Origin of the sequence: Butyricicoccus sp. AM27-36, from assembly GCF_003480945.1 — a bacterium.
Classification (GTDB): Bacteria; Bacillota; Clostridia; order Oscillospirales; family Butyricicoccaceae; genus Agathobaculum; species Agathobaculum butyriciproducens.
The window spans coordinates 211,219-268,889 of record NZ_QUJR01000004.1 but is presented as its reverse complement, the minus strand read 5'-3'; the positions used below and the strand labels follow the sequence as shown (position 1 = coordinate 268,889).

At 50.4% G+C, this 57,671-nt stretch carries 57 protein-coding genes (2 of these 57 only partly in view); 43 read left to right on the top strand and 14 right to left on the bottom strand.

The annotated features are described in order from the left end of the window. From DW724_RS07830 to DW724_RS07740, 19 genes are all read left to right on the top strand, one after another. On the top strand, positions 1 to 756 hold the 3' portion of the coding sequence (locus DW724_RS07830; RefSeq protein ID WP_118749553.1) for a DUF6017 domain-containing protein. 123 nt of this gene lie to the left of the window's left edge; the window shows 756 of its 879 coding nt (coding positions 124-879); its start codon lies off the left edge, out of view; it ends in the stop codon at positions 754 to 756. Positions 757 to 804: 48 nt separating this feature from the next. Then, positions 805 to 1,167: a DUF7768 domain-containing protein gene (locus DW724_RS07825; RefSeq protein ID WP_015527912.1), complete on the top strand. Its 363-nt coding sequence runs from the start codon at positions 805 to 807 to the stop codon at positions 1,165 to 1,167. Next, positions 1,160 to 1,471, top strand: coding sequence for a DUF5720 family protein (locus tag DW724_RS07820; RefSeq protein ID WP_118749554.1), 312 nt, complete (start codon positions 1,160 to 1,162; stop codon positions 1,469 to 1,471). The genes DW724_RS07825 and DW724_RS07820 overlap by 8 nt, the downstream gene beginning before the upstream one ends. A 101-nt stretch (positions 1,472 to 1,572) precedes the next feature. Continuing rightward, positions 1,573 to 2,073, top strand: a complete 501-nt coding sequence (locus DW724_RS07815; RefSeq protein ID WP_050005939.1) for a PcfB family protein — start codon at positions 1,573 to 1,575, stop codon at positions 2,071 to 2,073. Continuing rightward, positions 2,070 to 3,899, top strand: coding sequence for a VirD4-like conjugal transfer protein, CD1115 family (locus DW724_RS07810; protein WP_118667675.1), 1,830 nt, complete (start codon positions 2,070 to 2,072; stop codon positions 3,897 to 3,899). The genes DW724_RS07815 and DW724_RS07810 overlap by 4 nt, the downstream gene beginning before the upstream one ends. Before the next feature lie 220 nt (positions 3,900 to 4,119). Next, complete coding sequence (locus DW724_RS07805) at positions 4,120 to 4,338, top strand: Maff2 family mobile element protein (RefSeq protein ID WP_003525154.1); 219 nt, start codon at positions 4,120 to 4,122, stop codon at positions 4,336 to 4,338. A 69-nt stretch (positions 4,339 to 4,407) separates the two neighbouring features. Continuing rightward, positions 4,408 to 5,277: a VirB6/TrbL-like conjugal transfer protein, CD1112 family gene (locus DW724_RS07800; protein ID WP_118749555.1), complete on the top strand. Its 870-nt coding sequence runs from the start codon at positions 4,408 to 4,410 to the stop codon at positions 5,275 to 5,277. 20 nt (positions 5,278 to 5,297) lie between these two features. Continuing rightward, the gene (locus tag DW724_RS07795; RefSeq protein ID WP_002576235.1) at positions 5,298 to 5,753 is read left to right on the top strand and encodes a PrgI family protein; all 456 of its coding nucleotides are present in this window, start codon (positions 5,298 to 5,300) and stop codon (positions 5,751 to 5,753) included. Beyond that, a complete protein-coding gene (locus DW724_RS07790) occupies positions 5,710 to 8,112 on the top strand; it encodes a VirB4-like conjugal transfer ATPase, CD1110 family (RefSeq protein WP_117910059.1) in 2,403 nt (800 codons plus the stop codon). Before DW724_RS07795 ends, DW724_RS07790 begins: the two co-directional genes overlap by 44 nt. Further along, positions 8,112 to 8,492, top strand: coding sequence for a DUF3851 domain-containing protein (locus DW724_RS07785; RefSeq protein ID WP_441377272.1), 381 nt, complete (start codon positions 8,112 to 8,114; stop codon positions 8,490 to 8,492). The genes DW724_RS07790 and DW724_RS07785 overlap by 1 nt, the downstream gene beginning before the upstream one ends. Continuing rightward, entirely contained in the window at positions 8,485 to 10,221 is a 1,737-nt protein-coding gene (locus DW724_RS07780; protein WP_118667389.1) for a CHAP domain-containing protein, read from the top strand. Before DW724_RS07785 ends, DW724_RS07780 begins: the two co-directional genes overlap by 8 nt. A gap of 29 nt (positions 10,222 to 10,250) precedes the next feature. Further along, positions 10,251 to 10,502 (top strand): DUF4315 family protein, encoded by a 252-nt coding sequence (locus DW724_RS07775; RefSeq protein WP_006777886.1) that lies wholly within the window; start codon positions 10,251 to 10,253, stop codon positions 10,500 to 10,502. Then, positions 10,492 to 11,256 (top strand): DUF4366 domain-containing protein, encoded by a 765-nt coding sequence (locus DW724_RS07770; RefSeq protein ID WP_118667189.1) that lies wholly within the window; start codon positions 10,492 to 10,494, stop codon positions 11,254 to 11,256. Before DW724_RS07775 ends, DW724_RS07770 begins: the two co-directional genes overlap by 11 nt. After that, a complete protein-coding gene (locus tag DW724_RS07765) occupies positions 11,253 to 11,447 on the top strand; it encodes a hypothetical protein (RefSeq protein WP_004797798.1) in 195 nt (64 codons plus the stop codon). The genes DW724_RS07770 and DW724_RS07765 overlap by 4 nt, the downstream gene beginning before the upstream one ends. Then, positions 11,444 to 12,127, top strand: a complete 684-nt coding sequence (locus DW724_RS07760; protein ID WP_118667188.1) for a conjugal transfer protein TraG — start codon at positions 11,444 to 11,446, stop codon at positions 12,125 to 12,127. The genes DW724_RS07765 and DW724_RS07760 overlap by 4 nt, the downstream gene beginning before the upstream one ends. After that, a complete protein-coding gene (locus DW724_RS07755; RefSeq protein WP_118667187.1) occupies positions 12,114 to 14,222 on the top strand; it encodes a type IA DNA topoisomerase in 2,109 nt (702 codons plus the stop codon). The genes DW724_RS07760 and DW724_RS07755 overlap by 14 nt, the downstream gene beginning before the upstream one ends. Continuing rightward, positions 14,219 to 14,497: an immunoglobulin gene (locus DW724_RS07750; protein ID WP_118667186.1), complete on the top strand. Its 279-nt coding sequence runs from the start codon at positions 14,219 to 14,221 to the stop codon at positions 14,495 to 14,497. Before DW724_RS07755 ends, DW724_RS07750 begins: the two co-directional genes overlap by 4 nt. 6 nt (positions 14,498 to 14,503) lie before the next feature. Then, positions 14,504 to 17,755 carry a YodL domain-containing protein gene (locus tag DW724_RS07745; RefSeq protein WP_118749556.1) on the top strand — a complete coding sequence of 1,084 codons (3,252 nt, stop codon included), beginning with the start codon at positions 14,504 to 14,506 and terminating at the stop codon, positions 17,753 to 17,755. Between the two features lies 1 nt (position 17,756). Then, positions 17,757 to 17,972, top strand: coding sequence for a transposon-transfer assisting family protein (locus tag DW724_RS07740; protein ID WP_003526257.1), 216 nt, complete (start codon positions 17,757 to 17,759; stop codon positions 17,970 to 17,972). 97 nt (positions 17,973 to 18,069) lie between these two features. Here DW724_RS07740 and DW724_RS15985 read toward each other — a convergent pair whose 3' ends face one another. Next, positions 18,070 to 18,837 carry a hypothetical protein gene (locus DW724_RS15985; RefSeq protein WP_233554151.1) on the bottom strand — a complete coding sequence of 256 codons (768 nt, stop codon included), beginning with the start codon at positions 18,835 to 18,837 and terminating at the stop codon, positions 18,070 to 18,072. Here DW724_RS15985 and DW724_RS15980 point away from each other — a divergent pair. From DW724_RS15980 to DW724_RS07690, 10 genes are all read left to right on the top strand, one after another. Further along, positions 18,824 to 19,180 (top strand): TnpV protein, encoded by a 357-nt coding sequence (locus DW724_RS15980; protein WP_243092223.1) that lies wholly within the window; start codon positions 18,824 to 18,826, stop codon positions 19,178 to 19,180. The two genes, DW724_RS15985 and DW724_RS15980, sit on opposite strands and share 14 nt — an antisense overlap. Positions 19,181 to 19,332: 152 nt before the next feature. Continuing rightward, a complete protein-coding gene (locus DW724_RS07735) occupies positions 19,333 to 26,841 on the top strand; it encodes an SNF2-related protein (protein ID WP_442861268.1) in 7,509 nt (2,502 codons plus the stop codon). 1 nt (position 26,842) lies between these two features. Next, complete coding sequence (locus DW724_RS07730) at positions 26,843 to 27,649, top strand: DUF3849 domain-containing protein (RefSeq protein ID WP_118667184.1); 807 nt, start codon at positions 26,843 to 26,845, stop codon at positions 27,647 to 27,649. Beyond that, positions 27,646 to 27,990, top strand: coding sequence for a plasmid mobilization protein (locus DW724_RS07725; RefSeq protein ID WP_002576211.1), 345 nt, complete (start codon positions 27,646 to 27,648; stop codon positions 27,988 to 27,990). The genes DW724_RS07730 and DW724_RS07725 overlap by 4 nt, the downstream gene beginning before the upstream one ends. Before the next feature lie 155 nt (positions 27,991 to 28,145). Beyond that, a complete protein-coding gene (locus DW724_RS07720) occupies positions 28,146 to 28,457 on the top strand; it encodes a CD1845 family protein (protein WP_002576210.1) in 312 nt (103 codons plus the stop codon). 95 nt (positions 28,458 to 28,552) lie between these two features. Then, entirely contained in the window at positions 28,553 to 29,161 is a 609-nt protein-coding gene (locus DW724_RS07715) for a type IV toxin-antitoxin system AbiEi family antitoxin domain-containing protein (RefSeq protein ID WP_002576209.1), read from the top strand. Continuing rightward, complete coding sequence (locus DW724_RS07710; protein ID WP_118667183.1) at positions 29,158 to 30,012, top strand: nucleotidyl transferase AbiEii/AbiGii toxin family protein; 855 nt, start codon at positions 29,158 to 29,160, stop codon at positions 30,010 to 30,012. The genes DW724_RS07715 and DW724_RS07710 overlap by 4 nt, the downstream gene beginning before the upstream one ends. Beyond that, positions 30,009 to 30,317, top strand: coding sequence for a hypothetical protein (locus DW724_RS07705; RefSeq protein ID WP_118667182.1), 309 nt, complete (start codon positions 30,009 to 30,011; stop codon positions 30,315 to 30,317). Before DW724_RS07710 ends, DW724_RS07705 begins: the two co-directional genes overlap by 4 nt. Positions 30,318 to 30,371: 54 nt before the next feature. After that, the gene (locus DW724_RS07700; RefSeq protein ID WP_118667181.1) at positions 30,372 to 31,787 is read left to right on the top strand and encodes a relaxase/mobilization nuclease domain-containing protein; all 1,416 of its coding nucleotides are present in this window, start codon (positions 30,372 to 30,374) and stop codon (positions 31,785 to 31,787) included. Positions 31,788 to 32,064: 277 nt separating this feature from the next. Then, positions 32,065 to 33,090 carry a radical SAM protein gene (locus tag DW724_RS07690; protein ID WP_118667179.1) on the top strand — a complete coding sequence of 342 codons (1,026 nt, stop codon included), beginning with the start codon at positions 32,065 to 32,067 and terminating at the stop codon, positions 33,088 to 33,090. 53 nt (positions 33,091 to 33,143) lie between these two features. Here DW724_RS07690 and DW724_RS07685 read toward each other — a convergent pair whose 3' ends face one another. Beyond that, complete coding sequence (locus DW724_RS07685) at positions 33,144 to 33,500, bottom strand: winged helix-turn-helix transcriptional regulator (RefSeq protein WP_118667178.1); 357 nt, start codon at positions 33,498 to 33,500, stop codon at positions 33,144 to 33,146. Between the two features lie 150 nt (positions 33,501 to 33,650). Here DW724_RS07685 and DW724_RS07680 point away from each other — a divergent pair, with 150 nt between their 5' ends. Next, entirely contained in the window at positions 33,651 to 34,169 is a 519-nt protein-coding gene (locus DW724_RS07680) for a nitroreductase family protein (protein ID WP_005342292.1), read from the top strand. 46 nt (positions 34,170 to 34,215) lie between these two features. Here DW724_RS07680 and DW724_RS07675 read toward each other — a convergent pair whose 3' ends face one another. Next, a complete protein-coding gene (locus tag DW724_RS07675) occupies positions 34,216 to 34,533 on the bottom strand; it encodes an ArsR/SmtB family transcription factor (protein ID WP_005342293.1) in 318 nt (105 codons plus the stop codon). 83 nt (positions 34,534 to 34,616) lie between these two features. Here DW724_RS07675 and DW724_RS07670 point away from each other — a divergent pair, with 83 nt between their 5' ends. After that, on the top strand, positions 34,617 to 34,982 hold the full coding sequence (locus DW724_RS07670) for an ArsR/SmtB family transcription factor (protein ID WP_005342296.1): 366 nt from the start codon (positions 34,617 to 34,619) through the stop codon (positions 34,980 to 34,982). A gap of 47 nt (positions 34,983 to 35,029) precedes the next feature. Here DW724_RS07670 and DW724_RS07665 read toward each other — a convergent pair whose 3' ends face one another. After that, positions 35,030 to 36,910: a heavy metal translocating P-type ATPase gene (locus DW724_RS07665; protein WP_025580743.1), complete on the bottom strand. Its 1,881-nt coding sequence runs from the start codon at positions 36,908 to 36,910 to the stop codon at positions 35,030 to 35,032. Between the two features lie 101 nt (positions 36,911 to 37,011). Then, positions 37,012 to 37,230, bottom strand: a complete 219-nt coding sequence (locus DW724_RS07660) for a heavy-metal-associated domain-containing protein (protein WP_005342301.1) — start codon at positions 37,228 to 37,230, stop codon at positions 37,012 to 37,014. 390 nt (positions 37,231 to 37,620) lie between these two features. Between DW724_RS07660 and DW724_RS07655 the strand changes: the two genes are divergently transcribed. The 7 genes from DW724_RS07655 to DW724_RS07625 all read left to right on the top strand — a co-directional run bounded on the left by DW724_RS07655 (position 37,621) and on the right by DW724_RS07625 (position 45,789). After that, positions 37,621 to 40,200, top strand: coding sequence for a heavy metal translocating P-type ATPase (locus tag DW724_RS07655; RefSeq protein ID WP_199693315.1), 2,580 nt, complete (start codon positions 37,621 to 37,623; stop codon positions 40,198 to 40,200). Between the two features lie 10 nt (positions 40,201 to 40,210). After that, the gene (locus tag DW724_RS07650) at positions 40,211 to 40,474 is read left to right on the top strand and encodes a metal-sensing transcriptional repressor (protein ID WP_025580748.1); all 264 of its coding nucleotides are present in this window, start codon (positions 40,211 to 40,213) and stop codon (positions 40,472 to 40,474) included. Between the two features lie 207 nt (positions 40,475 to 40,681). Then, positions 40,682 to 42,055 carry an MATE family efflux transporter gene (locus tag DW724_RS07645; protein WP_025580749.1) on the top strand — a complete coding sequence of 458 codons (1,374 nt, stop codon included), beginning with the start codon at positions 40,682 to 40,684 and terminating at the stop codon, positions 42,053 to 42,055. 13 nt (positions 42,056 to 42,068) lie between these two features. Further along, complete coding sequence (locus DW724_RS07640; RefSeq protein WP_002576189.1) at positions 42,069 to 42,284, top strand: FeoA family protein; 216 nt, start codon at positions 42,069 to 42,071, stop codon at positions 42,282 to 42,284. Positions 42,285 to 42,290: 6 nt separating this feature from the next. After that, positions 42,291 to 44,330 carry a ferrous iron transport protein B gene (feoB, locus tag DW724_RS07635; RefSeq protein WP_118667176.1) on the top strand — a complete coding sequence of 680 codons (2,040 nt, stop codon included), beginning with the start codon at positions 42,291 to 42,293 and terminating at the stop codon, positions 44,328 to 44,330. A 140-nt stretch (positions 44,331 to 44,470) separates the two neighbouring features. Beyond that, entirely contained in the window at positions 44,471 to 44,614 is a 144-nt protein-coding gene (locus tag DW724_RS07630; RefSeq protein WP_080637114.1) for a FeoB-associated Cys-rich membrane protein, read from the top strand. Positions 44,615 to 44,751: 137 nt separating this feature from the next. Then, on the top strand, positions 44,752 to 45,789 hold the full coding sequence (locus DW724_RS07625) for a helix-turn-helix domain-containing protein (protein ID WP_025580752.1): 1,038 nt from the start codon (positions 44,752 to 44,754) through the stop codon (positions 45,787 to 45,789). Between the two features lie 79 nt (positions 45,790 to 45,868). Here the strand turns inward: DW724_RS07625 and DW724_RS07620 are convergent, their stop codons facing one another. Next, positions 45,869 to 46,237 carry a helix-turn-helix domain-containing protein gene (locus tag DW724_RS07620; protein ID WP_002576186.1) on the bottom strand — a complete coding sequence of 123 codons (369 nt, stop codon included), beginning with the start codon at positions 46,235 to 46,237 and terminating at the stop codon, positions 45,869 to 45,871. Between the two features lie 490 nt (positions 46,238 to 46,727). On the opposite strand from DW724_RS07620, the gene DW724_RS07615 reads away from it, so the two are divergent. The 5 genes from DW724_RS07615 to DW724_RS07595 all read left to right on the top strand — a co-directional run bounded on the left by DW724_RS07615 (position 46,728) and on the right by DW724_RS07595 (position 50,505). Continuing rightward, positions 46,728 to 47,153 (top strand): sigma factor-like helix-turn-helix DNA-binding protein, encoded by a 426-nt coding sequence (locus tag DW724_RS07615; protein ID WP_025491709.1) that lies wholly within the window; start codon positions 46,728 to 46,730, stop codon positions 47,151 to 47,153. 485 nt (positions 47,154 to 47,638) lie between these two features. Then, positions 47,639 to 47,989, top strand: a complete 351-nt coding sequence (locus tag DW724_RS07605; protein WP_002576184.1) for a type II toxin-antitoxin system PemK/MazF family toxin — start codon at positions 47,639 to 47,641, stop codon at positions 47,987 to 47,989. Between the two features lie 79 nt (positions 47,990 to 48,068). Continuing rightward, entirely contained in the window at positions 48,069 to 48,230 is a 162-nt protein-coding gene (locus DW724_RS15795) for a hypothetical protein (protein ID WP_004797315.1), read from the top strand. Between the two features lie 55 nt (positions 48,231 to 48,285). Beyond that, the gene (locus tag DW724_RS07600) at positions 48,286 to 50,235 is read left to right on the top strand and encodes a recombinase family protein (protein WP_118761128.1); all 1,950 of its coding nucleotides are present in this window, start codon (positions 48,286 to 48,288) and stop codon (positions 50,233 to 50,235) included. A gap of 24 nt (positions 50,236 to 50,259) precedes the next feature. Further along, entirely contained in the window at positions 50,260 to 50,505 is a 246-nt protein-coding gene (locus DW724_RS07595; protein WP_046415199.1) for a DUF6061 family protein, read from the top strand. A 51-nt stretch (positions 50,506 to 50,556) separates the two neighbouring features. Here the strand turns inward: DW724_RS07595 and DW724_RS07590 are convergent, their stop codons facing one another. The 8 genes from DW724_RS07590 to DW724_RS07560 all read right to left on the bottom strand — a co-directional run. Next, a complete protein-coding gene (locus DW724_RS07590) occupies positions 50,557 to 53,202 on the bottom strand; it encodes an ABC transporter permease (protein WP_118761127.1) in 2,646 nt (881 codons plus the stop codon). 15 nt (positions 53,203 to 53,217) lie between these two features. Continuing rightward, a complete protein-coding gene (locus DW724_RS07585) occupies positions 53,218 to 53,889 on the bottom strand; it encodes an ABC transporter ATP-binding protein (RefSeq protein ID WP_117489494.1) in 672 nt (223 codons plus the stop codon). Between the two features lie 135 nt (positions 53,890 to 54,024). Then, positions 54,025 to 54,924, bottom strand: coding sequence for a sensor histidine kinase (locus tag DW724_RS07580; RefSeq protein ID WP_118614991.1), 900 nt, complete (start codon positions 54,922 to 54,924; stop codon positions 54,025 to 54,027). Further along, positions 54,917 to 55,594, bottom strand: coding sequence for a response regulator transcription factor (locus DW724_RS07575; protein WP_107001235.1), 678 nt, complete (start codon positions 55,592 to 55,594; stop codon positions 54,917 to 54,919). The genes DW724_RS07580 and DW724_RS07575 overlap by 8 nt, the downstream gene beginning before the upstream one ends. A gap of 16 nt (positions 55,595 to 55,610) precedes the next feature. Next, positions 55,611 to 56,537, bottom strand: a complete 927-nt coding sequence (locus DW724_RS07570) for a hypothetical protein (protein WP_442861267.1) — start codon at positions 56,535 to 56,537, stop codon at positions 55,611 to 55,613. A 30-nt stretch (positions 56,538 to 56,567) separates the two neighbouring features. Continuing rightward, on the bottom strand, positions 56,568 to 56,783 hold the full coding sequence (locus DW724_RS16405) for a hypothetical protein (protein WP_442861266.1): 216 nt from the start codon (positions 56,781 to 56,783) through the stop codon (positions 56,568 to 56,570). A gap of 84 nt (positions 56,784 to 56,867) precedes the next feature. Beyond that, complete coding sequence (locus tag DW724_RS07565) at positions 56,868 to 57,098, bottom strand: hypothetical protein (RefSeq protein ID WP_118761126.1); 231 nt, start codon at positions 57,096 to 57,098, stop codon at positions 56,868 to 56,870. A 34-nt stretch (positions 57,099 to 57,132) separates the two neighbouring features. Then, positions 57,133 to 57,671, bottom strand: partial view of a DUF6076 domain-containing protein gene (locus DW724_RS07560; RefSeq protein WP_118761125.1) — the final stretch only. It continues 550 nt past the right edge of the window; 539 of the gene's 1,089 nt are visible here — the last part of the coding sequence; its start codon lies off the right edge, out of view; it ends in the stop codon at positions 57,133 to 57,135.

Sequence of the window (57,671 nt, the reverse complement as noted above, 5' to 3'; positions counted from 1 at the left end):
GACTGGAACTATACCACCAGAGGGCTTGCCGCCATCTGCAAAGAGGGCGTGGACGCTATCGGCGGCGCGCTGCGGGAGCTGGAAGCTGCCGGGTACATTGTCCGTCATCAACTGCGGGACAAACAGGGTCGGATCAGTGATACCGAGTATGTTATCTACGAGCAACCACAGCCGAAGAACCCGGATACGCCCCAGCCGGATACGGCTTCACCAGATACGGAAAACCCGGATATGGTGAAACCGGATACGGAAAAGCCCGCAGAATTAAATATAGAGAAATCAAATACTCAAAAATCAATTACCCATGGATCAAGTACCGATTCCATTCCCTTCCGGGAAACAGCGGCGGCAAGACCGCCGGAACGGAAAGGAAGGGATGCGATGTCTGTCTCCGAGATAGAAAATTATCGGGAATTGATTTTAGAGAACATCGAGTATGACTACCTGTGCAGGGAGTTTGCCACCTATCGGGAGGATTTGGATGAGATCGTGGAGCTGATGGTAGAAACTATCTGTGCAAAGCGCAAAACCACCCGGATTGCAGGCAGCGACTTCCCCCATGAGGTGGTGCGCTCCCGGTTTTTGAAGCTGGACAGCGAGCATATCCGGTTTGTCATGGACAGCTTGCAGAAAAATACCACCGAGGTCCGCAACATGAAGCAGTATCTGCTTGCGGTGCTGTTTAATGCGCCTACAACGATCAGCAATCACTACACCGCACAAGTCAACCACGATATGTACGCAGGCGGCTGGTAAACAGCCGCTTTTCTGCTGCCCGGACACACCGGGAGAAAGGATTTTGCCATGAAACGACCTCTTGCCTACATTACGGCTCCCTGGAGCAACAGCCAGTATGAGAACGCCGAGAGCGCTGCGGCCTACTGTCGTCAGGTGTACGACGCCGGGTATTCGCCCATCTGCCCGGTGCTGTTCCTGCCTACCTTCCTCAAGGACGAGATTCCCCAGGAACACAAGGACGGGCTGGATATGGCGCGGGACTACCTGCGCCGGTCCCATGTGCTGGTGGTCTGCGGCCACGGCATCGACGAGACCGTGAAGAATGACATTGCCACCGCCGAGCGCCTGCGGATCACCGCCACCACCCTGGACGGTATCCTGACCGTGAAGGGCCAGGGACGCGGGAAAGGAGGCGCACGCCATGCCTGAGCGTAAGAACGTGGGCCAGCTGATGGAGGAAATGCGCCTCAAAGCCGGGGCGCAGAACTACCACGGCCATGAGTACATGGATTTGGAGCGGTTTGCCGATGACACCCGGCACATGATTATCTTCGATGTGCTGACCGACGATTCCCCGGTGGGCTGGAAAGGTGAACGAACCCGCCTGTTTCTGACGGAGGCCGGATACCAGAAAAGCCTGGAGAACCAGGAAAAGGGCCACATCAAGATTCTCAGCCATGCCAAAGTGCGCCAGGGCCATCTGTACTATGAACGCTCCGACCAGCTGCGCTGAAAGGAGCCTGCCATGCTGAAATACCTGCTGCGGCGGCTGGTGGTCCCGCCTTAGTATCAAGCGCCACCCCTGCAAAATCCGTGGAAAGGAGGCGATGACCTATGCAGGAGGAAGTGGAAAACAGGACTTTGACGCTGGTAGTCAGCGGAACAAAGTTTACCGGGCGGTTGATGAAAGCCGCCATCACCAAGTACCTTGCCCACCGCAAGGAAAAGAAGCTGCAAAAGCAGAGAAGCCGTGACGCGCCTGTGAAGCCCCAGGGCAAGCAGACGGTGAAACAGCTGATTGGTCAAAACCAAGGGGTTTCCAACATCGAGATCACCGACCCCTCCATCAAGGAGTTTGAGAAGATCGCCCGGAAATACGGCGTGGACTATGCGGTGAAGAAGGACCGCAGCAGCTCCCCACCCAAGTACCTGATCTTTTTCAAGGGTCGGGACGCGGATGCCCTGACCGCTGCTTTTACCGAGTACACCGGGAAAAAGGTCAGAAAGGCGGAGAAATCCGAGCGCCCGTCCGTGCTGGCAAAGCTGAGCCAGTTCAAAGAACTGGTAAAACACGCCGTCGTGGACCGGAACAAGCGGAAGGAGCTGGAACGATGAAAAAGCAGCTGAACATCAAAAAGCTCATTTTGCTGAATCTGCCGTATATCCTGATGGGGCTTTTCTCCACCAACTTCGGTGAAGCGTGGCGGATGGCCGTGGGTGCGGACGCTTCGGCAAAAATGCTCTCGTTCTTCTCCACGCTGCCGGTGGCGCTGGCCAGCTGGTGGCCCAGCCTGCACCCGCTGGACCTGCTGGTGGGCCTGTGCTGCTGCGGCGGCCTGCGGCTGGCTGTATACCTGAAAAGCAAGAACGCCAAGAAGTACAGGCACGGCATGGAATACGGTTCCGCCCGGTGGGGAACCCATGAGGACATTGCACCCTACATCGACCCGGTATTCCAGAACAATGTGATTCTGACGAAAACGGAGAGCCTGACAATGAACAGCCGCCCCAAGGACCCAAAGACCGCCAGAAACAAAAATGTGCTGGTGATTGGCGGCTCCGGTTCCGGTAAGACCCGCTTCTGGCTCAAACCGAATCTGATGCAGATGCACAGTTCCTATGTGGTCACAGACCCGAAGGGAACCATTTTGGTGGAGTGCGGGAAAATGCTCCAAAGGGGCGCACCCAAACTGGGGAAAGACGGAAAGCCCATGAAGGATAAGCACGGCAAGGTCATTTATGAGCCGTACCGAATCAAGGTCCTAAATACCATCAACTTCAAGAAGTCCATGCACTATAACCCTTTCGCCTATATCCATAGCGAAAAGGACATCTTGAAGCTGGTAACAACGCTGATCGCCAACACCAAAGGCGAAGGCAAGGCCGGAGACGATTTCTGGGTAAAAGCAGAAACCTTGTTGTACTGCGCGCTTATTGGCTATATCCATTATGAGGCTCCGGTGGAGGAACAAAACTTCTCCACCCTCATTGAGTTCATCAACGCCATGGAGGTCCGGGAGGATGACGAGGAGTTCAAAAACCCCGTGGACCTGATGTTTGATGCACTGGAAGCCGAGAAGCCAAACCACTTTGCGGTGCGCCAGTATAAGAAATATAAGCTGGCTGCCGGCAAAACCGCTAAGTCGATTTTGATTTCCTGCGGCGCTCGCCTTGCCGTATTCGACATTGCAGAGTTGCGTGAGGTCACAGCTTATGACGAGCTGGAGCTGGATACTCTGGGAGACCGGAAAACTGCTCTGTTCCTCATTATGAGTGATACAGATGACAGCTTTAATTTCCTTATATCCATGTGTTATACCCAGCTGTTTAACCTGCTCTGCGAAAAAGCCGACGATGTGTATGGCGGCAGGCTCCCGATCCATGTGCGCTGTCTCATTGATGAATGCGCCAACATTGGCCAGATACCCAAGTTGGAAAAGCTGGTTGCTACCATCCGAAGCCGTGAGATCTCAGCCTGTCTGGTGTTGCAGGCACAGAGTCAGCTCAAGGCGATCTATAAGGACAACGCGGATACCATTATCGGTAACATGGATACTTCCATCTTTCTGGGCGGTAAAGAGCCGACTACCCTCAAAGAGCTGGCTGCCGTGCTGGGTAAGGAAACCATCGACACCTACAACACCGGAGAGAGCCGTGGCCGGGAAACCTCCCACTCCCTCAACTATCAAAAATTGGGTAAAGAGCTGATGAGCCAGGATGAGCTTGCTGTTATGGATGGCGGCAAGTGTATCCTCCAGCTGCGCGGTGTGCGTCCTTTCCTTTCGGATAAGTACGACATCACCAAGCACCCCAATTTCAAATACACAGCTGATGCAGACAAGCGGAATACCTTTGATATTGAAGCATTTTTGTCTGCCAGACTAAAACTCAAGCCTGATGAGGTCTGCGATGTATATGAAGTAGACACGGAGGGCGTGTAATACGGTTCCGCTGAGGAAAGGAGTGATCGTATCTATTTGCCGCAACTGCCTCTGTTGAGGCCATTGGCGTACAAAGTGGGCAATCGCAAGAAAAAATAATGAAAAAGGAGGACAGCCGGAATCATGCTCCCGGAAACCGGGCGGCAGATTGTTCCGGCTTTTGTATGCCTATGAAACATGACAAACCTATTTTTTAATCAGATTCCGGCTAACAAACTATATGGCATTTTTTGAACAGGCAATTACCGTTCTTCAGACTCTCGTTATCGCTCTGGGCGCTGGTCTTGGTATCTGGGGTGTCATCAACCTGTTGGAAGGTTATGGCAATGACAACCCTGGCGCCAAATCTCAGGGCATGAAGCAGCTCATGGCCGGTGCTGGTGTAGCCGTAGTCGGCATGGTCCTTGTACCTCTGCTCTCCGGGCTTTTCTCTGTCTAAGCGTCTCCGTATGAAATCCTTGCCGCTCCCGCAGCTTTGCGGGGGCGGCGGAAAGGAGGTTGACACCGTATGGATTTCTTACTCGAGGCCCTGACAAATTGGCTGAAAGAAATGCTGGTGGGCGGTATTATGAGCAACCTTTCGGGGATGTTTGACAGTGTAAATCAGCAGGTCGCGGATATATCCGTACAGGTAGGCCAGACCCCACAGGGATGGAATGGCAGTATTTTCAGCATGATTGAGAATCTGTCCAACTCCATCATGGTGCCGATTGCAGGTGTGATCCTGGCTATCGTGATGACCGTAGACCTGATCCAGATGATTGCAGACAAGAACAACCTGCATGATGTGGATACCTGGATGATTTTTAAGTGGGTGTTCAAATCAGCCGCTGCCATCCTCATTGTCACAAATACATGGAATATCGTGATGGGCGTCTTTGATATGGCGCAGAGCGTAGTGGCGCAGGCGGCAGGAATCATCAATTCGGATGCGTCCATTGACATTTCCTCAGTTATGACCGATCTGGAACCGAGGCTGATGGAAATGGATCTGGGACCGCTGTTCGGACTGTGGTTCCAATCCCTCTTTATTGGCATTACCATGTGGGCGTTGTATATCTGTATCTTTATCGTTATTTATGGCCGTATGATCGAGATCTACCTTGTGACTTCGGTGGCTCCCATTCCAATGGCTGCAATGATGGGCAAAGAATGGGGCGGTATGGGACAGAATTACCTCCGATCCCTGCTGGCACTGGGCTTTCAGGCGTTTCTCATTATCGTCTGCGTGGCAATTTATGCTGTGCTGGTGCAGAACATCGCTCTGGAAGATGACATCATCATGGCAATCTGGAGCTGCGTGGGCTACACCGTACTGCTATGTTTTACGCTGTTCAAAACCGGCAGTCTCGCCAAATCAGTCTTTCAGGCGCACTAAAACGGAAGGAGGTTTCCACATTGGCTTATGTACCCGTACCCAAGGACTTAACAAAAGTCAAAACAAAGGTCATGTTCAATCTGACTAAGCGGCAGCTTATCTGCTTCACGGGCGGAGCGCTTATTGGCGTACCGCTTTTCTTTTTGCTAAGAAAACCTACCGGAAACAGTGTAGCGGCTATGTGTATGATGCTGGTTATGCTACCCTTCTTTATGCTGGCTATGTACGAAAAGCATGGACAGCCCCTGGAAAAGATCGTGGGCAACATTCTCAAAGTAGCTGTGATCCGTCCAAAGCAGCGACCTTACCAGACCAACAACTTTTATGCCGTATTAAAGCGGCAGGAAATGCTCGATAAGGAGGTGTATGACATTGTTCACCGCAATAAAAAAATGGCTGCATCGGATGTTCGGAAAAACCGAGGAAAAAACTGTGCAGCCGGTAAAGACAAAGAAAAAGCTGTCCCGCGCCGATAAGAAGCAGATCGAAGCGGCCATTGCCCGCGCTAACCGCACGGACAAAAAAGGAAAATCTGCGCAGGACAGTATCCCTTATGAACGGATGTGGCCGGACGGAATCTGCCGCGTATCGGACAGCCACTACACAAAGACCATCCAGTTTCAGGACATCAACTATCAGCTCTCCCAAAACGAAGATAAGACGGCAATCTTTGAGGGGTGGTGTGATTTTCTCAATTATTTTGACAGCTCGATTCATTTCCAGCTGTCTTTTTTGAATCTTGCGGCATCGGAGGAGACCTTTGCTAACTCCATTTCCATCCCGCCCCAGAGGGACGCCTTTGACAGTATCCGCGAGGAATACACCACAATGCTGCAAAATCAGCTGGCCAGAGGTAACAACGGTCTCATCAAGACAAAATACCTGACCTTTGGTATCGACGCGGACAGCATCAAAGCCGCCAAGCCCCGTCTGGAGCGTATTGAGACCGATATACTTAATAACTTTAAGCGTCTTGGTGTAGCTGCCAGAACGCTGGACGGTAAAGAAAGGCTTTTTCAGCTTCATGCGGTATTCCACATGGATGAACAACTCCCGTTTCAGTTTGAATGGGACTGGCTGGCTCCTTCCGGTCTGTCCACAAAGGATTTTATTGCACCAAGCTCCTTTGAGTTCCGCACCGGCAAGCAGTTCCGTATGGGTAAGAAATACGGGGCTGTTTCTTTTTTGCAGATTCTCGCACCGGAGCTGAATGACCGTCTGCTGGCTGATTTTCTGGATATGGAAAGCTCGCTCATTGTGAGTATGCACATTCAGTCGGTGGATCAGGTGAAAGCCATCAAAACGGTAAAGCGCAAGATTACCGACCTTGACCGCAGCAAGATCGAGGAACAGAAAAAAGCAGTCCGCGCCGGATATGACATGGACATCATTCCATCTGATCTTGCTACCTACGGCAGTGAAGCGAAAAAACTCTTGCAGGATTTGCAGAGCCGCAACGAGAGAATGTTCCTTTTGACCTTTCTGGTGCTGAACACAGCGGACAATCCCCGTCAGCTTGGCAACAACATCTTTCAGGCAGGCTCTATTGCCCAGAAGTATAACTGTCAGCTGACCAGGCTGGACTTCCAGCAGGAAGAAGGGCTGATGAGCTGTCTGCCTCTGGGTCTCAATCAGATTGAGATCCAGCGAGGATTGACCACCAGTTCCACAGCTATCTTTGTGCCCTTCACTACGCAGGAACTGTTCCAGAACGGGAAAGAAGCACTGTACTACGGCATCAATGCTCTGTCCAACAACCTCATCATGGTGGACAGAAAGCTGCTGAAAAACCCCAACGGCCTGATTTTGGGTACGCCGGGTTCCGGTAAGTCCTTCAGCGCAAAACGAGAAATTGCCAACTGCTTTTTGCTTACCAGTGATGATGTCATTATCTGTGACCCGGAAGCGGAGTACGCACCTCTTGTTGAGCGTCTGCATGGGCAGGTCATCAAGATCTCACCTACTTCAACCAACTATATCAATCCGATGGATCTGAATCTGGACTACTCGGATGATGAAAGCCCGCTGTCCCTCAAATCTGATTTTATCCTCAGCTTGTGTGAGCTGATCGTGGGCGGTAAGGAGGGCTTGCAGCCGGTGCAGAAAACCATTATTGACCGTTGTGTACGGTTGGTTTACAACGAATATCTCAATGACCCAAAGCCGGAGAATATGCCGATTTTGGAGGACCTTTATAACCTGTTGCGGGAGCAGGAAGAAAAAGAAGCTCAGTACATTGCAACGGCATTGGAAATCTATGTAACGGGTTCTTTGAATGTGTTCAATCATCAGAGCAATGTGGACATTGATAACCGGATTGTCTGCTATGACATCAAGGAACTGGGCAAGCAGCTTAAAAAAATCGGTATGCTGGTGGTTCAGGATCAGGTATGGAACCGCGTTACCATCAACCGTGCCGCCCACAAGTCCACCCGTTACTACATCGACGAGATGCACCTGCTTTTGAAGGAGGAGCAGACCGCCGCCTATACGGTGGAAATCTGGAAGCGATTCAGAAAATGGGGCGGTATTCCGACAGGTATCACCCAGAATGTCAAAGACCTTTTGAGCAGCCGCGAGGTGGAAAATATCTTTGAAAATTCCGACTTCGTGTATATGCTCAACCAGGCAGGCGGGGACCGGCAGATCCTCGCCAAGCAGCTGGGCATTTCCACACACCAGTTATCTTATGTGACCCACTCCGGTGAGGGCGAGGGCCTGCTGTTCTATGGCTCCACGATCCTGCCTTTCGTGGATCACTTCCCGAAGAATACCGAGCTTTACCGCATTATGACCACCAAACCCCAGGAACTGAAAAAGAAGGAGGATGAATGATGATGAACTCCAACATTTTGAATAAAAATCCGCTGATGTTTTTTGACAGGGCGGTAAATGCCCAGCGCAGCCAGCTGCTTACAGTCATGGCCGATGCGGTAAGCGAGTGCCGCACAGCGGCAGATCAGGCAGCAGAACTGAATGAGACCGGTCAGGTGGGGCTTCTCCGTCTGGCAGAGGTCTGGAGTGCCATCCGTGCCAAGGAAGGTATGGGTGGTCTGGTTCTGGAAGGAACTGAAGCGAAGATCCTGTCCGATGTGGTGGCACAGTTTTATGCCTACCTGTCCGGCTGTATGTTCAACGATCCTGTGGGAATGGCCATTTATGCAGAGCTGCACTACATGATGTCCTCCCTCATGCTGGGAGAATGGTTTGAATAAAGAGCCGCGCCTGCGCTTTACTGATGAGGAACGGTCTGATCCTGCACTGGAAAAGCCGATCCGTAAAGCGGAAAAAGCTGCGGCCAGAGCAGATAAGGCGCAGGCCAATATCCCAAAGAAAAAGGTCAGGCAGACGGTCATTGACCCGGATACCGGAAAAAAGACCTCGAAGCTGACCTTTGAGGACAAGAAAAAGCCACCTTCCAAAGTTTCTCAAGGAGTCAGGGAAGCTCCCGTCCATCTGGTCGCAGGCAAGCTCCACAAAGAGATCCGGGAAACAGAGCAGGACAATGTGGGCGTGGAAAGCGCCCACAAGTCCGAGGAAGCGGTGGAGACCGGCGCTTATCTGGTGCGGGAGGGCTATCGCAGCCACAAGCTGAAGCCGTACCGCAAAGCAGCCCAGGCAGAGCGTCAACTGGAAAAGGCAAATGTAAATGTTCTGTACCAGAAATCTTTGCAGGAAAATCCCCGGTTTGCCAGCAACCCTCTTTCCCGCTGGCAGCAAAAGCAGGCCATCAAAAAGCAGTATGCCGCCGCCAAACACGCCGGTCAGACTGCCGGAAATACCGCCCAGGCTGCATCCAAAACCGGAAAAGCCGCAAGGACGGTAAAAGAAAAGGTACAGCAGGCAGGGGCATTCGTCATGCGCCACAAGAAGGGTTTCCTGATGGCAGGGGTTTTGTTCCTCATTACCTGTATGCTGATGAATACCATGTCCTCCTGCTCCATGATGGCGCAGAGCATCGGTTCCGTTCTCTCCGGCACCACCTATCCGTCGGATGACCCGGAAATGCTGGCGGTGGAGGCAGATTATGCAGCCAGAGAAGCCCGGTTGCAGGAGGAAATCGACAACATAGAAAGCAGTCACCCAGGGTATGACGAGTATCGCTATGACCTTGGTATGATCGGCCATGACCCTCATGAGCTGGCAGCATTTCTCTCTGCCGTCTTGCAAGGCTACACCCGGCAGAGCGCTCAGGCAGAGCTGGCGCGTGTGTTTGCAGCACAGTATCAGCTGACGCTTACTGAGGAAGTGGAGATTCGCTACCGCACGGAGACCTCCACCGACCCGGAGACCGGTGAGACCACCTCAGAAGAAGTTCCCTATGAGTATTACATTTTGAATGTGAAACTCGCCAGCAAGCCCATTTCCGCTGTGGTGTCGGAACTTCTGACCCCGGAGCAGATGAAAATGTATCAGGTTTACCGGCAGACCATGGGCAATAAGCCGCTGTTGTTTGGCGGCGGCTCCCCTGATACCAGCGGCTCGGAAGATCTGTCCGGTGTGCAGTTCATTAACGGTACCCGCCCCGGCAATCCTCAGCTGGTGGAACTGGCCAAGCGTCAGGTGGGCAATGTGGGCGGTTATCCCTACTGGAGCTGGTACGGCTTTGACTCCCGTGTGGAATGGTGCGCCTGCTTCGTATCCTGGTGCTATAACCAGGCAGGAAAAAGTGAGCCGCGCTTTGCAGGCTGTGAGTGGCAAGGTGTTCCGTGGTTCCAGTCTCATGGACAGTGGGGCGCAAGAGGCTATAACAATCTGGCTCCCGGAGATGCAATTTTCTTTGACTGGGATTTGGATGGGACAGCAGACCATGTGGGTATCGTGATCGGTACGGATGGCAGCCGTGTTTATACCGTGGAGGGAAATTCCGGCGATGCCTGCAAGATTAAAAGTTATGACCTGAATTATCAAAGCATTAAGGGCTACGGCCTGATGAACTGGTAACAGAGATTTTTAAGAAGGAGTGATAGACGATGGCAAAGAACAAAATTGAGCGCATTGACCAGGAGATTACAAAGGTCCGTGAGAAGATCGCAGAGTATCAGGAAAAGCTCAAGGCGCTGGAAGCACAGAAAACCGAGGCAGAAAATCTGGAGATCGTCCAGATGGTGCGCGCCCTGCGTATGACCCCGACCCAGTTGAGCGCCATGCTGTCCGGTGGCACAGTTCCCGGCAGTTTGGCTGATGACAATAACGAACAGGAGGAAAACAGCTATGAGGAATAAACGATTGCTCCGAACACTTTCCGCCTTTTGCCTGACAATGGTTGTGGCATTTGGCTTTACGATCCCTGCTTTTGCACAGGGGTCAGAACAGGCTCCGGCGGCACCGGCAGAGGATTCTACCAATGATAGCAACGTGATTGTGGAAGAAACAGAACCAGCACCGGCACTTACACCGGAGGGGAATGCAGCACTGGTAGATGATTTTGGAGGCAATAAGCAGCTTATTACGGTTACGACCAAAGCTGGAAATTACTTTTACATCTTGATTGATAGGGCGAATGAGGACAAGGAGACTGCTGTTCACTTTCTGAATCAGGTGGACGATGCAGACCTTGCGGCGCTGATGGAAGATGGAAAACCCAAAGAGGAGATGCCTGCGGTATGCAGCTGTTCAACAAAATGTGAAGCAGGGGCAGTCAATACGGCCTGCCCGGTCTGCGTAACTGATAAGAGTAAATGTACGGGCAAAGCATCGGAACCTCCGGTAGAAACATCGGAACCGGAAAAAGAGAAGCCTGCCGGACTGAACCCGGCTGCGATAGTCCTTTTGCTGGCTCTGCTGGGAGGCGGTGGCGTATTTGCCTACTTGAAGCTCATTAAGAATAAGCCTAAGACCAAGGGCAATGACAGTCTGGACGATTATGATTACGGCGAGGAAGATTCCGAGGAATGGGAAACCGAGGATGAGGAGTCGGATGAACCGGACGCTGACGGGGGCAGCACAGAAGAAGATGACGAGGACAGCGTGAAATGACCCGATTCACAGACAGTCCCTATGAACGCATGATGACACGCAGGCCGGAGGGCGGGAGGGAAACTTCCCGTCCTCCTTCTTTACCCCACAACCACCCCTGCTATGGTTGCGGGAGTTATGGAAGCCCCTGCGTAGGTATCTGCCATCGTGAGATGGAACGCTGGCTCAAAGAAAGGAAACGAAAAAAATGAGTGTTCTGATTATATTTATCAAGCTGATTGCTGTTTTTGACCTGCTGGTAATTGCTGTGTATTTTGGCGGCGACATTCTTTCTACCATGTTAAACAAACTTTGGAGAAAGCCAAAGCAAGATGACCCCTTTGATTTCTCCTTAGATACCATGACAGTTTCATTGTCCATAGATTCTATCCGTCAGCTTTGTTCCGACGATGCGGCAGATTTTGTGGAAGAAAAGATCCTGCCAAATGCGGAGAAAACAATGGCCGTGCTGACGGAACAAGAACAGACGGCGGCTCGTCTGCTCTTATCCGCTTTGATCGGTTTTCTTGCAGCAGAAGCTCCTATGGATGAACAGAGCTTTCCTTTGATGATGGAACTTCTGAACTGCATGGAAGGGGAAAAAGAAGATGGTTGCCAGGATGCAGTAGATAGTTTACTTGAAGATGCCGCCTGCAATACCCGCCGTCACGAAGAATATTACAACAATTATCAACGCTATCAACTGATGCAGGTGGATAAAGAGCGTGTGATTATGGCCTGCAATATCATAATCAATGATTTGATTGGCAGGTTGTACCGATATGATTATCGCTTTGGATATGACATTACACTTGCCTCAGAACACAGCATTGCAAAAAAACTGTCTGATAATTGGCAGAATGAATGGGAGGCTGAAGATGATGAGATATAAACTGGTAATCGCTGAAAAACCATCGGTTGCACAAAGTCTGGCTGCGGTAATCGGTGCAACTGCTCGTAAGGATGGGTATCTGGAGGGTAACGGCTGGCGTGTCAGCTGGTGCGTGGGCCATCTGGCTGGTCTTGCGGATGCAGACAGTTATGATCCCAAGTATGCCAAGTGGCGATATGATGACCTGCCTATCCTGCCGGAGCATTGGCAGATGGTGGTGGGAAAGGATAAGAAAAAGCAGTTTGATATTCTCAAAAAGCTGATGAATGCCCCGGATGTGACGGAAGTGGTAAATGCCTGCGATGCCGGACGCGAGGGTGAGCTGATCTTCCGCAGCGTCTATGAGCTGGCAGACTGTCAAAAGCCTATGAAAAGGCTCTGGATTTCTTCGATGGAGGACTCTGCCATAAGGGAGGGCTTTGCAAACCTGCGCCCCGGTGCGGATTATGACGGACTTCGGGATGCTGCCCTCTGCCGTGCCAAGGCCGACTGGCTGGTGGGGATCAATGCCACAAGGCTTTTTTCCGTGCTGTATCACCGAACCCTCAACATCGGGCGCGTGATGTCCCCGACGCTGGCGCTTATTGTTCAGCGAGAAGCTGAGATCGACACCTTTAAGCCGATTCCCTTTTATACCGTGGCGCTGGAGCTGCCCGGTCTTACCGTATCCGGGGAGCGCATGGCGGATAAGGTTGCTGCTGAGCAGCTGAAAGAAGCCTGTCAGGGTGCAAATGTCACAATCAAAAAGGTGGAGTGCAAGGAAAAGTCCGAAAAGCCGCCTGCCCTCTATGATCTGACTACTCTGCAAAGAGATGCCAATCGCCTGCTTGGATTTACAGCCCAGCAGACCCTGGACTATCTGCAAAGCCTGTATGAAAAGAAGCTCTGCACCTATCCCCGTACTGACAGCCGCTATCTGACCAGTGATATGGCAGACAGCCTGCCGGTGCTGGTGAATCTGGTTGCCAATGCTATGCCGTTTCGCAAAGGGATCGCCATTACCTGTGATCCGCAGACGGTCATCAACGATAAGAAAGTAACCGACCACCACGCAGTAATCCCTACCAGAAATCTCAAGGATGCAGACCTTTCTGCCCTTCCTGCGGGAGAAAAAGCGGTGCTGGAGCTGGTGGCCCTGCGTCTGCTGTGTGCCGTGGCCCAGCCCCATATCTATTCGGAAACCGTTGTGATTGCAGCGTGTGCCGGTAGGGAGTTTACCGCCAAAGGAAAAACGGTGAAGCACCCCGGATGGAAAGCACTGGAGGACGCCTACCGTGCCAAAATGAAGGATGCAGAGCCGAAAAAAGAGGGCGCAGAGAAAGCCCTGCCGGAGCTGACCGAAGGACAGACCCTTTCGGTTGTTGCTGCAATCGTCAAAGAAGGCAAAAGCAGTCCGCCCCTGCACTTTACGGAGGACACTCTGTTGTCCGCGATGGAGACTGCCGGAAAAGAGGATATGCCGGAGGATGCCGAGCGAAAAGGTCTGGGGACACCGGCCACCCGTGCCGGTATTTTGGAAAAGCTGGTATCTGCCGGTTTTCTGGAACGAAAAAAGAGCAGGAAAACGGTGCAGCTTCTCCCTTCCCACGATGCAGTTTCCCTGATCACCGTTCTGCCGGAACAACTGCAATCGCCGCTTCTGACTGCCGAGTGGGAGTACCGACTGGGCGAGATCGAGCGCGGGCAGCTTGCCCCGGAGGAGTTTTTGGACGGGATCAGCACCATGCTGAAAGATCTGGTGGGAACTTATCAGGTCATCAAAGGAACTGAGTACCTGTTCACTCCGCCCCGTGAGGTGGTGGGCAAATGCCCTCGCTGCGGCGGTGAAGTTGCAGAACTGCAAAAAGGCTTCTTCTGTCAGAATGATTCTTGCAAATTTGCAATCTGGAAAAATAACAAATGGTGGGCTGCCAAGAAAAAACAGCCGACCAAGGCTGTGGTGTCTGCACTGCTTAACGATGGCCGTGTCCGTGTGACGGGGCTATATTCGGAGAAAACCGGCAAGACCTACGATGCCACTGTGGTTTTGGAGGACGATGGACAGTACGCCAACTTCAAGCTGGAATTTGATCAGCGGAAAGGAGGCAGCCGATGAAGCTCTCTTTAGTGGAACGGGAAACCATTCTTCTCTATAATCAGGCAGAACCAATGGCTGAGATCTATACCCATGATCCCCGTCTGATGGAGAAGCTGGATTTGCTGGCAAAAAAGCACCCCGACCAGATCACCCGAAAGGACGCCCATAACTTTACCGTCCCCAAGCGGTGTGTATCAGTCAGGGAGCCATATAGCGCAGAACGCCGCAAAGCTGCCAGTGAGCGTGCGAAAGCTGCCGGATACCAGCCTCCTGTGAGAAAGCCCAGCGGTTAAAGGCACATGGCAGAGAATGTATTTGAAGCAGTCAAGCTGTCAGTCAGCACCAGAGAAGTGGCAGCGTTTTATGGGATCGAGGTCAAACGAAATGGTATGGCCTGCTGTCCCTTTCACGATGATAAGAACCCCAGCATGAAGGTAGACCAGCGGTTCCACTGCTTTGGCTGCGGTGCAGATGGGGATGTGATCGACTTTACCGCAAAGCTCTTTAATCTCTCCCCAAAAGAAGCGGCGGAGAAACTGGCACAGGACTTTGGCCTGATCTATGACAGTCAGGCCCCTCCCCGCAGGAGGTATGTCCGGCAGAAAACCGAGGCACAAAAGTTTCGGGAGGACCGGCAGCGGTGTTATCGCGTACTGTCCGATTACTACCATCTGCTGAAAAAATGGGAGATCGACCATTCTCCCCGGACACCGGAGGAAGAACTGCACCCCCGTTTTGTGGAAGCGATCCAGAAGGAAACCTATGTAGAGTACCTGCTGGACCTTTTTCTTTATGAAAGTGAAGAAGAACAAAAGGCATGGATTGCAGAACACACAGCAGAAATCACACAATTGGAAAGGAGATTGAAAATCATGGCTGAGAACAAACCCACCAACCGAGAGCGGCTAAGGGAAATCACAGATGGCATCGAGCAGGGCATCAAGGAACTGTTTGAGAGCGAAAAGTATATGCGCTATCTGTCCGTCATGTCCCGCTTCCACCGCTATTCGGTAAACAACACCATGCTCATCTATATGCAGAAGCCGGACGCTACATTGGTAGCCGGATACAATAAGTGGAAAGACCAGTTTGAGCGTCATGTAAAAAAGGGCGAGCATGGCATTACCATCATCGCCCCCACACCGTATAAGAAGAAAATCGAGGAGCAGAAGCTGGACCCGGATACCAAGGCTCCGATTCTGGATAAAGACGGAAAGATCGTCACAGAGGAAAAAGAAATCGAAATCCCCATGTTTCGTCCGGTCAAGGTCTTTGATGTGAGCCAGACCGACGGGAAACCTTTGCCGGAGCTTGCTTCCTCCCTTTCCGGCAATGTGCCAAATTATGAGGCATTCATGGAGGCTCTGCGCCGCAGTGCGCCGGTGCCGATCACTTTTGAAGCAATGGCTGCCGATACGGACGGCTATTTTTCTGCCGATCATCAGAAAATCGCCATTCGTCAGGGCATGAGTGAGGTGCAGACGGTTTCGGCCACGGTTCATGAGATTGCCCACAGCAAGCTCCATGACCCTAAAAAATATGAAATGCTACCGTCATGGAAGGTTGTACTGGAGAGTGAAGGTGGAACCAAGCATGATTTCAAGCTGGATTTTGCCACAGAAAAAGAAGCTGAACAGTTTGCTTCTGATATGGATTGGCGCTATGTGGACGAAAATCAGTTTGAATGGCGTCTTGCAGTTGAGGAAGATCCAACCACAGAAAAACAGGCAATCAAAAGTCGCCACACGGAGGAAGTGGAGGCTGAAAGCATCTCCTACGCAGTCTGCAAATATTTTGGCATCGAGACCGGAGAAAACAGCTTCGGCTATATTGCAAGCTGGAGTCAGGGCAAGGAGCTGAAAGAGCTGAGAGCCAGTTTGGAAACCATCAACAAGACCTCCGGTACTTTGATCTCTGACATTGAGCGCCACTATAAGGAAATCTGCAAAGAGCGTGGAATAGACCCCCATGCAAAGGCAAAGCCGGAAACCGCCCCGATAGAGCAGCCAACCGGCAATCTGACTTACTATGTAGCAGAGTGCATGGAGTTTCCAAACCTTGGAGAATATCACGATAACCTGTCTTTGGAGGAGGCGGTCCGCATTTATCAGGAGATTCCGGCAGAGCGAATGAACGGGATCAAGGGCATTGGCTTTGAGCTGAAAGATGGAAGCGACTATGAAGGACCTTTTCCGATTTTGACCGGGCAGACCATTGACCTGGACACCATTCAGGCAATCGACTATTACCGTGATAATCCGTTGGTGCAAAAAGCGGTAAAGGAACTGGCTGCGGCCATGCCGGAAATGGAGGTGCTGGGAGCGGACGCCAACCAGCAGGAGGCTTTGTTTCTGATCGACGATGCCACTTATCTTCATATCCAGCCCTGTGACAGTGGCTGGGACTATACCCTTTACGATGCCGCATCCATGAAAGAGCTGGATGGCGGTCAGCTGGATATGCCGGAGCTTTCCCGCAAAAATGCAGTTCTCCAGATTTGTGATGACAACAATCTGGACAGCACTTCGCTCAGACACGCTCCTATGTCCATGATTGAGACCTTGCAGGAAGCGGCCTATCAGCAAATGCAGGCAGAGACCAGTCAGATGACTGCTTCTTCCCAGCTGCCGGAAGCGCAGGAGCAGGCACTGGATGAATACCCCATGCCGGATGAGCAGGTATCCACACCGGATATGCAGGAATATGGCTACTCCTATGATGGGATGCTCCCTGTTACCAGAGAACGGGCGCTGGAACTGGATGCCGCCGGTTTGACCGTCTATGCGCTGCATGAGGACAATACGGAGAGCATGGTGTTTGACCCGCAGGAAATCATGGATCATGGCGGTCTTTTCGGTGTGGACCATGAGGAATGGGAGAAAAGCCCTCAGTTCCACGAAAAGGTCATGGAGCGTCAGGAACATCAGCAGGAACGCGAACAGGCATTTCTCTCCCAGAATAGAGATTGCTTTGCCATCTATCAGGTAAGTCGTGACGATCCGCAGAATGTACGCTTTATGAATCTGGACTGGTTAAAGTCCCATAACATTTCCATAGACCGCAGCAATTATGACCTCATTTACACAGCTCCTCTGAGGGAGTCTGGCACTGTGCCGGAGCAGCTGGAAAAACTCTATCAGCAATTCAATCTGGAAAAGCCCGTGGACTTTCACAGTCCCTCCATGAGCGTCAGCGACATCGTTGCGATCAGACAGGACGGTAAGGTATCCTGTCATTACTGTGACAGTGTTGGTTTTACCCAGATCCCCGGATTCCTGCCAGAAAACCCGCTGAAAAATGCGGAAATGATGCTGGAGGACGATTACGGCATGATCGACGGTATCATCAACAATGGCACAAAAGAACCTACGGTGGCAGAGCTGGAACAGCAGGCCCGAAGCGGTCAGCCCATTTCCCTGATGGAGTTGGCAGCCGCCACCCATCGGGAGGAACGGGAAAAGAAAAAGTCCGTCATGGAGCAGCTGAAAGGCCAGCCCAAGACAGAACACAAAAAGACAGCACCCAAAAAGAGTGCGGAAAGGGAGATTTGATATGGGAAACTTTACTTTTGAGGAAATGAACCTGATGTGCATTTACAATACCGGCAGCCGCACCGGGCTGATTGACAGTCTGCGTGAGATGCGCGGCGAGCTTTCGCCGGAGGAAACGGAGCTGAGAGAGTTGACCGACAGCGCCCTTACGAAGCTCTGTGCGATGACCGATGAGAAGTTTGCCGAACTGGAGCTGTACCCGGATTTTGACCAGTAAACACCATAATCGGCAGGGATGGGGTGGCGATCTGCCACCCCACCTTTTTACCCCAAAACTGAAAGGAGGACAGAACACTATGCCAACCAAAGCTGAACTATATGCACAGATGGCGGACAAGGTGGCAACACAGCTCACGGGGAGCTGGCAGGAATGGGCAGGGTTTCTCACTACTGCTTCCCGCCTTTACAAGTACCCGTTCCATGAACAACTGATGATCTACGCCCAGCGACCGGACGCCACCGCCTGTGCGGAGTACGATTTGTGGAATGAAAAGATGGGCCGTTATGTAAGGCGCGGTTCCAAGGGAATCGCTCTGGTGGACGATTCCGGGGACAGGCCCCGCCTGCGTTATGTCTTTGATATTTCCGACACCGGAACCCGTGAACATTCCCGCACTCCCTGGCTGTGGCAGCTGGAGGAGCGCCATTTGGATTCGGTGCAGGCCATGCTTGAGCGCACCTATGATGTTTCCGGTGATGACCTTGCCGGACAGCTCACCAAGGTAGCCGGAAAACTGGCTGAGGAATACTGGACGGAGCATCAGCAGGACTTCTTCTATATCGTTGACGGTTCCTTTTTGGAGGAATATGATGAGTTTAACATCGGAGTGCAGTTCAAGGCAGCCGCCACCGTCAGTATCACTTACGCTTTGATGTCCCGCTGTGGACTGGAGCCGGAACGTTACTTCGACCACGAAGATTTCATGGCGATCTTTGATTTCAACACCCCGTCCACCATCGGGGCGCTGGGAACAGCGGTCAGCCAGATCAACCAGCAGGTGCTGCGGCAGATCGGCGTCACCGTCCGAAATGCAGAGCGCGAAGCCAACCAAGAAAGGAGCAAGCAAGATGAACAATCCCATGACCTATATCCAGAACGGAGACTATCTGATTCCCGACCTGAAGCTGAGCCAGCAGTCAGAGAAAACCCTGGGCAAGTACGGCAGGATGAGGAAAACCTACCTGAAGGAACATCGTCCCATCCTCTACAACCAGATGCTGCTGAGCGAGAAGTTGTACCAGCACCTTCTGGAGATCGACGAGACCGCCCAGAGCAGACTGGAGCAGATGATGCCCCAGCTGGCGAAGGAAGCGGGAGCCACCGAGCAACTGAAAGCCAGCGATCCCATGAAGTGGGTGGGGCTGATGAACACCTGCAAAGCCCAGGCAGAGGAGATCCTGATGGCGGAGCTTATCAACAGCTGACCCTAAACCTGTTCCTCTCCGAAGCGGAACAGATCCAATCCATAGATGAAGCAGAGAATGTAGCGCATACATCCTCTGCTTTTTCTTTTGCCCAAAATGACATCGACCATGTGCTGCGTTTGGGCGGCAATACAGATCGTCAGAGGGAGCGTGTGGTTGCAGCATTTGAAAAGCAGAAAACCACCGCTGAGATTGCCGAGATACTGAAAACGCTGTACCACGGCGGCAACGGCCTTGGCAGTGTGAGTGCATGGTATGCCGAGGATGGTATCCATCTTTCCCACGGGAAGTCTGTCCGTTATGACAGGTCTGCCCAGATCATTTCTTGGGAGCGCGCCGCAGAGCGTATCGGGGAGCTTTTGGAAAGTGGTCAGTTTGCCTCTAATGTGGAGCTTGCAGAAGCGGCAGGCTATGAACGCTCCCTCCTTGCAGAAAAACTTTGGCATCTGTACCACGATTTCAGCGATAAAGCCAGAGATTCCGGGTATCTGTCCTGTCTGTCCGGTATTCAGAGAACCGGGTTCCCGGAAGAAACTGCATGGCTTGCCGAGCAGCTGAGTGACCCAGCTTTCCGCCAAACCCTCAAGGAAGAATACGCTGCCTTCTGGACTGCCTATCAGCAGGACCGTGACCTGTTGCGTTTTCACTATCATAGACAGAGGGAGATCTGGGAGAACCTGAAGGACCTTGACCTGCCCCGCAGGACCTTTTCTTCAGAGCTTTCCCAAGTGCCAACCGTCCAGCACTTCATTACCGAGGATGAGATCGACGCCGCCATGACCGGCGGCAGCAGTTTCGCCGGAGGAAAAGGCCGTATCTATGCGTTCTTCATGGCAAACCATACGGATAAGGAGAAAGTGAGATTCCTCAAAGACGAGTATGGCATTGGCGGACGCTCTCATGCCCTGTCCGGCGCAACACACAGCGGCGAAGATCACGATGGGAAAGGACTGCACTATAAAAAGCAGGACTGCCCGGATGTTCACTTGAACTGGGAAAAGGTTGCCAAGCGCATTACCTCACTTGTCCAGAAAGGCCGCTATCTTACCGAACAGGAACAGGCGCAGTATGACAAAATCCAGGCTGAAAAGGAATTGGCAGAAGAAGATGCCATCCAAGCCCAGCAGCCGGAGGTGGAGGAAGAAACGCCAAAGCCTACCCTTCGGGAGCAGTTTGAGCAGTATAAGACTGTGGTGACTGCCGCCATTTCCGAGGATGCCGCATACCGCAATGCCTGCGGGCATTCTGACCGTGAAAATGCTGTCATCGAGGGCAATGCCGCTGTGCGCCGTGCGGTCCTTGGTTCTAAGGATATGGAGCTGATCCGCCTCTATTCGGATGTGCCGGAGTTCCGCCAGCGCCTGCACCGGGAAGTGATCGACGAAACCTATCCAAAGCTCCATGAACTTCTGCGCCCTCTTTCTCAGGAAGATATTGATACTGCCATTTGTGCATGGAACGGCAATATCGAGAGTAAACACGCTGTCGTCCGTTATATGAAAGACCATGCAAGAGAGAAAGATACCGCTGCATGGCTGGCTCAGGAATACGGCGGCAGTAACAGCAACAGCCTGTTCGTTGTCCGTGCCGGCAGCCCGGAGGAAACGCAGCTGCCCTGGCCGAAGGTACAGCGCAGGCTTGCCCAGCTCATTCAGGAGGACCGGTTCTATACCGAAGAAGAACAGGACCGTTTTGACAACATCGACCCCATCGCCATCCGGGAAGCTCTGGAGGAAAGAGGGATCGTCAACGGCCAGGTGGCAGACCCGGAAAAACTGGACAATGACTCATTTATCCAGCAGGTAATGTCGGATGTAGAGCAGATCGCAGCTGTTGAGACAGAGCAGACTTCCAAAGTTGCTATTTCCGATGAGGAATATGACGCAGTTCGCCGCCCAATTCCGCAAAGAACCTCCTATGACCCAGCCGCCCCGGTCTATGCCGTGGGCGATACCGTGTATATCGAGGATGACGCCTATCAGATCACCGAGCTACGGGATGACACCGTACAGCTTCTGCCCACCGGCATGGTATATCCCATCTACCGGGCAGAGCGCAAAGAACAGTTTGAACAGCTGCTTCGGGCAGATCGCCGAAATGCTTACTATACCGAGTTTCTTCCTATTGACCCGGACAAGGCAGATCAGGACTTGCGGGATGTATTGGCTCATGGACTGATGGATGAAGCGGATAAAAAGCAGATTTCCACGCTGCTGCAATCCGGCAGGAGCAACAGCGAGATCGCCTACTGGCTGAGCAGAGCCTATTCCGGTGAGATCGAGACGCTGAATTTGGAGACCGGCGATATTGTCGATTACCGTACCACGGCACAGGGCATAGAACTGGAAGTCATGGATGCAGAGGAAAAGCGTCTGGCTATGCTGTATTTCCGCTGGGATGAGGTTGCGCCTTTGCTGCGCGGGATGTATGCCCGTCAGCAGGACGGCTTTGGACAGGAACAGCCCCAATCGGCTACCGAATCCCCGACCTTCCATTCCGAGACCATGGCCGTCTATCCGGGCGATAAGAACCATCTACCTTATGATGTGGTGGTGGAACGGTTGCATATTGAGGAGCCGGAGCCGCCAGCCCCTGTAACAGAGCCGGAGAAAACCTTTGAGGAAGTGCTGGATGAACACCCGGTTTCCATTCAGGTCAACGGCCAGTGGCAGACCTTCCCCAATGCCAAAGCTGCCGAGGAAGCCTCCTATGAGGAATACAAGGCTAACCTGCGCCGCAATGCACAGAACTTCCGCATTACCGATGAGTATTTGGGTGAAGGCGGTCCAAAAGCCAAGTTCCAGGCAAATGTTAATGCCATTCGTTTGCTGAAAGAGCTGGAATCTGCCGGACAGCAGGCAAGCCCCGAACAACAGGAGATTCTTTCCCGTTATGTGGGCTGGGGCGGTCTCTCTGATGCGTTTGACCCGGAGAAACCGGTATGGGCTTTAGAGTATGCCCAGCTAAAAGAACTGCTGACCCCGGAGGAATATGCCGCCGCCAGAAGCTCTACCCTCAACGCCCATTACACCAGCCCTACGGTCATTCAGGCCATCTACGAAGCGGTGGACCGTATGGGATTTGAGACAGGAAATATTCTGGAGCCGTCTATGGGTGTGGGCAATTTCTTTGGTATGCTGCCGGAGAAAATGCGAAACAGCCATCTGTACGGCGTGGAGTTGGACCCGGTTTCCGGGCGTATCGCAAAGCAGCTCTATCCCAAGGCGGACATCACAGTAGGCGGCTTTGAGACCACTGACAGGCGGGACTTCTTTGACCTTGCCATCGGCAATGTGCCTTTTGGTCAGTATCAGGTCAATGACAAAGCCTACAACAAGCTGAATTTCAACATTCATAATTACTTTTTCGCCAAAGCACTGGATCAGGTGCGTCCCGGCGGTGTGGTAGCTTTTGTGACCTCCCGCTATACCATGGATGCCAAGGATTCCACCGTGCGCCGCTATCTTGCCCAGCGTGCCGAGCTGCTGGGAGCGATCCGTCTGCCTAATGACGCGTTCAAAAAGAATGCCGGTGCCGAGGTTGTATCGGACATCATCTTTCTCCAAAAGCGGGACCGTCCGCTGGACATTGCATCAGAGTGGACGCAGACCGGACAGACGGAGGACGGGTTTGCCATCAACCGGTATTTTATCGACCACCCGGAAATGGTGCTGGGCAGACAGGAGCCGGTAAGCACTGCACATGGTATGGACTACACCGTGAACCCCATCGAGGGACTGAAGCTTTCCGACCAGCTGCATGATGCTGTGAAGTACATTCATGGCACTTATCAGGAGGCAGAGCTGCCGGAGCTGGGCGAAGGCGAAGCCATTGACACCTCCATTCCTGCCGACCCAAATGTGAAGAACTATTCCTATGCCATTGTAGACGGGCAGGTGTACTATCGGGAAAACAGCCGCATGGTGCGCCCTGACCTCAACGCCACCGTCGAAGCCCGCGTGAAAGGTCTTGTGGGACTGCGTGATTGTGTGCAGGAACTGATCGACCTTCAGATGGATGCAGCGGTTCCAGACAGCACCATTACCCAAAAACAGGCGGAACTGAACCGACTCTATGACAGCTTTTCTGCCAAATACGGTCTCATCAACGACCGTGCGAACCGGCTGGCCTATGCAGATGATTCTTCCTATTACCTGCTCTGTGCGCTGGAAGTTATCGACGAGGACGGAAAGCTGGAGCGCAAGGCGGATATGTTCACCAAACGGACCATCAAGCCCCATCAGGCAGTGGCTACTGTGGATACGGCAAGCGAAGCACTGGCGGTGTCCATCTCGGAAAAAGCCTGCGTAGATATGAGCTATATGAGCCAGCTTACCGGAAAAACAAAAGAAGAACTGGCCGGAGAGCTGCAAGGCGTGATCTTCCGTGTACCGGGACAGTTGGAGAAAGACGGCACACCCCATTTTGTGACTGCTGATGAATACCTTTCCGGCAATGTACGCCGCAAACTGCGTCAGGCGCAGCGGGCGGCACAGCAGGACCCGGTTTATGCAGTCAATGTGGAAGCTCTTAGCGCCGCCCAGCCCAAAGACCTGGATGCGTCGGAGATCGAGGTGCGTCTGGGCGCTACCTGGATCGACAAAGAGTACATCCAGCAGTTTATGTACGAAACCTTCAACACCCCGTTTTATCTCCAGCGCAGTATCGAGGTCAACTATTCGTCCTTTACCGCTGAATGGCAGATCAAGGGGAAATCTTCCGTATCCTACAACGATGTGGCAGCCTACACCACCTACGGAACCAGCCGTGCCAATGCCTACAAGATTTTGGAGGACAGCCTGAACCTGCGGGATGTCCGTATCTACGACACCATAGAGGACGCAGACGGAAAAGAGCGCCGGGTTCTGAACGCCAAGGAGACCACCCTGGCTGCTCAAAAACAGCAGGCTATCCGGGAAGCCTTTAGGGACTGGATCTGGAGAGACCCGGAGCGCCGCCAGACTTTGGTGCGCCAGTATAACGAAGAAATGAACTCTACCCGTCCCCGCGAGTATGATGGCAGCCATATCACTTTTGGCGGCATGAACCCGGCCATTACCCTGCGGGAACACCAGAAAAGTGCCATCGCCCATGTGCTGTATGGCGGAAATACCCTGCTGGCACACGAAGTAGGCGCAGGCAAAACCTTTGAGATGGTAGCTGCTTCGATGGAAGCCAAACGCCTGGGACTGTGCCAGAAATCTCTCTTTGTGGTTCCAAACCATCTGACCGAGCAGTGGGCGTCGGAGTTTCTGCGTCTCTATCCTTCCGCCAATATCTTAGTCACCACAAAAAAGGATTTTGAGACCCATAACCGAAAGAAGTTCTGCGCTCGTATTGCGACGGGTGATTATGATGCCATTATCATGGGACACAGCCAGTTTGAGCGTATCCCCATCAGCCGGGAGCGTCAGGAACGGCTTCTCTATGAGCAGATCGACGAGATCACCGAGGGGATTGCAGAGGTACAGGCCAGCGGCGGCGAGCGTTTTACCGTCAAGCAGCTGGAGCGTACCAGAAAGTCTCTGGAAGCCAGACTGGAAAAGCTGCAAGCCGAGGGGCGAAAAGACGATGTGGTAACCTTCGAGCAGCTGGGTGTGGACCGTTTGTTTGTGGACGAGGCCCACAACTATAAAAACCTGTTTCTATACACAAAAATGCGGAATGTGGCTGGTCTTTCCACATCGGACGCGCAGAAATCCTCCGATATGTTTGCCAAGTGCCGCTATATGGATGAGATCACCGGAAATCGTGGCGTGATTTTTGCCACCGGCACACCGGTCAGCAACTCCATGACCGAGCTTTACACCATGCAGCGTTATCTTCAATATGAACGCCTGCAAGAGCTGAACATGACCCACTTCGACTGCTGGGCTTCCCGATTTGGAGAGACCGTCACAGCTTTGGAGCTGGCACCGGAAGGCACCGGCTACCGGGCAAGAACGAGATTCAGCAAGTTCTTTAACCTGCCAGAGCTGATGAACCTGTTCAAAGAAGTGGCGGACATCAAGACCGCCGACCAACTGAACCTGCCCACCCCGGAGGTGGAATACCACAACATCGTGGCGCAGCCTACCGAACATCAGCAGGAAATGGTCAAAGCTCTTTCGGAGCGTGCATCGCTGGTACACAGCGGAACTGTTGACCCGTCCCAGGATAACATGCTCAAGATTACCTCGGATGGCCGTAAGCTGGGGCTTGACCAGAGGATCGTCAACCAGATGCTGCCGGACGAACCTGGCACAAAGGTCAATCAGTGTGTGGACAACATCATGCAGATCTGGCGGGACGGCAAAGCTGACAAGCTGACCCAGCTGGTGTTCTGCGACATTTCTACACCACAGGCCAAAGCTCCTGCAAGCAAGGCGGCGAAAACGCTGGATAATCCACTGCTTCACGCACTGGAAGGCGCTGTGACTCTGCCGGAGCAGGAACCGGTCTTTACGGTATATGACGATATTCGTCAGAAACTTATTGCTCAGGGAATGCCTGCCGACCAGATCGCTTTTATCCATGAAGCCAACACCGAAGTGCGGAAAAAGGAGCTGTTCTCTAAAGTCCGTACCGGTCAGGTGCGTGTCCTTTTGGGCAGCACCGCCAAGATGGGCGCAGGCACCAATGTGCAAGACCGTCTGGTGGCACTTCATGATCTGGATTGTCCGTGGAGACCCGGAGACCTTGCCCAGAGAAAGGGGCGTATCGAGCGTCAGGGCAACCAGAACCCCCTTGTTCATGTGTACCGCTATGTGACCGAGGGAACCTTTGACGCATACCTCTGGCAGACAGTGGAGAACAAGCAGAAATTCATCAGTCAGATCATGACTTCTAAATCGCCGGTGCGTTCCTGCGATGATGTGGATGAAACAGCCCTCAGTTTTGCCGAGATCAAGGCTCTGTGTGCCGGAGATCCCCGCATCAAGGAGCGTATGGATTTGGATGTGGAGGTATCCCGCCTGAAGCTGATGAAAGCCGACCACCAGAGCAAGCAATATCGTCTGGAGGACCAGCTGCTCAAATACTTCCCGGAGGAGATTGAAAAGCACAAAGGTTTTATCAAGGGCTTTGAATCTGATCTGGAGGTTTTGGCAGCTCACCCGCACCCAGAGGACGGCTTTGCCGGTATGGAGATTCGTGGCGATCTGCTGACCGATAAGGAGAACGCCGGCGCAGCCCTTCTGGATGCCTGCAAGGAGGTCAAAACCTCCGATCCGGTGCAGATTGGCAGCTACCGGGGCTATGCCATATCCGTGGAATTTTCCGCTTGGAAACAGGAGTATACGCTCCTGCTGAAAGGACAGATGACCCACAGGGCAACTCTTGGTACAGACCCTCGCGGAAATCTTACCCGTATCGACAATGCCCTCGCCCAGATGCCACAGCGTCTGGAGGCGGCAAAGGCCCAGCTGGATAACCTCTATCAGCAGCAGGCTGCCGCAAAGGAGGAAGTCGGAAAGCCATTCCTTTATGAAGAAGAACTGCGAAGCAAAAACGCCCGTCTGGTGGAGCTGGATACTTTGCTCAACATCGACGGAAAGGGACAGGCACACGCCGAGGCTGTTGTTGCCAAAAGCACACGGCCTTCGGTGCTGGATCATCTGAAACGCCCGGTGCCGCCCCGCAGTACAGACAAGAAACCAAAACAGCATGAGGAGGTGCGATAACATGAATACCAATAATCTGAATGCGGCCCTTTATGAAAAGATGGCCACTGAGCAGGAAAAATACATGGATTGGTTGAAAAGTCAGCCCCCAGAAGAAATCCTGCACCACACCTATGAGTACACCGTCCGGGAGGACATCGTGATGGCGATGGAGGAGCTGGAACTGACCGACACCCAGGCTCAGGCACTTTTGGAATCTTCATCTCCGTTGGCGGATGTGTACCGTTATTTTGAAAAGCTGGAGACTGGCTATATGGATGTGATCCGGGACAGCATTGAAAACCGTGCCGATGATGTGTGCAAGGCGCAGGAAGAATTACGAACTGCCCCTCTCTACCCCCATTCAGCTGCCTATGCGAGAGAACATGGGGAAATGGCACAGTACAACCTCTCATATCAGGTGAACAGCGCCTGCAAAGAAGCCATTGAGCAGACCATCAGCGCCCACTATGCAGAGAACCGGCTGGATACGGAGGCGGCGGTCAAAGATGTGCTGGAAAAGTTCGGGGCGGAACGGGTACAGTTCATTCTTGCAAACACCATCCAGCACAAGAACCATGGCGGGCGTATCTCTCAGGACAATAAAGCCTGGGCAAAAACCATTCCCATGCCGGAGGACAGCGGCGCTTCCCGCCACTGCGCCTATCTGGTTGTGGATGGGGTCAATCCCGGTCTGACCGATCTGTTTACCAGGCAGGCCAGAAAAACCATGCAGGAACAGCAAAAAAGTTCTGTCCTGCAAAAGCTCAAACAGGAACCGCCTGCCCATAAGTCTGCCGCCCCGAAGAAACAGGAGCCGGAGCGATGAGCAGCCCCAAGCGCAAGCGGGATGTGCCGGTTCTGTTTTGGGTATCTGCTGATGAAATGGAGTTGATTCAGCAGAAAATGGCACAGTTTGGGACAAAAAACCTGAGCGCCTATCTGCGGAAAATGGCTGTGGACGGCTATGTGGTGCAGCTGGATTTGCCGGAACTGAAAGAACTGGTATCCCTGCTGCGCCGGAGCAGCAACAACTTAAACCAGCTGACCCGCAAGGTGCATGAGACCGGGCGGATTTATGATGTCGATTTGGAGGATATATCCCAGCGGCAGGAACAGTTATGGGACGGAGTTAAAGAGATACTGACACAACTCTCCAAACTTTCGTAACCGGGACAAATACCCCATCTGCGGAGGGAGGAACGGCGCTTCTTCGCCGCGCCTTCCTCCGCTTTTTCTTTTTGCCCGTATCCTTGCCTTTTGGCTGTGAGACAGGGATAATGGAATCAGGAACAGGAACTGTGATTTTGGGAGGAGGCATAACAATGAGGGCATTGGTATTTTTGCTGAAACTGCTGTTGAAGATCGTGATGGTTCCGGTGATTCTGGCGCTGACCCTGTTCGTTTGGATTTGTGTGGGGATCGTCTATGTCTCCGGTCTGGTGCTGGGGCTTATCAGCATGGTGATCGCCCTGCTGGGTGTGGCGGTTCTGCTGACCTGTTCCCTGCAAAACGGCATTATCCTGCTGGTGATGGCATTCCTTATTAGTCCCTATGGTCTGCCGATGGCTGCCATCTGGCTGCTGGGCAAGGTGCAGGACTTGAAGTTTGCCATTCAGGATTTGGTTTATGGATAAAATGCGCGGTCACAAAAATGCGAGACAGTGTCTGTTAAATTGCTATATTTACTTCTGTGCTACATCCGTGTATAATAGTAGCACGAAAGGAAGTGATGGATGTGACCAAATCAGAACGGTTTGAGCAATTAGACAGACTTCTGACCGAGCATGATGGGATGCTGCAAACCGCACAGGTAATCGCCAGCGGAATTGTAAAACCCATTTTTTATGAATATGTCAAAGAGAAAAATCTTCAGCAGGTTGCTCACGGAATTTATGTCTCCGAGGACACCTGGATTGATGCGATGTTTCTGTTACATCTGCGATGTGGTCAGGCAGTATTTTCCCATGAATCAGCGCTGTTTTTTCATGACTTGACAGACCGGGAACCATCTCCATACGCTATCACGGTGCGCAGAGGGTACAGCACCACTCGCTTAAAGGCAGAGGGCCTTTCTGTTTACACCATCAAACCAGAACTATATGAGGTAGGGCTGACAACTGGCCAAACTCCTTTTGGGCATACGGTTCCTGTCTATGATATGGAGCGCACCATCTGCGATCTGCTCCGCAGCCGAAGCAGCATGGAAATACAGACTTTTCAAGGTGCGCTGAAGATGTATGCCAGAAGAAAGGACAAGGATCTGCGGACTTTGATGCGGTATGCCGGTATGTTCCGGGTTGAAAAAATTTTACGGCAGTATTTGGAGGTGCTTTTATGATAAAGACAGCAAGGCAGCTAAAAGATTTGATTCGCAATCTTTCCAGAGAAAAATCTGCGGATGCACAGCTTTTAATGCGAAACTATATGATGGAGCGTTTTCTGGAGCGTATTTCCCTTTCTGAATATCGTGATAAATTTATTCTGAAAGGCGGGATGCTGGTAGCGGCAATGGTTGGACTGGATGCCCGTTCCACGATGGACTTGGACGCTACTGTAAAAGGAGCCAATGTTAATGTAGAGGAGATCGAGAACCTGATTTCTGCTATTGTGAGTGTGCCGATTGATGATGGCGTCAAATTTCAGCTGAAAAGCATTTCAGAGATTATGGATGAAGCGGAGTATCCTGGGATTCGGGTCAGCATGACTACAACCTTTGACGGTGTGGTGACACCTTTGAAGATTGACATTTCCACAGGGGATGCCATTACCCCCAGGGAGGTACGCTACTCTTTCAAGCTGATGCTGGAAGATCGCTCCATTGACATTTGGGCATACAATCTGGAAACCGTTCTGGCTGAAAAGCTGGAAACAATCATCACCAGAACCACCACCAACACCCGCATGAGAGATTTCTATGACATTTATATTCTGGATCAGCTCCACGGGAACACATTGAACCAGCAGACGCTCTATGATGCACTGTTGGCAACTGCCAAAAAACGCGGAACCGAACGGCATCTTGCAGAAGCTGTGGATGTTTTGAATGAAGTGGAAAGCAGTCCTGTGATGCAGAAACTTTGGGAATCTTACCGCAGGAAGTTTTCCTATGCGGCAGATCTGGAGTGGAACATCATCATGAGGGCGGTTCGCAGTTTATATGCGCTCAGTGAAAAGGAATCGAGCCTATGAAGAAGCATGGACATTATTGTAAAGTCTGCGGAGAATATAAGGCTAACGAAAATTTTTCCGGCAAAGGTCATGCGGCGCACATCTGTAAATCCTGTGCTTCTTTATCGCCGGAGAAACAAGCGGAGCAAATGACGGTAAACCGCTTACTGAATCTCCCTTGGCGGTTATCAAAGGAGCAGATTTCCTGGCTGAAAAACCGAATGAAAGATAAGCGCCCTGAAGTTCGTGCACTGGCAAAAGAACAATACGAGATGAGGTTTCCTCCGAAGCGGTTAGAGGACATCGAGGACGATTTTATAGAATAGCAAAAGCGGTCTGCACCACGCAGGCCGTTTCTTTTTTAGAAAGGAGGCCCTTCTATGGCAACCACACGCATCATGCCCCTGCATATCGGGAAGGGGCGCACTGAGAGCCGAGCAATCAGCGATATTATTGATTATGTGGCAAATCCGCAAAAGACTGACAACGGAAAACTAATTACCGGCTATGGCTGTGACAGCCGGACCGCCGATGCAGAGTTTCTGCTGGCGAAGCGGCAGTATATCGCCGCCACCGGGCGGGTGCGCGGGGCGGACGATGTGATCGCTTACCATGTGCGCCAGTCATTCAAACCCGGTGAAATCACGCCGGAAGAAGCCAACCGTCTGGGTGTAGAATTTGCCAAGCGGTTTACCAAGGGCAATCATGCCTTTGTGGTCTGCACCCACATAGACAAGTCGCACATTCATAATCACATTATCTGGTCATCGGTCAGCTTAGAATATGACCGGAAATTCCGAAACTTTTGGGGCAGCACCAAGGCGGTTCGCCGGTTAAGTGATACCATCTGCATTGAAAACGGACTGTCCATTGTAGAGAATCCCAAGCCCCACGGAAAAAGCTACAACAAATGGTTGGGCGATCAGGCCAAGCCCTCCCATCGGGAGCAGCTGCGGGTGATGATTGACCATGCGCTGGAGCAGAAACCGGCGGACTTTGATGCGCTGTTGAAACTGCTTACAGAAATGGGCTGCGAAGTATCTCGGCGCGGGAAAGCAATCCGGCTCAAAGCTCCCGGCTGGAAGAATGTAGCCCGCATGGATGATAAGCTGGGGGCCGGGTACAGTGAAGCAGAAATCCGTGCGGTGCTGGCCGGTGAAAAACAGCATACGCCCCGTAAAAATTCCGCCGTGCAGCCGGAGCCGCCCAAGGTCAATCTGCTGGTGGACATTCAGGCAAAATTGCAGGCTGGAAAAGGTGCTGGCTATGCTCGATGGGCTAAAGTTTTTAATCTGAAACAAATGGCGCAGACCATGAATTACCTGTCAGAGAACAATTTGCTAGAGTATGCGGTTTTGGAAGAAAAGGCTACGGCTGCCACGGCACATCACAATGAACTTTCGGCGCAGATCAAAGCGGCTGAAAAGCGCATGGCAGAGATCGCTGTTTTGCGTACTCACATCGTAAATTATGCCAAGACTCGTGAGGTCTATGTGGCATACCGCAAGGCGGGTTACTCTAAGAAATTCCGGGAAGAACATGAGGAAGAAATTCTGCTCCACCAGGCTGCTAAGAATGCCTTTGATGAGATGGGCGTCAAGAAGCTTCCAAAGGTCAAAGAGTTGCAGACGGAGTACGCGAAATTGCTGGAAGAAAAGAAAAAGACCTATGCCGAGTACCGGCGTTCCCGTGAGGAAATGCGGGAGCTTTTAACGGCAAAGGCAAATGTAGATCGAGTGCTGAAAATGGAGGTAGAGCAGGATGTTGAAAAAGAAAAAGACCACGGCCAGCGGTAAGCTGGTCCTGGTCAAAAGCGTTCGCAGAACGCGCAGCCACAGAATGAAATTCTGTGTTCAAAGGGGCTTGGGGGCGCTGCCCTCAACAAGCAAGCGGAGAGGAAAATCACGGAGGGATTTTCTTCCCTGCGGGCCTGTGTGTATTAACACAGGCATTGCTTGCCAGTTTTGTTTGAGGTGCTACCCATACGGGAAGTGTCTACCCTAAAAGTGCGTTCTTGTTAAGCCCGCCGTGAAATGCTACCCTTAACATGAATACACTGAAAGGATAACCACCATGAAAGATATAGAAATCGGGCCTATTCGTCCACCTTCTGAAAGTAACAGCCTGCTAATCCGGGTCACAAGGGGATGCCATTGGAACAAGTGCTATTTCTGCGGGCTTTATAAATCCATGCGCTTCTCCATGCGCCCCATCGATGAAACCATCGAAGATATTAGGCGGCAGGCCCAGCTTAACCGGGGGAAAAAGATTACTTCCTGCTTCTTGCAGGACGGGGATGCCCTGGTGCTGAAAACAGATTATCTGCTCCGTATCTTGGAAGCGATCAATCAGAGCTTTCCTGATATGCAGTACATCACTTCTTATGCCCGCGCTGATAGTATCACCCGGAAAAGTCCGGCAGAGCTAAAGGCGCTCCGGCAAGCGGGCCTAAACCATCTTTACAGCGGAATGGAAACCGGCTCGGATCAGATACTGAAACTTATCAACAAAGGTTTTGACGCGGATATTGTTGTCCGAAGCGGCTGCATGGCAAAAGAAGCGGACATGATCTTGTCGGAGTTCATATTGCTGGGGATCGGCGGCAAGGAGCTGTCTGAAGAAAATGCTGCTCAAACAGCAAAGGCGCTGAATATCATCCAGCCAGATTTTATCCGTGTCCATGCCACGGGTATTAAGCCGGAGTCCAAGCTGGGCGAGTTTGTCAGGAATGGCTCTTTTGCTCTGCAATCGGAGGAAGAAATCGTTGTAGAGCAAAAGCTATTCTTACAACAGCTACATGAGATGGACAGTTACTATGTGAATGAACACATCGTCAATCTGCTTCTGGAGATCAGAGGAAATCTGCGGACGGAGAAACAGGAAATGCTTTCTACGATTGACCGCTTTCTGACCCTGCCACCGGATGAAAGGCTTTTGTTTGCTGTCGGCAGGCGGCTCAATATCTTCTTCCGCTTGGACGATCTGAAAAAGCCGAAGCTGCATCAAAAGGCCGGGGAAAGCCTGCAACAGATTTTAAGTAAGAATCCCCATGTGGACTTTGCCGCGCTGTGCAATTACGTCCGGCAGTCACAAATTTAGAGCAGAAAATATACGCTGGGCATAGCCGCTTTTCGTCAGCTATGCCCAGCATTTTATTTGCGGCTTTGACAGCATGGCGGCTGCACATCCAGGCCGTCCAGATAGCTGTTTCCCCATTGGCACATCGCGTCCAGAATGGGGACGATGCTCTGTCCAAATGGGGTAAGAGAATATATCGTCTTAGGCGGCTTTTCTGGAATTACTTCACGATGAATCATGCCGTTGTTTTCCAGATCGTGAAGCTGCTGCGAAAGCATCTTCGGCGTGGCGTTTGGAATCAGCCGCTGTAACTCCATATAGTGTAATGGATGGTCAATCAGATGCCAGAGGATCAACGGCTTATACTTGCCGCCGATCAAAGAAAGGGTTGCCTCCACGGGGCAGTTAAACTGATTGGTTTGACATTTCATAGAATGGTTCTCCTTTCCCGCAAGGTGCTATCTTTTTGGGAAGTATCTTCCGAAAAAGTGCATTCTTGCGGTTTTGTGTTCAAGTGCTACAATTAGGTCAATGGTTGATTTGATATGCTCAAAAAAAAAATACTGAAAGGACTATATATTATGGATTTTATCACGATTGCAAAGCAGCGTATGTCGGTACGCGATTACAAGGAAACGAAGGTAGAGCCTGAGAAGCTGGAGCAGATTCTGGAGGCTGCTCATGTGGCCCCGACCGCTGCCAACCTTCAGCCGATTCGCCTGATTGCCGTTCAGAGCGAGGAAGGTCTTGCAAAGATCAGTAAAGCGGCCAATATCTACGGTGCGCCCCTGGCTATTATTGTTTGCGCCGATCACGATAAGGCGTGGGTACGGCCTTTCGATCAGAAGCAGACCGGTGACATTGACGCCTCCATCCTGACCGACCACATGATGCTCCAGGCCACAGAGCTGGGCCTTGGAACGGTGTGGGTATGCTACTTCAAGCCCGATGTTCTGCACAAGGAATTTGACCTCCCGGCCAACCTGGAGCCGGTCAACATTCTGGTTGTCGGCTATTCCGATGAAGGAACCGGCGACCCCAATCGCTTCAATAAGCAGCGCATCCCGATGAGCCAGTTGGTTTCCTACGAAACGCTGTAATGGAATACCCGCGCAGCCCCTGCAAAACAGCACAGGGGCTGCGTTTTTATCTTTCTGAAATATGAGCGTAGGTTTCTTCAAGAATCCACCGGATATGTTCGTCCTGCAAGGAATAAATCACGTTTTTCCCGGCCTTGCGTGATTGCACTAACCGGACAATCCGAAGCGCACGAAGCTGGTGGGATATGGCCGATTCTGTGACCTCCATCTTTTGTGCCAGTTCGCTGACGCAGGAATCTTTCTGCATCAGATACCAAAGTATCCGCATCCGTGTGTAATCGCCCATCGCTTTGTGAAGCTCGGTTAATTGTTCCAATTCGCCGGGGCTTGGAACGGAAAAAGTTGTTTTCTCTGTTTCGTTCATGTATTTTTCTCCAATCTATAATGAAGCTGTTTGACAGACAAGAATTATGTCAGTATCATAGTCACAGGAAGGAGCTGATTTTTATGCCGCATTACAATCTGCCCCACAACCACGGACAGAATATTGAAAAAGTCTTAAATAAGATGCCCTCTGCGGAAGGGTTTAAGGATATATCATTTTTATTTCAGCAGCTTGGCGATCCGACCCGGCTGCGGATTCTATGGCTGCTGTGCCATTGTGAAGAATGTGTATGTAATCTCGCGGCGGCTGTGGATATGAGCGCCCCTGCTGTGTCACATCATCTGCGGATATTAAAAAAGAGCGGAATCATTTCAAGCCGCAGGGACGGAAAAGAAGTTTATTATTCGCTGTCGGACACGCCGCAGGCAAAGCTCCTGCATCATGCCATAGATGCGTTGTTTGAAATATCATGCCCGACTGAACAATAAGGAAATGCGCCGCAGCGTGTGAAAGTTGCGGCGCATTTCTATTGCGCTTAACCCTGATTTGTGCTGCCCGCAGGCATATCCGGCAGCTTGACCCGCATGGCGCGGATGGCATTGAGAATCGCAATAATGGAAACGCCTACATCCGCGAACACCGCCGCCCACATATTCGCATAGCCCAGCGCACCTAAAATCAGAACCAGGAATTTAACGCCCAGAGCAAACACAATGTTCTGATTTGCGATGCGAATCGTCTTACGGGCGATCTTCATAACAGCGGCAATTTTGGACGGTTCATCCGTCATAAGAACAACGTCAGCAGCTTCAATGGCAGCATCGGAACCCAATCCGCCCATAGCAATACCGACATCGGCCCGCGCCAGTACGGGAGCGTCATTGATACCGTCCCCAACAAAGGCCAGCATACCTTTTTCGCTTTTCTGCTTCAGCAGGCTTTCCACACGATCAACCTTATCAGCCGGGAGTAGTTCGGTATAAACCTGATCCAGATGAAGCTGTCCAGCGACTTTCTTTCCAACGGCGTCTGCGTCGCCGGTCAGCATGACCGTTTTGCGGATACCGGCAGATTTCAGCAGCTTGATTGCGGCTGGAGCATCGGCCTTGATCTCGTCCTCAATGACGATACATCCAGCGTATTTCCCGTCACAGGCCAGATAGACCACGGTGCCGACAGCGGAGGACGGCGTGTACTTAATATGCTCCTTCTCCATCAGCTTGGTGTTTCCTGCCAGAATCGTTTTCCCATCAATCACGGCCTGTACGCCGTGACCGGCAATTTCCTGAACATCGGAAACCCGGCTGTTGTCGATTTTCTCTCCATAGGCGTTCTTAATCGAAAGAGAAATCGGGTGGTTGGAGTAGTCCTCAGCGTATGCGGCCAGCTCCAAAAGCTGCGCTTCCTCCATGCCGACAGGGTGGATCTCGCTGACCGCAAAGGAGCCTTTTGTCAGTGTGCCGGTCTTATCAAAGACCACGACCTCGGTATTTGCCAGGGCCTCCAGATAGTTGCTGCCCTTTACCAGAACACCGATCTTGGATGCGCCGCCGATGCCTCCGAAGAAACTAAGCGGAATGGAAATGACCAGCGCACAGGGGCAGGAAATCACCAGGAAGGTCAAGGCCCGGTAAATCCAAGTGCTGAATGGCTGCTGGGTAATCAGCGGCGGCAGGATCGCCAGCGCCAGAGCAGCGAATACCACTACCGGGGTATAATACCTGGCAAAGCGCGTGATGAAATTCTCAATACGGCCCTTCTTATCGCTTGCGTTTTCTACAAGGTCAAGGATTTTGGCTACGGTGGATTCCCCAAATTCCTTTGTGGTCTGGATGTTCAGGATACCGGTCTGGTTGATACAACCGCTGATGACCTCCATTCCCGGCTCCACCTCGCGGGGCATGGATTCTCCGGTCAGGGCCGAAGTGTCCAAGGTGGAAAAGCCTTTGAGAATCGTACCGTCCAGCGGGATGCGCTCTCCCGGTTTCACAACAATGGTTTCTCCGATCTGAACCTCATCCGGGTCAACCTGAACCAGCTTTCCATCCCTTTCGATGTTGGCATAGTCCGGGCGAATGTCCATCAGGCTTGCGATAGATTTTCTGGACTTGGACACCGCATAGGACTGGAACCATTCGCCCACCTGATAAAACAGCATAACGGCAACGCCCTCGGAATGTTCGCCCAAAATGAGTGCGCCGATGGTGGCAATCGTCATCAGGAAATTTTCGTCAAACACCTGTCCATGCAGAATGTTCGTGATTGCCTTCCAGACAATATCCCAACCGACAACCACATAGCAGACGAGAAAGACCGCCATCTCCGCCAATTCAGGGAGGTGGAGCAAGCTGCCTGCAAGAAACAGCACCGCCGCCACGATAATGCGTGTGAGCAAGTGCCTTTGTTTTCGTGTCATAGTGTATTCTCCTTTCGTTGCAGCATAAAGCGTGTCACGCTTTTTCTGTCTATTGATGAAAAACACCGGCTACCGTGTGGCAGCCGGTGTCCAGCTTTTCATTACGCCTTAACAGTCACATCCGGCTCGATCTGCTTAATCAGCGCCTTTGCTTCGGCCAGAACAGCGTCAAACTGATCGTCCGGCGCTTCCAGAACCATCTTCTGACCCAGGAAGTTGACGGATACGCTGGTCACACCGTCGATCTTCTTCACGGCGTTCTGGATTTTGTCAGCACAATGGCCGCAGTCCAGGTCAAGCAGTTTAATGGTCTTTTTCATGGAGAAAGCCCCCTTTCATTTTGGTATTTGGTTGGTTTGATATGGATGAACAATTAAAAGGTTGTTTAATCGTTCATGCTGCCAGTATATTCACGAAGCCCCTCAAAGTCAATGGATTTGGGAGCGATTCTGCCCTTTGGATTGGAAAACATGCTGATTGGATTTCCAGCAAAAACCTCATTTCTCTTTGGATAAAAAAAGCTCCACTTTGGAGCGGACAAAGGAGAAGCAGGATAAGTATAATGAAAAACGGTCAAAGACCTTGTGCGTAAACTTTATGTTCGGGGCTTTAGCATCTTTCCCCCAAGGTGCCAAACGCCCCTTTTCATAACGGTATTTAGTTCCCTACGGGGGAGGGGTACTCGCACAAATCTTCATAAGAAAGAAGGGATAATTTTGCAAAAGGAGCAATTTGACATTACGGGTATGACTTGCTCGGCCTGCTCTACCAGAGTGGAAAAGAGCGTGGCAAAGCTACCTGGCATCAAAGAAGTATCCGTCAACCTGTTAAAAAACAGCATGGTTGCTTCTTATGATGAATCCGTTTTGGATACGGCGGGAATCGTCCAGGCCGTTGAAAAGGCCGGTTATGGCGCGATTCCCAAAGCCTCCGCACAAAACAAGAGCCGAACGACCACACCGGCAGCAAAACCGGAGGTCAGTACGGCACAGGCAGAATACAAGCAGATGAAACAGCGGCTGCTGCTTTCTGCACTTTTTACGATCCCGCTGTTTTATATTTCTATGGGTCACATGATGGGGTGGCCGCTCCCCAGCTCCTTGCTGGGGATGGAAAATGCAATCAGCTTTGCATTTACCCAATTCCTGCTGCTGATCCCGGTGGTGTTTATCAACTTCAAATATTACCGGATGGGATTCAAGACCCTGTTCCACGGCTCGCCTAACATGGATTCGCTGATTGCGATAGGCTCCAGCGCCGCAATCGTTTATGGCATTTACGCCGTTTACAAAATCGGCATCGGATTCGGTCATGGGGATATGGCTACGGTTCACAGCTTTATGATGGATTTGTATTTTGAATCCGCAGGCATGATCCTGACCCTTATCACCTTGGGCAAAACCCTGGAGGCCCGCGCAAAGGGTAAGACTTCGGACGCAATCACAAAGCTGATGAATCTGGCTCCCAAAACGGCTACCGTGGAGCGGGACGGAAAAGAGCTTCAGGTGCCGGTGGAAGAAGTGCAGTTGGGCGAAACCCTGATTGTCAAGGCCGGTGAATCTGTGCCGGTAGATGGTATTGTCATAGAGGGCTTTTCCTCCGTTGATGAATCTGCCCTGACCGGCGAGAGCATCCCCGTGGAGAAGCATATCGGGGACAAAGTGATCGGTGCGACCACAAGTAAGTCCGGCTATTTCAAGATGCAGGCCACCAAGGTGGGCGATGATACCACGCTGGCACAGATTGTCCGGCTGGTGGATGAAGCGACCAGCTCCAAGGCCCCTATTGCGAAACTGGCTGATAAGGTCAGCGGCGTGTTTGTGCCGGTAGTTATCAGCATCGCGCTGATCGCGGTTGTTGTCTGGCTGCTGTTGGGATATGGCTTTGAATTTGCCCTGTCTATCGGCATTTCCGTTCTGGTCATTTCCTGCCCCTGTGCGCTGGGCCTTGCAACGCCTACGGCCATTATGGTCGGAACCGGAAAGGGCGCAAGCAACGGTATCCTGATTAAATCGGCGGAGGCCCTGGAAACGGCCCATAGCATTGATACGGTTGTGCTGGATAAGACCGGCACAATTACTCAGGGTACGCCCGTAGTGACAAATATGCTCTGCAAAGAGGGCGTTCCACAAAAGGAGCTGCTGCAAATCGCCGCTTCGCTAGAAAAAATGTCCGAGCATCCGCTGGCGGACGCGATTGTGGCGGAGGCCGAAAAAGCAGACCTTTCCTTCCTTCCGGTGGACGGTTTCAAGCAGATTCCCGGTCAGGGCCTTGTGGGGCAGATTGGAAACGAAACGTGCCTTGCCGGAAACCGCCGACTGATGGCAGCAAATGGCATCAATGGCGACGCACTCCTTCAGTTGGGTGAGAAAATGGCCGTTGACGGGAAAACACCTCTGTTCTTTGCCCGTGGTGGTCAGTTTATTGGTGTTATTGCCGTGGCGGATGTAGTCAAGCCCACCAGCAAGCAGGCCATAGCGGAATTGACCGGCATGGGCATTGAGGTGGTCATGCTGACCGGCGACAATGCAAAGACCGCAGAAGCGATTCGGCGTCAGGTCGGCGTGGATCGTGTTGTGGCAGAGGTATTCCCCCAGGATAAGGAGAAGGAGATCCGCCGTTTGCAGAGCGCCGGGAAGAAAGTGGCGATGGTCGGTGACGGTATCAACGATGCTCCGGCCCTTGCCAGAGCGGACGTTGGTATCGCTATCGGAGCCGGAACGGATGTGGCGATTGAGTCAGCGGATATTGTTTTGATGAAAAGCGATCTGCTGGATGTGTCTACGGCAATCCAGCTTAGTAAGGCGGTTATCCGCAACATCAAGCAAAATCTGTTTTGGGCGTTTATCTACAACATCATCGGTATCCCGGTGGCGGCAGGCGTGTTCTATCTGCCCTTTGCGTTGAAGCTGAACCCCATGATCGGCGCTTTTGCTATGAGCTTTAGTTCGGTATTCGTGGTATCCAATGCCCTGCGTCTGCGGTGGTTCAAGGCGAAGCATCAGGCCAATACAGAACTGGATTCAGACCCTATGTACGAACAGACAACAGTAAAAGAAGAACGAAAAGGAGCAATTCACATGGAAAAAGTATTGAACATCGAAGGTATGGTTTGCGGAATGTGTGTGAAACACGTTGATAAGGCGCTGCGGGACATCCAGGGCATCAAGGATGTGGCCGTTCACCTGGAGAGCAAGTCGGCCCAGGTGCAGCTTGACCAGGATGTGCCGGATGCTGTGTTGAAAGCTGCTATCGAGGACGCTGGCTATCAGCTCGTCAGTATCCAGTAACGGGCCGTTTATGAAGGCCAAGAAAGGCGATATTGTTCACAAGTTAAAAATCGCCAGAGGACAAATTGACGGTATCCTGCAAATGGTTGAGGAAAATCGCTATTGCGTGGATATTTCCAATCAGCTTCTTGCTACACAGGCGTTATTAAAAAGCGCCAATCAGCAGATTTTGCAAGCCCATATACGAAGCTGCGTCCGGGAGGCCCTGCAAACGGACGCCGTAAATCCAAAACTTGAGGAAGCCCTGAAACTACTGGAAAAAATGATACAGTAACAACGGGAGCGGAAAGGGCCTTATGTCCTTTCCGCTCCTAAATTCGTTTCAGATTGGATTGTAAATCCTGCGGTTGGGAGCGTACAAAGAAGCCCGGATTTTATATACTTTAAGTGGTTAGTTAGATATGGCTAATCCAGCAAGGCACGTCACTGGCGCGCTTTGCTGGATACCTCGAAATTAAAATAGACCAGGAGGAATAGAGTGATGAAACAGGCACTTGACACAAGAACAAAGCTCTTAACAAAAAGCCCCTGGCCGCTGATGATTGAACTTAGCATCCCTGCGGTTCTTGGCATGGTGGTCGTTGGGCTTTATAACATGATGGATTCCATCTTTGTCGGCCAGATGGTCGGTGACGTGCAGATGGGAGCCATATCGGTATCCTATCCCTTGACGCTTATCAATGCCGGTTCAGCGGCCATGCTGGGCGTGGGTTCTGCATCGGTACTGTCCCGCGCTATCGGCAAGAAGGATGAAAACACAATTAAGAAGATCATGGGCAACCTGGTTGCTATGGTTCTTCTGCTGTCCGTTATCTATACAGTGGTAGGCATGGTGTTCACCCGCCAGCTTTTGTCCCTGACCGGAGCCAGCGACAACATTTTGAATTATGCGGAAAAATATCTACGGATTATCTTTGCCGGTTCCTTGTTTGTAAACTTTTTTCAAAGTGCAAACATGGTCATTCGCGGAGAAGGCCAGCTTAAAAAGGCAATGACGATTATTGCCAGCGGCGCTATTTTGAATATCATTCTTGACCCTATTTTTATCAGTATCCTGAATCCCTACGGTATGGGCATTGAGGCGGCTGCTTATGCAACGATTTTCTCCCAGTTTGTCCAGGCTGCAATTACGCTGTGGTATTTCAAGAAAAAAAGTCCTCATGTGAAGATTGGGCGCATCCGCATTGACGGAGAACTGCTTCCCCAGGTTCTTTCTGTCGGGGTATCTGCTCTGTTGATGCAGATTCTGACCTTGGTACAGCAGACAGTGATCTATCGTGTGGCATCGAACTATGGCGGGGAAACTTCACAGCTTCTTTTAGGTGCGGCGCTCCGCTTCTGGAATTTCTCTTTCGTTCCTCTGTGGGGGATCAGTCAGGGATTCCAGCCTGCCGCCGGTACAAACTATGGTGCAAAGGACTATGACCGGGTAAAGACGCTGACCAGGGTTTTTATTACTGCTGCAACGCTGCTGTCGCTGGTGTTCTATATTCCTGCCGAGCTGTTTCCAGAGAAGATTTTATCCATGTTCCTGACAACGCCGGGTATCGCGGCATCGGGTGCAACCAACTTCCGTATCATGTTCAGCACTTATGTCCTGCAAGGCAGCTTTATGATTGCCGTAACCCTGTTCCAGTCTTTGGGCAAGGCGAAAAAGGCAACTTGGCTGGTGCTGTTCCGCCAGATTATTCTGTTTATTCCTCTCTGCGTGGTTCTTCCGATGATCGGCGGCATGGGTATTCGTGGCGTATGGCTGGCGATTGCTCTGACAGATGCAATTCTGGTGGTTATTACCGTTTCTATGATGCTTTATGAGTTTGGCAAGCTGCCGGAGACTTCTTCCGTAAATCGGTGAGGAGGGAGCGTTCATGTATCTTTGCGATGGAAAAATAGGAAATGAATATAAAGTTGAGGATATTGATCTGCCTGTCAATATAGAAAAGCGTTTGGAGGCCCTTGGGATGACCCGTGGAACCTCTATCGCTGTTCTGAACAGCAAAAGTCGGGGTGTCCTGATTGTGAAAGTCAGGGGAACACGCTTTGCACTTGGGCGCAATATCACAAAGAATATTTTAGTGGGGTAAATTCCGATGAGAGAAAATTTGACTATCGGCTTCATCGGAAATCCGAACTGCGGAAAGACAACACTTTTCAATGCTTACACCGGTGCAAATCTGAAAGTGGCAAACTGGCCAGGTGTAACCGTTGAGAAAGTAGAGGGTGCCATTAAAGACCATGATCTGAATATTCGACTGGTCGATCTTCCTGGCACTTACAGCCTGACCTCCTACACAATGGAAGAACAGGTATCCAGACAGTTTATACTAAGCGATGAAGTCGATGTGATTATTGATGTTGCGGACGCTTCCGCTCTGGAGCGAAACCTATACTTAACTTTGCAGCTTTTGGAGCTGGGCAAGCCGGTTGTGCTGGCGCTGAACATGATGGACATTGTGGAAAAGCGCGGCATGGAGATTGACACACACAGACTGCCGGAAATGCTGGGCATCCCGGTCATTCCAGTTTCAGCCAGAAAACGGACAGGACTGGATGTGCTGCTTCATGCAGCCGCGCACCATAAAGACTGTAAAGATCCGGAGTGTCTGATTCATCATCATAAATATACTCCAAAACACCGGCACGACCACCATTCAGAATACGCAATGGTTTACAGTGATGCTATTGAGGACAAGATTGATCTTATCATGGCAGAGCTGAAGCGGAAATATCCGAACCTGTCCAATTACCGCTGGCACGCCATTAAGCTGCTGGAGCAGGATAAGGAAATCTCTGCACGTTATCCGGTCAATATGCCGGATGTGATCGACCGGAACTATGAATCCGACATTATCAATGAGAAGTATGATTTTATCGAGGAAATCATCAGGGAGGTTCTGGTCAATAAGGACCGTCAAGATGCTTTGACGGAAAAGGTAGACCGTGTATTGACGCATAAGTTTTGGAGCATCCCGATTTTCCTCGTTGTCATGGCGGCGGTGTTCTTCCTGACCTTTACCATTGGCGATTGGCTGAAAGGATTCCTGGAATTAGGAATTGAGAGCCTGTCGGCATTGATAAGCGATGGACTGATTGCTGTCGGGGTCAATGAAGTGCTGCGCTCCCTGCTGGTAGACGGCATCATCGCCGGTGTGGGCGGTATCCTGACTTTCCTGCCGAACATTTTCATTCTGTTTCTGGCATTGGCTTTTCTGGAGGACAGCGGATACATGGCCCGTGTTGCGTATGTCATGGAAGGGATTATGAGCAAGCTGGGACTTTCCGGACGGGCATTTATCCCCATGATTTTGGGATTTGGCTGCACTGTTCCGGCAATCATGGCTTCACGGTCTTTGGAAAACCGGCGTGACCGTTTTAAGGTCATGTTGATTACGCCCTTTATGAGTTGCAGCGCCCGTCTACCAATCTACATCTTGTTTGCCGAGATGTTCTTTCAGGAACGCGCCATGCTCGTGGCCTATTCCATGTACCTGATCGGCCTGGTGGTCGCTATCCTGGTAGCGGCGATCATCCATTTGATTGACCGGAGAAAATCGGAAAATTATCTGCTGATTGAGCTGCCGGAATATAAGGCCCCCAGCGCCAGAACTGTGGCAATCTATGTATGGGAAAAGGTAAAGGACTACCTTACCAAGGCAGGTACTACTATCTTTGTAGCATCTATCCTCATGTGGGTGATCCTGAACTTTGGGCCGCATGGCTATACTACGGAAATGGCAGACAGCTTCGGGGCTATCCTGGGCCATTGGCTTGTACCGATCTTTGCACCGATTGGACTGGGATTCTGGCAGATAGCGGTTGCTCTGATAGCTGGCATCTCTGCAAAAGAGGTTGTGGTGTCCAGTTGTGCCGTTCTGTTTGGGATTCCCAATATCAACTCCGGCGCGGGAATGGATACATTGGTCGGCATCCTGGGTGCAGCCGGTTTTGGACAGCTCAATGCGTTTTGCCTGATGATTTTCTGCCTGCTTTACGTTCCCTGTGCAGCGGCCCTGGCTACAATTCGCAAGGAATCCGGCAGTACAAGGTGGATGCTGTTCTCGGCCCTGTTCCAGTTGGTTGTGGCCTGGGCTGTTACTTTTGTGGTTTATCGTGTTGGACTTTTGCTGTGAGGTATGAATATGACGTTTGGAAAAGTGCTTCGTTCAGCGGCCATTTTATCAGTGGTCGCATTTGGACTTTGGATTTTGAAAAGAGGATCGGAGACCCAAAGCTAATAAGTTGTGAGTTTCCAGTCAGAAAGGAGTTTTAGATGCTTGTTACTGGTATAATCCTTATCGGGATTGTTTTCTATGCAATATGGGCTGTGCGAAAAATCCATAAGAACCGCAAAAATGGTTCTTGTTGTAGCGGCAGTTGTTCCGGTTGTGTAGGAAAGGAATATTGCAGCAAATAAAATCCCACATATAGCCGATGTTTTCCGTTTTGGAGGGCATCGGCTTTTTCGTATATTTGCACATTCGGCAGGGCTGCACTATAATAGAATTTGCTTTCTGATTGGATTGCACATCCTGCCGATTGGAGCGGTATAAAATGAGAAAAAACTATATAATAAAAGACGCCAGGAGAATCCTGGCAGAACAAATACGAGATAACGGAATGAATACTATGAACAAAAACCCTATCACCAATGCTACGGGGTTATCTGCGATTATTCCAAAAGATAATGACGGATATTGCACCGTCTATAAAATGGACTGTGAGGATGGCCTGGGGCTTATGACAGTCTATCAGGTTTATCCCGGTATCCAGCTTATTTACAATGATTTTGAAGCAACGAGTTGTTATTGGGACGGAACCATTGATAAGAATGTGCTGGAGATCAATCATTGCCGGGAAGGGCGTGAAGGGAGCGTATTGCAAAGCGGTTCCTGCCTGTACCTCGGAGAAGGGGATCTTTCCATTCATACAATGGATAACTGTGCTTCTGAAATGGCCTTTCCTTTGAGACATTATCGCGGAATCTCAGTAGTGCTTGATCTGGAGCTGGTTTCTCAAAATCCGCCTGGAATCCTCGCCGAGAGCGGTATTGGTATTGCAGATTTCAAAAACAAATTTTGTGCCGATGGCTCATGCTTTGTCATGCGGGCCAAGGATGAGATTGAGCATATCTTTTCTGAACTGTATTCCGTACCGGATCGCCTGCAAAAGCCATACTTCATGCTGAAGGTGCAGGAGCTTCTCTTATTCTTGTGTATGGTGGATGTAAATAAAGAAAAGCAGCGAGAGTTATATACTTCTCCCCAGGTGGAGATTGTACGGGACATTCACAAGCGGCTTATCTCCAACTTGCAGGAACGGCCAACGATTGAGGAACTTTCCAAAGAGTATCTTATCAATACGGCAACCTTAAAGGATACGTTCAAGGGAGTTTATGGACAGCCCATTGGAACCTATATGAAAGTGTACCGCATGAAACAGGCCGCTGCTCTGCTTCGTCAGACGCAGGCAACCATAGCAGAAATTGCCAGCCAGGTTGGATATGAGAATCAGAGTAAATTTGCAACAGCATTTCGAGATGTCATGAAGATTGCACCGGCTGAATACCGGAAACAAAATAGTGGCGATTGATTGGGCTAGGAAAATTTACGTCTACTGCCGGAGGCAAAATAAAACCAGCAGAAACAAATTGCATTTTGCCCTGCTGGTTTTATTCATAATTTTGCGGATCGGAGGATTTGTAACGTCGGCTGATAAACTGCTCCGCCATACAATCCAGTGTTTTCAAGATAATCTGCCGCTCATCCTCGGTACAGGCCAGAAACTTTCCCATGAAATGCTGTACTTGCTTTTCCTGTTCCGAAGCGTCAGGATAAAACAGCTCATTAGCAGAAATGCCTAATCGCTTGATAAAGGATGCCAGTACATCGTAAGACGGATTTTTCCTGCCCTTTTCAATGTCCTGGAGATGACGAAGCCCTCTGCCGGTTTGATCCGCAAGCTCCTGTTGGGTCAGTCCACATTCTTCTCTTGCATCTCTGAGGCACTGTCCCAAATACACAAATACATCTTCCGGCATGATTGCTCACCTCTATTACATTCTATCGTGCGTAAGAGGAAGTTACCATCACCCAATCACGCGTATTGATATGTGTTTATCATGCACCTTTGAAAGATAAAATATACATAAAAGCCCTGACGGGAGGCCAATAAAAAAAACGGCCTTTCACGGCAGGGCATATTTCCATTACCGCCCGTGACTGCCGTTTGAGGAGTCTACGATGGGCGGTTATTTATTTCAGCAGAATTATGGTTTTCAGGTAGGTGATTACCTAAAAAAATCAATGACCTACCAAAGAGAAATTATACACACGGACACGCGCAATCAAGCGTAAATAATCCGCACAATCGTACAATATATCATACAAAATGCGTCAGACAGCTATTAAGGCCGTCTGACGTTTTTCTTTGTCGATTTTACGGGAATTTTCCCGAACATCCCCGGTGTCGCTCTCCGCCATAGCCATTTCGGTTGCCCTTTGTCCCTAACAACTGAAATGGAGGAAATTATGACCAAGATCAATCTGCGGGAGCAGTATCCCGATTTTTATAAGACCGATTACATTATTGAGGTTCCTGATGAAGTAGCCGCTGTTATGAAAGAGCATGACCGCCTGGAGGCCGCATACCGCCGCCGTACATATTACCACAAGGCGCATTATTCTCTGGATCGCGGAGACGGAATTGAGTATGATGCCCTTTTCGTTTCCATGACCCCTTGTGAGCTGTATGAGCGCAAAGTGACGATGGAGCAGCTTCACGCTGCGATTGCCGCTCTGCCGGACAAGCAGGCCAAGCGCATCTATGCTTACTACTTCCTGGGACTGACAGAATCAGCGATTGCCAAGAGCGAAGGAGTCAGCGTTGCATCGGTCAGCGAATCTATCCAGCGCGGCCTTCGGAACATGGAGACTTTCCTTAAAAATCGTCTGTAACGCCCCTGAAAGAAAGGCTCAAAGCCTCACGGTTATTAGAAGGACACGCTATCCTCGTGACCTCAAGATCTTTGAAAACTGAATAGACAGCACAACAGGTACATAACTCATGTACGAGCGAATGTGAAACGCCGCGAAGATGGAGCAGTCAGGGAGGTGATGAAAGAACTGCTTCGGAGCGATCTACGATTTCATAAAACGGATTGTGGCAGATCCGGCGCGATGACTGCATGGGGGCTTAAAGATACTTCCTCACGGCCCGCCAAAGACTTGGGGGGAACCCTGTGGCACACGATACGAACGATGCTGCGGAGTTATGACAGCCGCGCCAGCGGAGACCTGTTGTGTTCCCATCGTCAGGGGGCGTGGCAAATATGACGAGTAATCCGAACAGAATAACAGTAGCCGCACCAGGTTTTTATCCGAAGATTTCTATCAGACTGGTGCGGCTGTTTAAGTATTAAGATATTAAGGAGGCGAGAGTGATGTTTGAAAAATTCCATCGAGGTGACATATATTCGGCTGATTTAAGCCCTGGTATCGGCTCTGAACAAAGTGGCTCTCGTCCTGTACTTATTCTTCAAAACAATGTGGGAAATTGTTTCAGTCCTACGATTATTATTGCAGCAATTACCAGTGTAAGCAAAAAAAGCAGAAAGTTCCCCACGCATTACCACTTAAATGACAGATGCGGTTTGGTGAAACCATCTGTTGTTATGCTGGAACAGATCAGAACAATCGACAAGTCGAGGTTAAAAAACTATATTGGTCATCTAAACAAGGATGACATGGAAAACATAAACAAGACGCTCTTGTGCAGTCTGGGGATTACGTAAAGGTGCCGAAAGGCCGTATCATTTTCAGGCTGTGCAAGTAGAGTTATAATTTCGTTAGGAATTGCGGAGGTGATTCTGAATGGAGAATATCCAGAATAAAAGTGCATTGATTCCTTCAGATGAAATCCGGTCAGAAGAACTTCTGGCGGAACAAAAATTTGAAGCGTTTATCACTTCGCTGGCACATATCATCGAGAAATATGGTATGAGAGTGCTGGGCGAGGTTGACGGAGCTGCGTGAGAATCGCAGCTTTACATAGGATATTTTCCAAAAGTAAATTTTGGAGGTATGAATTATGAACCGATATGGAAAACGCTGTGTTTTGTATCCGAGGGTCAGCACAGAGATGCAAGTGGACGGATACAGCCTGGAAGGTCAAAAAAATATGCTGACACGATTTGCGGATCGTGAGGAAATGATCGTTGTTGATACTTATGAAGATGCCGGTAAATCCGGTAAATCCATTGAGGGACGGCCTGCCTTTCAAAAAATGCTCAGAGATATTGAGGATGGCTTGGACATTGACTATATTTTAGTGTATAAGCTGTCACGGTTTGGCCGTAATGCAGCAGATATACTTAACTCTTTGGAGTTGGTTCAATCTTATGGTGTAAATCTGATTTGCATAGAAGAAGGGATTGATTCCTCTCAGACAAGCGGAAAACTTTTGATTTCTGTACTATCTGCTGTGGCTGAGATTGAGCGTGAGAATATTATCGAGCAGACGATGAACGGGCGGCGCGAAAAGGCACGGCAAGGTGGATGGAATGGTGGCTTTGCTCCCTACGGGTATACACTGGAAGATAACAAGCTGATGATTGAAGAAACAGAGGCTGTGGCAATACGGAAGATTTTTGAATTATATACTTCATCGGAAATCGGTTTGGGTGGTATTGCGAATCAGTTGAACTTACAAGGTATACGGAAAATTCCGAGGCAGAATGGCACATTAGAGGATTGGACAGGACATTTTATTAAACTGATATTGGATAACCCGGTTTATTGCGGTAAAATTGCCTATGGACGGAGAACGAAGGAAAAAGTCAAAGGCACAAAAAACGATTACCAGATGAAAAGAAATGACGATTACATTCTGACAGAGGGACAGCATAAAGGAATCGTTAGTGAGGAGGTATGGGAAAAGGCTCATGCCAAGCGTCTTAGAACCGGAGTAAAGCAACCGTCAAAAATTGGGCGGGATCGAGTTCATTTGTTATCAGGTCTGCTGAAATGCCCGGTTTGTGGAAGTCCCATGTATACGAATAAACACGCATGGACAAATAAAGATGGCACTTACAAAGAAATTTACTATTATGTATGTAGTCGGAATAGGATGGTCCGGGGTAAGCATTGTGAATATAAGGCGATGCTGAAAAAGACCGATATTGAACCGATGGTCATTGAGGCAATTCGTGAGATCGTAAGGAATGAGGAATATGCCCAAGCCATTAAAAAACGGATTGGCGTTCAGATTGACACGAAAGCAGTGGATAAAGAACTGGAGGGCTATCAGGCAAAGCTGAAGGAAGTTGATCTGAATAAAACAAGATTGGAACGGGAAATTGACAGTCTCCCTGCTGATGCAAAATATCGGGAACGAAAGCTCCATGATATGACCTTGCGGTTAGATTCCCTATATGATGTCATTGTTGAGCTGGAGGAAAAAATCGAAGATGCCAGACTTCGGCGAGATGCAATTAAGCAGCAGGCAATTACTCTTGAGAATATTTACAAAATCATGGTGAATTTCGACTGCGTTTATAATATAATAAATGACGAAGAAAAGAGAAATGTGGTCACAGCCTTGATTAAGGAAATTGAAATTTACAGGAATGACGAGTCTGAATATCCGCTAAAGCGGATTGGTCTGAATTTTCCGGTGTTCAAGGATGGCGGGGAAGTTACGGAGCTTTTGTGGGACAAAGGGAATACCGTTGAGACGGTAGTCTTGCTTTCCAAGGGCGAGGTCGACTCGAAAAAGATTCGGGTTGAGTTCTCTTTGGAAGATATGGATATGTCCGAATTTCAAGATGGGGCAACCTACACCCAGATTAAGGACTATGTGCTGGAGCATAGCGGGTTAAAGGTATCCAACCTGTATATCTCACAAATTAAGCGAAAATGTGGGATTGGGGTTGGTAAGAACTATAATTTGCCGAAGTCCGAGGATTCCAGACAGCCGCAGTGCCCACCGGAAAAAGAGAAAGCAATCCGAGAAGCATTCAAATATTTTGGGATAATCTAACATCCCGCAGAATGGAGGTTTCTTATGGATAGATTGGTTTCTTGTGAGTTCAACATGGATACTGCCTGTGTAGAGCTGAAATTCTTTGATGGCAGCATCATTGCCATTGACACCATCGCCGTGGAAAAGGAGGTTGCCGACAATATGTATCAGCGGTCAGAGCTGGATTATCTGATCTACAATGATCCGATTGGATATGCAGACTTGATATTGAACGGTGATCCCGAAATTTATCTAAAAACTGTAACTGAATGTAAACCCTTAGATTAAAACTCAGCCCTCTGCCTTTTCATTGGCAGAGGGCCGTTTTTTGCTTAACAGTTATTGAGCATCCCTTAATTGCTCTACAACACTGCATTTCGCTGCGTTGTCATACATCATGCAAGGAATCAGCCACCCCAGCAGAAGAAATACCGGAATTGTCAGCAGGACAGGCAGAATGGTGAATCGATACTCAAAGAACCAGAACATACTGCCCAGCATTTTTCCCGCAAGAGGTCCCATCACCAGCGACAGCATAAAGGCCGCCGCTACGGAAGACATTGCGTAAAACAACCCCTCATAGATCAGCATGGTTTTGAGCTGCCGGTTTGTCATTCCTACAGCCTGAAGCACAGCAAATTCACGGCGGCGGGAAAGAATACCAGTCATCATGGCGTTGAAGAAATTCAAGAGTCCCACCAGCCCGATGATAGCACAGAGGATACCACCTATCAGAAGGAACATCTGCCGGAACTGAGCAAACTCAGAGCGAGCCGTGGCCTTGCTTTCATACATCAAGGGTGAAAACTCACCGGCAGTGAGCTTCGATAGATATTGCTCTGCTTCGGCCTCGTCAGCTTCGTCTGCTGTGTCGAACAGGTAGAGCATCGGAATGGCCGCACCACCGCTGTCCCTTTGTGCGGTATCCACAGACAAAACTGCCTCATATCCAATACCACCATAACGATAACTCATGGAATACGGAAGCTCTACCAAGGCGCAGACCGTGTACTCTACATCTCTGGCTCCATACAGTTTTTCCTGAAGGTACTCCTCTGGTGTATCTTCGGTGCAGAGTTTCCCGGTGTGGCTGTCGATATATTTCACATCGTCCGCATAGGTGGCGGTAATCGTGTCTCCCACCTTGGGGTAGTATTCAGGATTGGGCAGATTACCGTAGTCATCTAAGGAAACCGCAATGGCAATGGCGTTATTGTTTGGCTCCAGCATAGGAGAAATATCTCCGTCGAACACTTGCAGCTTGTCAAACAGGCTGTTATCCAGAGCCTCGATTCTGGTATCTCCCATCACCATATTGCCCCGGTGCTCCATGCGGCTCATATGGCTGTCCAACTGCTCAGCACTTTCGTACCTTGCATAGTCCTGCCGCAGAGCATCCTCCGTCATCCACAGATATACGGGTTTTCGCACAGCATATCCCGTGCCGGAAAGACTGGCCTTTGTGTTTGCTTCGATTTCTCCGATCTGTTCCGGCGTGATGAATTCATCTGCCGGGTTGTAACGGAAATAGTCGGGTGTGCTGACGATAAAATCGGCGCAGGTCATGGTGGACACATACTTCTCCATGCTGAAGCCGCCCACAAAGGCGCACAGCGCATTGAACAGCGTCACCGACAGTGCCAGAGACACCACCACCAGTACCGTCTTTTTCTTGTTTCGTCCCAGATTGGCAAAAGCCATCTGATGGAGCTTCGCTCCCCGGGTGCTGCGCTGTTTTTTCTTAGTCTGCATCGCATCCGTATATTTGGTAGCCTCCACCGGAGAAACCCTGGCTGCCATTTTCCCAGGCTTGGAGCAGGACAAAAGCACCGTCAGCAGGGCAAACAGCACGGAGCCAACAAAGATCACAGGCGAAGTGCTGATGGTGGTGATGCCTGCATCCAACTGGGTGGAGCGCAAGACAACAGGCACCAGAACAGCGCCAATGCCATAGCCCAACAGTAGCCCCGCCGGAATGCCGATCAGACAAAGCAGAAGTGCCTGCTGGCGAATGATGCGTTTGAGCTGCCGGGGCGTTGTGCCAATGGTTTTCAGAAGCCCGTAAAACCGGATATCCCCCGCAACAGAGATCTGGAAAATGTTATAGATGATAAGATACCCCGTGAAAATCACCAGCAGCAAAAAAGCTGCTATGGCGACCATCAGCTCTGGATCGAGCTGTGACTCCAGCTGGGATGAGGTATATCCCCAATTGACGCCGATTCGGACGCTGTTGGGATCGGTATAGCTGTCCCATGTGTAACCAAGATCGGTATCCACCTGCTCCATCTGCCCTTGAATGTTTGTGCCGGAGGCCAGCATGACATTCAAATCGGTGCGGAAAGACTGTAAACCTGTTTTCACTGCCTGCGCTTCGATGTCATCTGCGTAATCACGGCTGATGTTGATGTAATGAACAGGCATTAGTTCATCATAGTCCCAATAGCCCACCAGCGTAAAGGTATCTGTTACAGTAAAGGCGGTTTGATCCTTGTCCGTAATGGAATAGGAAACCGTGACCTCGGCGCCCAGCTCCGGCGTTACGCCAAGCAGCTGCAACGCTGCCGTATCCATGGCTACCTCTTTGCCGCTTTCGGGCATCCGTCCGGTAGTAGGGGTTGCATAGCTCCATTTAGTGCAGTTGGCATCCATGTAGCTGATTTCTGCCGGTATTTTGGCAAAGACCCCCTCCGCAGTGATACCGATTACCTTCCGTGCCCCCGTAGCCTTCACCTTTGGGTGGGCAGCGATGCGTTCCGCCTGCTCGGGGGAAACATCCTTAAAGGTGCCATGCGCATAGCCGCCTACCTGCCGAAACTGGTAGGTTTCATAACTGGCGTTCAACGACAAGACAATGGTGAACATGGACGTAAATAGCAGCGTTGTCAGCGCAATGGCAAAAATGGCGATCAGATTGCGACGACGATTCGCATAAAGAGATTTTAAGCTGAGTTTTCGAATACATTTTCGATTTTTGACATTCATCGTAGCCACCTCCCGTTAGTTCTGGGAGACGATCCGACCGTCTTCGATACGGATAATGCGGTCTGCCATCTGCGCAATTTCTTCGTTGTGAGTGATCATTACGATTGTCTGGGCGAACTTTTGACTGGTGACTTTCAAAAGACTTAATACATCCTGGCTGGTTTTGGAATCCAGATTACCTGTCGGTTCATCTGCCAGAATGATAGCGGGTGCTGCCGCCAGCGCACGGGCAATGGCTACTCGCTGCTGTTGACCGCCTGAGAGCTGATTGGGCAGCGCATCCAGACGATCATCCAGCCCAAGGGTCTGCACGATCTGCTGTACGAAATCCTTATTGACCTTGCCACCGTCCAGCTCAATGGGTAGAACAATATTTTCATACACATTCAGCACCGGAACAAGATTATATGCTTGGAACACAAAGCCGATTTTCCTGCGGCGGAAGATGGTCAGCGCTTCCTCCTTCAGGGAGAAAATATCCTGTCCGTCCACCATAACCGTGCCGCTTGTAGGGCGATCCAGCCCGCCCAGCATGTGCAGCAGCGTGGATTTGCCGGAGCCGGATGTGCCGACAATTGCAACAAATTCGCCCTTCTTTACACTTAAATCAACTCCATCCAACGCATGAACTGCGTTATTGCCGGAGCCATAAATCTTTTTCAGTTTTTTTGCCTGTAAAACTTCCATAAATGAGTACCTCCATGAAAAAATCTGTATATATGAAAGGAAATGATCCTTTGATACATACAGATTATCGCATAGGAATCTTTCCACATTCTTTCCGGCGGAAAATGAAATCTAACAGTTTTGATAGAATTGTTGTTATTTCGGCAAAAATATGGAAAACGTACTTCCTTTTCCCGGAACGGAAGCAACCTTGATATAACCGCCATCGCCGGATATGATCTGTCGGGCAAGGTATAAGCCGATGCCGACCCCTTCTTGTTTCTGCACACTATTTGAGCGGTAAAAGCGAGCAAATATCTTCGCTTGCTCACTTTCCGGGATGCCTGAACCGGTATCCGATATATCGATCCTTGCAAACATTTCATAGCTTACGGCAGAAATAGTAATGGTGCCATGCTCTGTATATTTGATGGCGTTGTCTACGATATTAGCCAGTGCTTCCGCTGTCCATTTGAAGTCGAATACAGCAAAAGCATCTGTATCCTGCATTTGCAAAGACAATCCTTTTTCAGAAGCCTTGGCAGTATATTGTTCTACCACACTTTCAAGCAGCGGCTGCAGCGCTGCTTGCTGAGGGGAGAGTGAAATGATCCCATTTTCCAGTCTGGAAAGCTTTACGAGAGAATCGATCAGAAATCGCAGCTTTTCCGATTGTTTGTACAGCGCCTCCACATTTGCCTTCGCCGATGCAGGCATAGTTTCCTCCATCAGAAGCTCGCTGTATAACAGCAGGTTTGCAATCGGCGTTTTTGTCTGGTGGGAGATGTCCGCAATCAAGGTTTTGATTTTGTCTTTTTCCTGCGCTATGTTTTGAGAAGATGCTTCTGCGGCGGAAAGATAGTGCGCAAACTTCGTTTCCAATGCAGATAGCTGGCTTTCATCAAAATTGGTTTCAGAAAAGGAGCCGGTCATGGCAGCGTCCAGCATCCTTTCGATTTCTTCCATCGTTTTTCTGATCTTCCTCCGCTCCCATAATACAGCAGCTATCGCCGCCAGAAAACATAGCAGTATGATCACAATGCCGGTTTTATTCATCTTTTGTCACCCAGCTATAACCGATTCCGTAGATGGTTTTAATGTATTTCTGTGCGCCAAGCTTATCCCTCAGACGCTTGATCGTAACAGACAAAGCATTTTCATCCACATATTCTGCGCCATCTGTCCAGATCCGGTCGACAAGGTCTCCACGGGTCATGGTTCGGCCTCGGTTTTCAACAAGCAGACGCAGTAATTTTTGTTCTGTTTTGCTCAATTCAACTTTTGAATCTCCCACATAAAAGGTCATAGCCTCAAAGTCAAAGTGAAATAGATCCATATGGAACGGCGCATTTTTATGGCTTGACGCTTGCTTTCGCAGTTGGGTATTCACCCTTGCCCGCAAAACCGAAAGAGAAAAGGGCTTGGTAATGTAATCATCAGCGCCCCTCTCCAGTCCGTCTACGATGTCCAGATCGGTGTCGTTGGCAGTCAGCAGAATAACAGGAATATAGGGTGTGTTTTCCTTGACCTCCCGGAGCAGCTCGAGCCCGCTGCCATCCGGCAGATTGATATCCAGCAGGATCAGGGATACACCGCCGCAAAGAAGCTGTTCCTTCGCCGTTTTTAGGTCTTGGCAGGATATAATCTGACGGTCATCTGCTTTCAGTGCTTTACTTAAACCCTGATTCAACCCTATATCATCTTCAATAATCAATAATTGTTCCATGTATCTCACTCCCTCGTTATTCAAAGGCCACCATTATTTCCTTGGGTAATTTTTCGTTCTCACAGTTCAGAAGATAGGCGATTGCTCTGCTTGCAAATTTGTTTGTTTTCACTGTATCCCAATCGGCAAGCAAAATGACCTCTGCCTTGCCGTTCTCAAAATCTAATGATATTTCGCCCCATTCGCCGTCGCAGTCTGCCTGATATTCGTAGATTGCGGCGGCGATTTTCTTTTTTCGCTTGATCTTGGATTTCTGTTTTAGCCGGACTGCATGGATTGCGCCCTCGGCAACCAACAATTCCGTCAACTTGTCCACTGCTTTTCGGTAGGCTCGTTCTGCACCGCTGGCTGTACTGCCCTCAAACATAACCGCCAGTTCTTCAAAGGTGGGGCGGTCTTTCCATGAGCTGACACGCCCACAGGTCATGCAAATTGCTAACCGCTTTTCAAGCAAGGTCTGTTCCCGGTAATTCAGTTTCTTAAATGCCCGCTGCACCTTTTCTGCTTGTATGCCGTTCCAGAGGATATCGGTATAGTTCCAGCTATCGTCAAGGGCTACATCCTCGCCTGTTTCCTCCCCGTTCTCATCCGTGACATAGAATGGCTGCTGATTGTGGATGCCACGGACTACTTTCAGGTATTCTTCCGCAAGGACAAGGTCGCAGTTGTACTTCTTGGAAAACTCGTTGACCGCATCATTGGTATTGTGGTACAGCCAAGCCATTGACCGCACCATTTTGTAATTGGTCAGAGAGGACACCGACCATTTTTCTTCGCCTATGCGAAAACGGAGCATAGCATCCCGGATGAACGGGAAAATGTATGTAGCATACTCTGCACCCTTGGCAAGGTCATAGTCCATCAGTTTTTGGAGCATTTGTTCCCGGCAGGAGAGCTTTATATCCAGAAAACGGTCTGTGTCGTACAGATCGCCACCATCCACACCGAGAAAGTCTTTGATGCGCTTGTTGAGCTACGGCTCGTAGTGATGCAGGAAGAACGAAAAATAAAGCAAATTCTTTTCCTGCAAGGCAGACAGGATATATTCGTTCAGACTGTTCACCGCTGGCAGCTCCGGTTCCAGTTGGAAGATGCGTTCTGCCACATAGGGAATGATACCATCACTGTGCGGATTGACATGGTATTTCGATATGTATCCGGTCATCTTCCATGTAAAATCATTCAGCATAGCGCACATCCCTCCCGATTTAATATTATATTTGCGAACATTCAGAAAGCTGAAATTTTCTGTTCCCTACAAATTGGAATGGGCTTACTTCTTTTTCCGCTTGTGTTTGATGATTGCTTTTATTACAAAGCATATCAGCAACATAACAAGGGCAAATGCTCCATAAACCAAAATGCTTGTGTACCAAGGTGCTGATTGCATAGCATACAGCTCAGGGCGAGTTTTGAAGTCCCAAAGAACATAAAACCCATGCCCAATGAATACACCAACAAAAGAACCAATAATGATATTTAAGATATTGTTCAACTTTTTCATACAATCACACTCCCTTGTCAAATTCAAAGTTTTCTCATAGCTTCTTCAAAGCTGCCTGTCCCATCTCTTTTTCGTAATCACCTTTGGCATAGGCGACATCGCTCAGCGCTCGAAGCATTTTATCTTTTACCAGCTTCTTCATAACCTCTGCAAGATCAGCGTCCAGAGTACCACGCTTCACATAGCGGTTTATGGTATTCAGCCGTTTCTCATAAATCTGCTTCAGCGGATGATCGTCCGCAAGTTCCCGTTGTTCTCTGCCTTTCAGGTTGCCAATCTGCCGACAGGTGCGGTGCAGCTTGTCCCCCGGTGCATAGCCGCCGCAGTATTTGGTGTGCCTTGCGTTGGTGGTCAGAAACCACTTTCCGCAGATTTTGCATTTCTTCGGTGCATGACCAACACACAGGCCCTCAAAGAGATCAGACCGGAACATCCTTACAAAGGATACATAGTGCATCCGCTTGACCAGCTTCGCAACTTTTTCGCCGGGACGGATGACGGATACATACTGAACGGAATTTTTCAGGGTAGACATCCAGGCATTGTCCTCCGTGATGGAAAACTCCGGCGTGA

What these genes read in the sequence shown, in the direction of transcription:
- DW724_RS07825 (WP_015527912.1), top strand. Translation starts at nt 805, where the DNA reads ATGAAACGACCTCTTGCCTACATTACGGCTCCCTGGAGCAACAGCCAG.
- DW724_RS07820 (WP_118749554.1), top strand. Translation starts at nt 1,160, where the DNA reads ATGCCTGAGCGTAAGAACGTGGGCCAGCTGATGGAGGAAATGCGCCTC.
- DW724_RS07815 (WP_050005939.1), top strand. Translation starts at nt 1,573, where the DNA reads ATGCAGGAGGAAGTGGAAAACAGGACTTTGACGCTGGTAGTCAGCGGA.
- DW724_RS07810 (WP_118667675.1), top strand. Translation starts at nt 2,070, where the DNA reads ATGAAAAAGCAGCTGAACATCAAAAAGCTCATTTTGCTGAATCTGCCG.
- DW724_RS07805 (WP_003525154.1), top strand. Translation starts at nt 4,120, where the DNA reads ATGGCATTTTTTGAACAGGCAATTACCGTTCTTCAGACTCTCGTTATC.
- DW724_RS07800 (WP_118749555.1), top strand. Translation starts at nt 4,408, where the DNA reads ATGGATTTCTTACTCGAGGCCCTGACAAATTGGCTGAAAGAAATGCTG.
- DW724_RS07785 (WP_441377272.1), top strand. Translation starts at nt 8,112, where the DNA reads ATGATGAACTCCAACATTTTGAATAAAAATCCGCTGATGTTTTTTGAC.
- DW724_RS07775 (WP_006777886.1), top strand. Translation starts at nt 10,251, where the DNA reads ATGGCAAAGAACAAAATTGAGCGCATTGACCAGGAGATTACAAAGGTC.
- DW724_RS07770 (WP_118667189.1), top strand. Translation starts at nt 10,492, where the DNA reads ATGAGGAATAAACGATTGCTCCGAACACTTTCCGCCTTTTGCCTGACA.
- DW724_RS07765 (WP_004797798.1), top strand. Translation starts at nt 11,253, where the DNA reads ATGACCCGATTCACAGACAGTCCCTATGAACGCATGATGACACGCAGG.
- DW724_RS07760 (WP_118667188.1), top strand. Translation starts at nt 11,444, where the DNA reads ATGAGTGTTCTGATTATATTTATCAAGCTGATTGCTGTTTTTGACCTG.
- DW724_RS07755 (WP_118667187.1), top strand. Translation starts at nt 12,114, where the DNA reads ATGATGAGATATAAACTGGTAATCGCTGAAAAACCATCGGTTGCACAA.
- DW724_RS07750 (WP_118667186.1), top strand. Translation starts at nt 14,219, where the DNA reads ATGAAGCTCTCTTTAGTGGAACGGGAAACCATTCTTCTCTATAATCAG.
- DW724_RS07745 (WP_118749556.1), top strand. Translation starts at nt 14,504, where the DNA reads ATGGCAGAGAATGTATTTGAAGCAGTCAAGCTGTCAGTCAGCACCAGA.
- DW724_RS07740 (WP_003526257.1), top strand. Translation starts at nt 17,757, where the DNA reads ATGGGAAACTTTACTTTTGAGGAAATGAACCTGATGTGCATTTACAAT.
- DW724_RS15980 (WP_243092223.1), top strand. Translation starts at nt 18,824, where the DNA reads ATGAACAATCCCATGACCTATATCCAGAACGGAGACTATCTGATTCCC.
- DW724_RS15985 (WP_233554151.1), bottom strand. Translation starts at nt 18,837, where the DNA reads ATGGGATTGTTCATCTTGCTTGCTCCTTTCTTGGTTGGCTTCGCGCTC.
- DW724_RS07730 (WP_118667184.1), top strand. Translation starts at nt 26,843, where the DNA reads ATGAATACCAATAATCTGAATGCGGCCCTTTATGAAAAGATGGCCACT.
- DW724_RS07725 (WP_002576211.1), top strand. Translation starts at nt 27,646, where the DNA reads ATGAGCAGCCCCAAGCGCAAGCGGGATGTGCCGGTTCTGTTTTGGGTA.
- DW724_RS07720 (WP_002576210.1), top strand. Translation starts at nt 28,146, where the DNA reads ATGAGGGCATTGGTATTTTTGCTGAAACTGCTGTTGAAGATCGTGATG.
- DW724_RS07715 (WP_002576209.1), top strand. Translation starts at nt 28,553, where the DNA reads ATGGATGTGACCAAATCAGAACGGTTTGAGCAATTAGACAGACTTCTG.
- DW724_RS07710 (WP_118667183.1), top strand. Translation starts at nt 29,158, where the DNA reads ATGATAAAGACAGCAAGGCAGCTAAAAGATTTGATTCGCAATCTTTCC.
- DW724_RS07705 (WP_118667182.1), top strand. Translation starts at nt 30,009, where the DNA reads ATGAAGAAGCATGGACATTATTGTAAAGTCTGCGGAGAATATAAGGCT.
- DW724_RS07700 (WP_118667181.1), top strand. Translation starts at nt 30,372, where the DNA reads ATGGCAACCACACGCATCATGCCCCTGCATATCGGGAAGGGGCGCACT.
- DW724_RS07690 (WP_118667179.1), top strand. Translation starts at nt 32,065, where the DNA reads ATGAAAGATATAGAAATCGGGCCTATTCGTCCACCTTCTGAAAGTAAC.
- DW724_RS07685 (WP_118667178.1), bottom strand. Translation starts at nt 33,500, where the DNA reads ATGAAATGTCAAACCAATCAGTTTAACTGCCCCGTGGAGGCAACCCTT.
- DW724_RS07680 (WP_005342292.1), top strand. Translation starts at nt 33,651, where the DNA reads ATGGATTTTATCACGATTGCAAAGCAGCGTATGTCGGTACGCGATTAC.
- DW724_RS07675 (WP_005342293.1), bottom strand. Translation starts at nt 34,533, where the DNA reads ATGAACGAAACAGAGAAAACAACTTTTTCCGTTCCAAGCCCCGGCGAA.
- DW724_RS07670 (WP_005342296.1), top strand. Translation starts at nt 34,617, where the DNA reads ATGCCGCATTACAATCTGCCCCACAACCACGGACAGAATATTGAAAAA.
- DW724_RS07665 (WP_025580743.1), bottom strand. Translation starts at nt 36,910, where the DNA reads ATGACACGAAAACAAAGGCACTTGCTCACACGCATTATCGTGGCGGCG.
- DW724_RS07660 (WP_005342301.1), bottom strand. Translation starts at nt 37,230, where the DNA reads ATGAAAAAGACCATTAAACTGCTTGACCTGGACTGCGGCCATTGTGCT.
- DW724_RS07650 (WP_025580748.1), top strand. Translation starts at nt 40,211, where the DNA reads ATGAAGGCCAAGAAAGGCGATATTGTTCACAAGTTAAAAATCGCCAGA.
- DW724_RS07645 (WP_025580749.1), top strand. Translation starts at nt 40,682, where the DNA reads ATGAAACAGGCACTTGACACAAGAACAAAGCTCTTAACAAAAAGCCCC.
- DW724_RS07640 (WP_002576189.1), top strand. Translation starts at nt 42,069, where the DNA reads ATGTATCTTTGCGATGGAAAAATAGGAAATGAATATAAAGTTGAGGAT.
- feoB (WP_118667176.1), top strand. Translation starts at nt 42,291, where the DNA reads ATGAGAGAAAATTTGACTATCGGCTTCATCGGAAATCCGAACTGCGGA.
- DW724_RS07630 (WP_080637114.1), top strand. Translation starts at nt 44,471, where the DNA reads ATGCTTGTTACTGGTATAATCCTTATCGGGATTGTTTTCTATGCAATA.
- DW724_RS07625 (WP_025580752.1), top strand. Translation starts at nt 44,752, where the DNA reads ATGAGAAAAAACTATATAATAAAAGACGCCAGGAGAATCCTGGCAGAA.
- DW724_RS07620 (WP_002576186.1), bottom strand. Translation starts at nt 46,237, where the DNA reads ATGCCGGAAGATGTATTTGTGTATTTGGGACAGTGCCTCAGAGATGCA.
- DW724_RS07615 (WP_025491709.1), top strand. Translation starts at nt 46,728, where the DNA reads ATGACCAAGATCAATCTGCGGGAGCAGTATCCCGATTTTTATAAGACC.
- DW724_RS07605 (WP_002576184.1), top strand. Translation starts at nt 47,639, where the DNA reads ATGTTTGAAAAATTCCATCGAGGTGACATATATTCGGCTGATTTAAGC.
- DW724_RS15795 (WP_004797315.1), top strand. Translation starts at nt 48,069, where the DNA reads ATGGAGAATATCCAGAATAAAAGTGCATTGATTCCTTCAGATGAAATC.
- DW724_RS07600 (WP_118761128.1), top strand. Translation starts at nt 48,286, where the DNA reads ATGAACCGATATGGAAAACGCTGTGTTTTGTATCCGAGGGTCAGCACA.
- DW724_RS07595 (WP_046415199.1), top strand. Translation starts at nt 50,260, where the DNA reads ATGGATAGATTGGTTTCTTGTGAGTTCAACATGGATACTGCCTGTGTA.
- DW724_RS07590 (WP_118761127.1), bottom strand. Translation starts at nt 53,202, where the DNA reads ATGAATGTCAAAAATCGAAAATGTATTCGAAAACTCAGCTTAAAATCT.
- DW724_RS07585 (WP_117489494.1), bottom strand. Translation starts at nt 53,889, where the DNA reads ATGGAAGTTTTACAGGCAAAAAAACTGAAAAAGATTTATGGCTCCGGC.
- DW724_RS07580 (WP_118614991.1), bottom strand. Translation starts at nt 54,924, where the DNA reads ATGAATAAAACCGGCATTGTGATCATACTGCTATGTTTTCTGGCGGCG.
- DW724_RS07575 (WP_107001235.1), bottom strand. Translation starts at nt 55,594, where the DNA reads ATGGAACAATTATTGATTATTGAAGATGATATAGGGTTGAATCAGGGT.
- DW724_RS16405 (WP_442861266.1), bottom strand. Translation starts at nt 56,783, where the DNA reads ATGCTGAATGATTTTACATGGAAGATGACCGGATACATATCGAAATAC.
- DW724_RS07565 (WP_118761126.1), bottom strand. Translation starts at nt 57,098, where the DNA reads ATGAAAAAGTTGAACAATATCTTAAATATCATTATTGGTTCTTTTGTT.